The following is a 57,671-nucleotide window of genomic DNA, read 5'->3' on the forward strand; positions in this document are numbered from 1 at the left end:
CCGGCGGCACCGCGCATGGCCTCCAGGTCGGCGGTCATCTCGGTGGGGTGGTGGGCGTAGGAGTCGATCACCTGCACGCCCGCCTCCTCGCCCTTGAGCTGGAGGCGCCGCTTGACGCCGGTGTACGCGGCGAGGGCGGGGGCCAGCTCGTCGGCGGGGAGGCCGAGGGCGGCGCCGGCGGCGAGCGCGGCGACGGCGTTGAGCGCGTAGTGGCGGCCCGGCACGGAGACGGCGAAGGTCAGCTCACGGCCGTCCAGCACCACGGTGACCTGGCTCTTCAACCCCTGCGGGACGATCTTCAGGACCCGTACGTCGGCGTCCTCCGCCTCGCCGTAGGTCACCGTCCTCACCCCGGTCACCCGGCGGGTCAGCTCGCGGGCGCCCTCGTGGTCGGCGGAGATCACCAGGGTGCCACCGGGGACGATCTTCCCCGCGAAGGTCTCGAAGGACTCGTAGATCTCGTCCATCGAGGCGTAGTTCGCGTGGTGGTCCAGCTCGACGTTGAGGACGATGGCGACCTCGGGGGCGTACTTGTGGAAGCTGCGGTCGCTTTCGTCCGCCTCGGCCACGAAGATCTCGCCCTCGCCGTGCAGGGCGTTGGAACCGGGCGCGTCCAGGTCGCCGCCGATGGCGTACGACGGGCGGGCGCCCAGCTCGGTCAGGGAGACCGCCAGCATCGAGGTGGTGGTGGTCTTGCCGTGAGTACCGGCCACCGCGATCGGGCGCAGGCCCTCCATCAGCGCGGCGAGCGCGTCGGAGCGGTGCACCACGGGGATGCCCAGCTCGGCGGCGCGGGCCAGCTCGGGGTTGTCCTGCCGGATCGCGGAGGAGACGACGACACAGCTCGCGTCGTCCGCGAGATGCCCGGCGGCGTGCCCGATGTGCACGGTCGCCCCGTGCGCCCGCAGCGCCTCCGCGGTCGCGGACTCCTTGGCGTCACTCCCCGCCACCCGCGCCCCACGCTGAGCCAGGATCTTGGCGATCCCCGACATCCCGGCTCCCCCGATCCCGATGAAGTGCGGTCGGTCCATGGCGGTAGGAAGGCCGGGTGCCATGCGTTCTTCTCCCATATACGAGCGAGCCAGAGGATGCCCACCCTATGCGCAGATCCGCCCCCGCCCGCACCCCGGCCGGGGACGCGCCGGTCAGGAGGGACATACGGGCGGCGGGCGCCCCGGCAGATCACGGATACGCCCCGAGGTCCGGCCACCCGGCGACGCGCCGGTCGGCGGGCGACGGAGCGCCGCACACGGCGAGGTCACGGGTACGGGGCCCGCGCAAGGGCCGTCTCCGGGGCAGGCCCGCGTCCGGGCGGCTCACGGCCCTGGGCCGCCGCCGAGGCGGAGGGGCCGGGCGGACGCGGGGCGCGGCGGCCGTGTCGGGTGCCGGGGGCGCCCCGGCGCGGCGCGAGGCGGCGTGCGGCAGCAGGCGGGGGGGGCGGCCTGGAACGGCCCGGGCCGGGCCCGAAGCAGCGGGGCCCCACCGGGACGGCAGCCGCCACCCGCCCTCCATGGACCGGCCGCAGAAGCCGGCGCAGCCGCCCGCCGCCGCAGCCCCGCAGGGCTACGCCTTGCTGTGGCTGAACAGCTTCAGGACCGGGACGCCGACCTTGTGGCGGGCCCGGGAGGCCCAGTCGCGGTGGAAGAACTCCTCGACGTAGTGGGGGTCGGTGAGGACGATGACCTCGTCGGCGTGGACCTCCGCGACGAGGGACTTGAGCGCCTCCAGCGGGTGGTTCTCGACGAGTCTTCCCTCGGCCCGGCTGCCGGCGGCGCGCAGCGCCGTCAGGGAGACCTCCAGGGCCTTCTCGCCCACGCTGCGGGCGTCCGTGCCCTCGGGGGTCTCGCCCTCGTGCACGGCCTCGTCCAGTTCGCCGAGGGCGATGTCGTCGATGGCCCGCAGCAGCCGGTCCGCCTGGTCACCGCGCGGCTGGAGCAGCACATGGAAGAAGACCGGCTCGTCCCCGTGCAAGGTCGTCACGAACTCAACGTCGGCCGACGTCAGGGCTTTCTCGATCATCAGAACGCTTGTGAACACCAGCCGCCTCTTCTCCCTCGAGGGTCCTCGTGACCCTCTGTCCTCCGTTGGCCCGAAAAGGCCCTGCGGAAACCATCCTGCCCCGTTGCCGCACGGGGAGTACCGGGACTAAGTGTGCCCCCCGGAAGCTAAACGGAACGGTAGATTCCGCTGTTTTCAGGGTCGGCGGTACCGCCCGAACAGAAATCCGTCCTCCTCCAGCAGCGACGCGAGCGCGAACCGGCGGGGCACGGAAACCCCCGGACCGCCCGCGATCCGCTGCGCGTCGCCCGCCGTGAGCATGGGCGACAGCGTCAGACACAGCTCGTCGAGCACCCCCGCGGCGACCAGTTGCCCCAGCAACCGCGGCCCGCCCTCGGTGAGCTGCCGGACGTACCCGAGTCCGGCGAGCGCCGCCACGGCCCGTACGGGATCGACCCGCCGCCCCTCCCCCGCGACGATCACCCGCGCCCCGGCCCGTTCGGCGGCGGCCACCCGGTCGGCGGGCGCGTCCGTACCGGTGAGGACGACCGTCGGCACCAGCGGCGAGGTGTACAGCGGAAGCGAGAAGTCCAGATCGAGGCCGGCCGACACTACGGCGATCGCCGGAGCGGGCCCCTGCCCCGCCGCCTCCCGCGCCGCCGCGAACTCGCCGCGGGCCCGAGCGGGCCGGTACCCCTCCTGCCGAACCGTTTCCGCACCGACCAGCACGACATCCGCGAGCGCCCGCAGCGTGCCGAAGATGCGCATGTCGGCCGCGCAGGAGATGGGCTGGGAGCGCCCGTCGTGCTGGGCCGCGCCGTCGAGAGTGGAGACCATGTTGGCCCGCAGCCAGGTGCGGGGGGCGCCGTCGCCGGAGGTGGGATAGGCGTAGGCGGCGGCCAGTTCGGCGAGACTCCACTCACCGGCCCGCTCACCCCGGCCAGGGGCCCGAGCTGCTGTTTCGTCGGTCACAGGGAACAGGCGTCGCATTCGTGCAGTGTGACATGGCGATTAGCATGGGTAACCGTGTCCTCCACCGCAGCCTCCGGCTCCACCCCGCTGACCGACGCCGGTCCGCTGTCCCTGTGCGCACGCGCTCCGCACGTCCCGGCCGACCGTCTGGTCGCCGAGATGGTGCCGCCGCCCCGCTTCGACTCGGTGCGCTTCGCCACCTACATCCCGGACCCGAACCAGCCCAGCCAGACCGACGCCGTGGGCGTGCTGGAGGGCTTCGCGGCGGGACTCGGCGGCGCCCGGCCCGGCGAGGGCAAGCGGGGCCTGTTCGGCTTCGGCCGCGCGAAGACCAGGACCCCGGCCGGCCCGCGCGGCGTCTACCTGGACGGCGGCTACGGCGTCGGCAAGACCCACCTGCTCGCCTCGCTCTGGCACGCCACCCCCGCCGAGCCCTCCCGCAAGGCGTTCGGCACCTTCGTGGAGCTGACCAACCTGGTGGGCGCCCTCGGCTTCCAGCAGACGGTCAGGACGCTCTCCGGCCACGCCCTGCTGTGCATCGACGAGTTCGAGCTGGACGACCCGGGCGACACGGTGCTGGTCTCCAGCCTGCTCGGCAAGCTGGTCGAGGCGGGCGTGGCGCTGGCCGCCACCTCCAACACGCTGCCCGGCAAGCTGGGCGAGGGCCGCTTCGCGGCGGCCGACTTCCTGCGCGAGATCCAGGGCCTGTCCGCCCACTTCCGCGCCCTGCGCATCGACGGCGAGGACTACCGCCACCGCGGTCTGCCCGAGGCCCCGGCGCCCTACACCGACGAGCAGGTGACCAAGGCCGCGTACCGCGCCGAGGGCGCCTCGCTGGACGCCTTCCCGCAGCTCCTGGAGCACCTGGCGAAGGTGCACCCGAGCCGGTACGGCGCGCTGACCGACGAGCTGCGCGCCGTGTGCCTCACCGATGTACGGCCGGTGCCGGACCAGTCGACGGCGCTGCGCCTGGTGGTGCTGGCCGACCGGCTCTACGACCGCGAGATCCCGGTGCTGGCCTCGGGGCTGCCCTTCGACAAGCTGTTCAGCGAGGAGATGCTGAACGGCGGCTACCGCAAGAAGTACTTCCGCGCGATCTCCCGGCTCACCGCGCTGGCGCGCGACGCCAAGCCGCTGGTGACGGAGTAACAGACCGGTCGCCCTGTTTCTGATATCTCATCAACTTATGCGGGTCAAGGGCTGATTTCGGCCGCTTGACCCGCATTTTTCACTCTTCCTACGGCACGTAACCCGCCGTTAACCCTGCAAAGCATCTCCCTGGGTTAACGTGTTTCTTGACCATTCATTGACCAACGCTTGGCGCGTACAAGAGACGTGGGTTTCCGCAGGGGGGTGCGCATGTCCCGAGGCAGGACGCTCGGCGCGGTGCTCGCCCTGTTCGCGGTCGCGCTGCTCTCCCTCCAGCTCTTCGCGCCCTCCGGACCCTTCACCACCGCACATACGCTCGGTGAGGCAAAGGCCAACGACGCGTCGGGGATCATCCTCGTCGCCCCGCACGCGGGCGAAGGCGCGGACACCGTCCGCGAACCCCGCCGCCACCGGACGCCGCCGGTCGCCGCCCATACCGACCGGCACCGCCAGCGCGGCGCCGCGCCCACCCCGGCGCCGGAGCGCCCGCTCATGTCCCGGCGGCCGGCCGAGCCCGCACCGCCCACGCGGTCCGGCGCGCCGGACGCCGGCGTCCCGAGATCCTCCGGAGCCCTTTCCCCGGCAGTCCTTCAGGTCTTCCGCTGCTGACGGGCGGGCTCGCTCCCCCCACCACAGTCGTGCAAGCCCGACGCGCCGTCGAGGCGCGCCAGGAGGAATCCAGACATCATGCAGCCCCTCATCGACTACGCCCGCACGTTCGGCCGGCGCCCTGAGGAGTTCGCCCGCCTCGCCGAGGGCCAGTCACCCCAGGTCCTGTTCATCACCTGCTCCGACTCACGGGTCGTCCCGGCCCTGATCACGGGTGCCCGCCCCGGCGAGCTGTTCGAGCTGCGCACCGCGGGCAACATCGTCCCGCCGCACAACTCCGAGCACCCCACCAGCGAGGCCGCGACCATCGAGTACGCCGTCGAGGTGCTCGGCGTCCGCGACATCGTCGTCTGCGGTCACTCGCACTGCGGCGCGGTCGGCGCGCTGGTGCGCGGCGACGACCTCACCGCCGTACCCGCCGTGCGCGACTGGCTGGCCGGTGCCCCGCGTCCGGCCGGCCCGGCCGAGGACCCGGAGGTCGCCGAGGGCGTGCAGTGCCACGCGCTGACCCAACTGCTGCGCCTGCGCTCGTACCCCTGCGTCGAGCGCCGGACGGCGGAGGGCACGCTCGGCCTGCACGCCTGGTACTACGAGGTGCACACCGGGGCCGTGCGCACGCACCGGCCCGAGACCGACACCTTCGAAGCCCTGTGAGCGCGCCGATGAGCAGGCAAGATCTCATATCCCGCGCGCCGTATCTGCGGCAGGACTTCGCCGCCTCCCTCGTCGTCTTCCTGGTCGCGCTCCCGCTGTGCGTGGGCGTGGCCGTCGCCTCCGGGGTCCCGGCCGAACTCGGGCTCGTCACCGGCATCGTGGGTGGTCTGGTCACCGGGGTGATGCGCGGCAGCAGCCTCCAGGTGTCCGGTCCGGCGGCCGGGATGACCGTGCTCGTCTTCGAGGCGGTCAAGGAGTTCGGGCTGCCGGTGCTGGGCGCGATCGTGCTCGCCACCGGTCTGCTCCAGGTCGCGATGGGCGCGCTGCGGCTCGGGCGGTACTTCCGGGCCATATCGCTGGCGGTCGTGGAGGGGATGCTGGCCGGAATCGGTCTGGTCCTGGTGGCCGGCCAGTTGTATCCCGCCATGGCGGCCAAGGCTCCGGACGCCGGGCTGGACAAGATGCTCGGTCTGCCGCGCGGTCTCGCCGGCGCGTTCGGGGACGGCCGGGCGCTCGCCTCGCTGGCGCTGTGCGCGGGCACCATCGCCGTCATGGTGCTGTGGAAGCACCTCCCGGCGAAGGTGCGTACGGTGCCCGGACCGCTGGCCGCGGTGGGGCTCGCCACGCTGGCGGCGCTGGTGTTCGGCATGCCGGTGGCGATGGTGGAGGTGCAGGGGCTGCTGGGGTCCGTCCAGCCGCCGCCGTTGAGCGCTTTCGCCGAGTTCGCGGATGTGGCGGTGCTCGGCACGATCGTCGCGTTCACCCTGATCGCGTCCGCCGAGTCGCTGTTCAGCGCGGCGGCCGTGGACCGGCTGCACGACGGCCCGCGCACCGAGTACGACCGCGAGCTGACCGCGCAGGGCGTGGGCAACACGGTGTGCGGGCTGCTCGGCGCGCTGCCGCTGACGGCGGTGATCGTGCGCAGCGCGGCCAATGTGCAGGCGGGCGCGCGGACCAAGGCGTCCCGGGTGATGCACGGGGTGTGGCTGCTGCTGTTCGCGGCCCTGCTGCCGGGCGTCCTCGCCTACATCCCGCTGCCGTCGCTGGCGGGCGTCCTGATCTACTCGGGGGCCAAGCTGGTGCCGGTCAAGTCGCTGGCGGGGCTGTGGCGCGAGCAGCGGGGCGAGGCGCTGATCCTCGCGGTGACGGCGGCGTCCATCGTGGCGGTCGGCATGTTCGAGGGCGTGCTGATCGGGCTGGCGCTGGCGATCGTCAAGGCCGCCTGGGAGGCGTCGCACATCAAGGTCACCGTCATAGACAAGGGCGCGGGTCCGGTGGACGCCTACCTCTCGGGCAACGCGACCTTCCTGAGGCTGCCGAAAATACTGGACAGCCTGGAGGCGCTGCCCAAGGACCGCCCGGTCCGGCTGGATCTCTCCGGCCTGCTGCACCTGGACCACGCCTGCCGCACCGCCCTGGAGAACTGGGCCGCGCGGCACAGCGCGGACGGTACGGAACCGGTGCGGCTGACCTCCGGGGCCGGGGCGGGTGAGCGGGCCGGGACACCGGCGGGCTGATCCGGGACGGCCACGCATGAGAGGGCCGGGGTGACGGGAGCGATCCCGTCACCCCGGCCCTCTCGCTCGCGCACGGGCTTGCTTGTCCACAGGCCGTAGCTTCCGCCCATATCCGGGACGTACTGTTGAGTAAGGGATTAAACGGACCTCTCGGTGAGGGGGGCGACCATGTTGGAGCTAGTGATCACGCTCATTGCGGTGGCCGGCGGGGCAGGTCTCGTGCTGCTGGCCGCGGCGATGCGTGTCGTCAAGCAGTACGAACGGGGAGTGCTGTTCCGGCTGGGCCGGATCACCGGGGAGCCCCGCGCGCCCGGCCTGACGCTGATCGTTCCGTTCGTGGACCGGCTGCACAAAGTGAACATGCAGATCGTCACGCTGCCGATCCCGGCACAGGAGGGCATCACGCGGGACAACGTCACCGTGCGGGTGGACGCGGTGGTCTACTTCCGGGTCGTCGATCCGACCAGCGCGCTGGTGCGGGTGGAGGACTACAAGTTCGCGGTGTCGCAGATGGCGCAGACCTCACTCCGGTCGATCATCGGCAAGAGCGACCTGGACGATCTGCTGTCCAACCGGGAGAAGCTCAACGAGGGCCTGGAGCTGATGATCGACAGCCCGGCCGTGGGCTGGGGCGTCCAGATCGACCGGGTCGAGATCAAGGACGTCTCCCTGCCCGACACCATGAAGCGCTCGATGGCCCGCCAGGCCGAGGCCGACCGGGAGCGCCGGGCCCGCATCATCAACGCGGACGCCGAACTCCAGGCGTCCAAGAAGCTGGCCGAGGCCGCGCAGCAGATGTCGGACACCCCGACCGCGCTTCAACTCCGGCTGCTCCAGACGGTGATGGCGGTGTCCGCCGAGAAGAACTCGACGCTGGTCCTGCCCATCCCGGTGGAGTTGCTCCACTTCCTGGAGCGGGGCGCCCGCGACCCGGCGCCGGCCCCGGCCGGCGACACGAAGAAGGAGCCCGCACCAGAGCCGGCACCGCCCGTCGGACCCGTCCCCCTGTCCGAAGCACCGGATCTCGACGCCGTCACCAAGACCCCGGAACTCGGTGCGATCCTCGACCAGCCGTCCACCGAGGTGAGGTGACCGCCCACGCGACGTCGGCCCACCCGGTGACACCCCACCCGCCGCGCGGGTGACCGTCTCGCCGCGTCGGCGGGTGGATGAACATATGAACAGCCAGGTAGCCCTATTTTCATACGGTGATTGCACTCGCACGCCGTCTCACCGCCGTCTGCGTCCTCGGCGCGGCCCTCGCCGCCTGCGGCACCGCGACCCCCGCCCCACCCGCGCGCCCGGCCCACGCCGAGCCCCATGCCTCCGCCTCCCCGTCCCCGGCCGGTACCCCCACCATGGCGGCGGGTCCGGGCGGCCTCACCCCCGTGTTCGAGCACGGCCCGCGCGACAGGGGCAAGACCGTCGCGCTGACCTTCGACGCCGACATGACCGCCGACGAGGGGCCCCGCGCCGCCGCCGGTGAGCGCTTCGACAACCCCGGTCTGATCAGCGCCCTGCGCACGCTGAAGGTCCCGGCGACCGTCTTCATGACCGGCCGCTGGGCCGAGGAGTACCCGGACCAGGCCCGCGCCCTCGGGCACGACGCCCAGTTCGAGGTGGCCAACCACTCCTACAGCCACTACTCGTTCACCGGTGACTGCTACGGCCTGCCGACCGTCGCCCCGGACGCCAAGCTGACGGAGGTGCAGCGCACCTACGCCGCCCTGCGCAAGGCGGGCGTGCCGAACCCGATGCCGTACTTCCGCTTCCCCGGCGGCTGCTACGACCGGGACGCGCTGCGCGCCATCAGCGGCGCCGGTGTCACGGCCGTCCAGTGGGACGTGATCAGCGGCGACGCCTTCGCCACGGACGCGGACGCGGTCGTGCGCCAGGTGCTGGACGGGGTGAAGCCCGGTTCGGTGGTCGTCATGCACTGCACCCGCAGTGCCGCCCCGACCACCGAGAAGGTCGTCCGTTCGGTGGTGCCGGAGCTGCGCAAGAAGGGCTACCGGTTCGTGAAGGTCTCGGAGCTGATCCGGGAGTCCGGCACCCCGCGCTGACCGGCGCCGGACTGCTCGTAGGGTTGGCAGACGTGACCCACGTTCCAGCCGCCCCCGGCGACAGCCCCTTCCAGACCGAGCCCACCCCGCGCGACGAGGCCCCGCAGTTCGTGCTGCCCCTCGTCGTACGGATCGAGAAGAGCGCGCCGCCCGCCCGTACCGACGCGCTGGAGACCGCCGCACGCGCCGTGCTCGTCCTGCTCGGGGACGAGCGGGCGCGCGGCGACGGCGAGTGGGCCGAGGCGGTGCGGAACTGGGAGGACGCCCGCATCCGCAAGGTGGTCCGGCGGGCGCGGGGCGCGGAGTGGCGCCGCGCGGAGGAGCTGCCCGGTATCACGGTGACCGGCGCCTCGGCCGAGGTGCGGGTCTTCCCGCCGATCCCGCTGGACGGCTGGCCCAAGGAGCTGGCCAAGCTCCAGGTCTCCGGCACCGAACTGGACGACCCCGAGCCCCCCGCCGACCCCGACCGCACCGCCCCCGTGCTCTGGCTCAACCCGGAGCTGGAGATGTCGGCCGGCAAGGAGATGGCCCAGGTCGGCCACGGCGCCCAACTCGCCTGGTGGGCCTTGCCCGACGCGGCCCGCGACGCCTGGCGCGCCGCCGGACACCCCCTCACCGTCCGCACCGCCGCCCCCGCCCACTGGCGCGAACTCACCACCAGCGGCCTGCCGTTGGTCCGCGACGCGGGCTTCACGGAGATCGCCCCCGGCTCCGCCACGGTCGTCGCGGACCACCCGGCGCTGCGCTGACCGGCGAAGCTCAAATATTGCTCTGAACCCCCCACCCCGGCGGTTCACGCGCGCCCGCCGGGGCCATATCCCCGGCAGACGAAGGAGGGGGACGGGGATGCGGCTCGGAACGGGGATCGGGTGGCGGCCGGAGATCGCGGACGCCGTGGCGGGGATGGCCGGGATCGACTGGGTGGAGGTCGTCGCGGAGAACGTCTGCCCGGGCCATCTGCCGGAGCCGCTGACGCGGTTGCGGGAGCGCGGGGTGACCGTCATCCCGCACGGGGTCTCCCTCGGGCTCGGTGGCGCGGACCGGCCGGACGAGGGGCGGCTGCGGGCGCTGGCCGAGCGGGCCGAGGCGCTGGGGGCGCCGCTGGTCACCGAGCACATCGCGTTCGTCCGCGCGGGCGGCCCGCTCACCGCGTCGGCGCCGCTGGAGGCGGGCCATCTGCTGCCCGTGCCGCGCACGCGGGACGCCCTCGACGTGCTGTGCGAGAACGTGGCGATCGCGCAGGAGGCGCTGCCGGTGCCGCTGGCCCTGGAGAACATCGCCGCCCTGTTCTCCTGGCCCGGCGAGGAGATGAGCGAGGGCGAGTTCCTGGCCGAGCTGGTCGAGCGGACCGGCGTACGGCTGCTGATCGATGTCGCCAACCTGCACACCAACCACGTCAACCGGGGCGAGGACCCCGCCGAGGCGCTGGACCGGCTCCCGCTGGAGGCGCTGGCCTATGTGCATGTGGCGGGCGGTTTCGAGCGGGACGGTGTCTGGCACGACAGCCACGCGCACCCCGTACCGCCTCCGGTGCTGGACATCCTGACCGACCTGGCGTCCCGCGTCGCACCGCCCGGCGTCCTGCTGGAAAGGGACGAGAACTTCCCCGGCCCGGCCGAGCTGGTGCGGGAGTTGGCAAACATCGGGGAGGCGGTGCGCAAGGGCGGCGGGGCCGCGCGCACCCCCCGGGCCACGCCCCTCCCCGTCCCGCCGGGCGCCTCCGCCGGGGCCCGGCAGCGGGTGGCCGTCGCCCAGACCGCGGTGCTGTCGGCGCTGGTGGCGCGGACGCCGTTGCCCGAGGGCTTCGACCGGGGGCGGATGGGTGTCCAGGCGCGGTCGCTGGCGGCGAAGCGGGCGGACGTGGTGGCGAAGGTGGCGCCCGAGCTGCCGGTGATCCTCGGCGCCGGGTACCGGGAGGCGTTCCTCGGCTACGCGCGCACCCGGCCGATGCGCGGCGGGTACCGGCAGGACGCGCTGGAGTTCGCCGCCCAGCTCCTCAAGACGGGCCGCCCCGCCGATGCGCGGGCGCGCCGGAGGCTGCGGGAGTGGTGGCTCGATCGCGCGGGCCCGGCACCGCGTGTCCCGGGCCCGGCCGCGCGGCTGGCCAGGCGGGTGCTGTCGGGGCGGCGCTGAGCGGGCTCCCTGACCTGCGGGAAAAACGGAACGTCACATACCGCTAACGCTCTGTCCGGATAGTGAACAAGCCATGGTTTTTCAGGGGCCGTTGGCATAGAAAAACCTCATGTTCTGGGTCCTCCTCCTGCTTCCGGCCTGGGCCTTCGCCGCCATCGCCTGCACCCGGCTCTGCCTGGCCGCCGTCCGCGCGGCCGCCGCGGACCGCGCGGCGCGGGCCAAGGGCCAGGACCGCGAACTGACGCTGTACGAGACGGCGTTCCTGTCCGGCGGCCCCTCGCGCGTCGCCGACCTCGCCATGGTCCGGATGGCCCGGCAGCGCCGGCTGCTGCTCGCGCACACCGGCTGGGCCACCGTGGTGGACCCGCGCGGGCGGGACGAGATGGAGCGGTCCGTCATAGGCGCGATCGGTCCCCAGGGGCAGTCCCGGATAGCCCCCGTACGGGCGGCCGCGGCCGGTGCGGAGGCCGTGCAGCGGCTCGCCGACCGGCTGATCGGCGCCGGACTCGCCGTCCCTTTCGACACCGGGACGACCGTGGCCGCCGGGGTGCGCCAGGTGCGGGCCGCCGCCGGGGCCGTGCTCGCGCTGGGCACGGCCGCGCTGCTCATGCCGACCCCCGTGGACCTGCCGCGCTTCCAGATCGCGATGTGGTTCGCGCTGCCCCTCGTCGTCACCCTGAGCTGTCTGGCCATCGCCCGTATCGAGGTGCACCCCTACCCCCGCTGGGCCTCCCCCGCCGGACAGCGGCTCCTCGGGGAGGTGGCCCGGCGTCCGGCCGGGGACGGTGACGAGGGCTCCTTCCTCACCCGGCTCGCGATGCGGGGCGTACGCGCGCTGAACGAGCCCGAGCTGCGGGCCGCGTTCACGCACCGCGACGCGCCGGGGGCGCACAGGGAGCACTGACGCCGACACCCGCGTGCCGGTGCTTGCCTTCCCCGGAGCCCCTTCCGAAACATCCTTGTCGTCGCCGCCGGACCATGGCAGCCCTGCCATCGCCGCCGCGCACCGAAGGGATGTCCGATGAGAGCTGCCGCCCTGTACTCGGCCGCCGGTTCCTTGCTGCTGACCGGGCTCGCCGTCACCCCGGCCGACGGCACCCCCGCAGCCCCCGGCACGGCGGGCACGGCGGAGCTGCGCGGCACCGCCGTCGCCGCCGCCCGGGCCCGCACGGCCGGCCTCGACTTCGGCGCCTGCCCCGGCGACTCCCCGGCCGGGATGCGCTGCGCCACGGTACGGGTCCCGCTGGACTACGCCCGCCCCGGCGGCAAGCAGATCGAGCTGGCCGTCAGCCGGATGCCGGCCACCCGGCGCGACCCGGCCAACAGCAAGCACAAGGTGCCCCGGCAGGGCGCCCTCGTCTACAACCCCGGCGGCCCCGGCGCCTCCAGCCTGAACTTCCCGATGATCGGCGTGGTCCCCGAGTGGCGGCGCATCGCCTCCGCCTACGACCTCGTCGGCTACGCCCCGCGCGGGGTGGCGCCCTCGGCCCCGCTGTCCTGCGAGAAGCCGGAGGAGTTCTTCAAGGCCCCCTCACTCGCCCCGGTCCACCCCGGCGAGGCGTACAAGCGGGAGCGGATCGCGCGGGCGAAGGCGTACGCGCGCGGGTGTGCCGAACGGTCGGGAAGCGGCCTGGAGTTCTACAACTCGCTCAACAACGCCCGTGACCTGGACGTCCTGCGCGCCGCGCTCGGCGAGTCCCGGCTGACCTTCATGGGCGCCTCGTACGGCACCTACGTGGGCGCGCTGTACGCCACCCTCTTCCCCACTCACGTACGGCGGATGGTGCTGGACTCGGCGGTGGACCCGGACCCGGCGAAGGTCTGGTACCGCGAGAACCTGGACCAGTCGGCCGCGTTCGAGGACCGCTGGGCCGACTTCCGCGCCTGGGTCGCCCGCCACGACGACGTGTACGGCCTCGGCGCGACCCCGGCCGCCGTCCAGCGCTCCTACGACACCGCGAGCGGCCGGCTGGCAGCGCACCCGGCGGACGGCAAGGTCGGTCCGGGCCAGCTCCAGAACACGTTCCTGATGGCCGGGTACTACGACGACTACTGGCCGAGCCGGGCCGCCGCCCTCGCCGCCTATCTGAAGGGCGACGCAAAGCCCCTGGTCCGGCTGGGCGCGCCCAGCCCGGAGACGGCCGCCGAGGCGGAGAACGGCAGCGCGGTGTACACGGCCGTGGAGTGCAACGACGCCCCCTGGCCGACGGACTTCCGCATCTGGGACCGCGACAACACCCGCCTCGCCCGCACCGCGCCCTTCGAGACCTGGGACAACGCCTGGACGAACCTGCCGTGCGCGTACTGGTCCGCGCGCCGTCAGGTGCCGCTCGACGTGCGCACCGGCCCCGGTGAGACCCCGCCGGTGCTGATCCTCGCGGCCGAACGGGACGCGGCCACCCCGTACGACGGGGCGCTGGAGCTGAGCCGGCGGCTGGCCGGGTCCACGCTGGTCACCGAGCGGGACGCGGGCACGCACGGCATCGGCGGCGGCCCCAACCGGTGTGTCAACGCCCACCTGGACGCCTACCTGCTCGAAGGCCGCCTGCCCGGCCGGCGCGCCGCGTGCGCCCCGCGCCCGGAGCCGCGCCCCACCGAGCCGGCCGGACGCGGCACCCCGGACCGGGACGCGCTGAAGGGCAAGGGCGCCTAGGCGAGCCCGGCGACCAGCTCGGCCACCGACTTGCGGCGGCCGGTGTAGAACGGCACCTCTTCGCGGACGTGCATCCGGGCCTCGGAGGCGCGCAGGTGACGCATGAGGTCGACGATGCGGTACAGCTCGTCGGCCTCGAAGGCGAGCAGCCACTCGTAGTCGCCCAGCGAGAAGGAGGCGACCGTGTTGGCGCGCACGTCGGGGTAGCCGCGGGCCATCTTGCCGTGGTCGGCGAGCATGCGGCGGCGGTCCTCGTCGGGCAGCAGGTACCAGTCGTAGGAGCGCACGAAGGGGTAGACGCTCACGTAGTTGCGGGGCGTCTCGTCGGCGAGGAACGCCGGGATGTGCGAGCGGTTGAACTCGGCGGGGCGGTGCAGCGCCATGTTCGACCACACCGGCTCCAGCGCGCGGCCCAGCTTGGTGCGGCGGAAGAGGTTGTACGCCTCCTGGAGCTGGTCGGCGGTCTCGGCGTGCCACCAGATCATCAGGTCGGCGTCGGCGCGCAGGCCGGACACGTCGTAGGTGCCGCGGACCGTGACGTCCTTCGCGGCGAGCTGGTCGAACAGCTCCTGGACCTCGTCGGCGTAGCCCGCGCGGTCCTCCGGCAGCACGTCCTTCAGCTTGAAGACGGACCACAGGGTGTAGCGGATGACCTCGTTGAGGTCCTTGGCCAGCTTGCCCTTGTTCGGGATGCGGCCGGGCTCGGTGGTGGGGGCGTCGTCACTCATGCCCCCTATTCTCCCGCTCCGCCGTGCAGGCTCTGCACCGGGTTGGCCGTCAGCTCGCGCACACCGGCGAGGTCGCCGCCGAGCTGGTCCACGGCCGCGTACGCACTGGCGATGCAGGCGGGGATGCCCACGCCGTCGTACTGCGCGCCGCACACGGCGAGTCCGGGCAGCTTGGCGATGTGCTCGCGGACGCGGGCCACGCGCGCGTGGTGGCCGACCGGGTACTGCGGCAGGCCGTCCGTCCAGCGGGTGACGCGGGTGGCGACCGGCGTGGCGTCCAGTCCGGTCGCGGCGCGCAGGTCGTGCCGGGCGACCTGGACGAGGCCGGCGTCGTCGCGCTGAAGGATCTCGCTCTCGTGGTGGCGGCCGACCGAAGTGCGCACGACCAGCAGGTCCGGGTCCTCGGCGCCGACCCAGCCCCACTTCTGGGAGGCGAAGGTCGCGGCCTTGATGGTGCGGCCGTCCACCGGCGGCACCAGGAAGCCGCTGCCCTCGGGCAAAGCCGCGTCGGCGCGGCGGTAGGCGAGGGTGATCAGGGCCATGGAGGCGTACTCCACGGCGGCCAGCTCGGCGGCGGCCGCCGGGGCCTCGGCGCGCAGCAGCGCCGACGCGGCGGGGGCGGGTACGGCGACCACGACGGCGTCCGCGCGCAGCGTGCGGTCTCCGGCCGTGACGCGCCAGCCGGTGCCGTCCCGGCGCAGCTCGCCGACCGGGGTGCGGGTGAGGATCTCGCCGCCGCGCGCCCGTACGGAGTCGGCCACGGCGAGCGGGAGGGTGCCGACGCCGCCCTCGATGCCGAGGAAGACCGGGCCGGTCTGCCCCGCCTCGGCGGCCTTGGCCTGGAGCGCCTGGACGGCGGCGGTGAGGGTGTCGTGGGTGCGGGCGGCCTGGTAGAGCTGGGGGACGGCCGAGCGCAGCGAGAGCCGGTAGGCGTCGCCCGCGTACACCCCGCCGAGCAGGGGTTCCACCAGCCGGTCGACGACCTCGCGGCCCATGCGGGCGGCGACGTACTCGCCCACGGCCACGTCGTCGCCGACCTCGGTGGGCGGCAGTTCGGCGTCCCGCTCGATCCGGGCGAGGCCCTCGGCGGAGAGCAGGCCGGACAGGGCGGCGGCGGTGCCGGGTACGCCCATGACGTGGCCCTTGGGCATCGGGCGCAGGGCGTCTCGGGTCCAGATCGAGGCGGTGGCGGTGGCCGGGGGCTGGAGGCGGTCGCCGAGGCCCACCTCGCGGGCGAGGCCCACCGCCTCGGGGCGGCGGGCGAGCATCGACTCGGCGCCGAGGTCGACCCCGAGGCCCGCGATCTCGCCGGGCAGCAGCTTGCCGCCGACCCGGTCGGTGGCCTCCAGCACCGTCACCCGCGCGCCGCGCGCCAGCGCCCGGTGGGCGGCGGCCAGTCCGGCGACACCGGCTCCGATGACGACGACATGGCCCTTGCTCGCTGCGCTCATGCCCCCACTCTCTCAGACCGTACGAGGCGTCCCGGTGCCCGGTACGTCACCGGACCGTGACCGCATCGGGACCGGAAACCGCGACCGTTCCCGCAGGCCGGCCCGTCTAAGGAGGGACAGCACCGCATCTCATCGGGGGGTAACAGGCATGCGTACACAGGTCCGGATTCTGGCGGGGGTCCTGCTCGCCGCCTCGCTCGCGCTCGCCGGGTGCAGCGAGTCGGGCGGCGACTCCAAGGCGTCCTCCGCCGACGCCCCGACCGCCGCTCCCGGAGTGGGCGGCGGCGCGTACGAGAACGGCAAGTCCGCGCGCCGCTCGCCCCGGCTCACGCCGAGCGTCGTCCGCACCGCCTCCCTGGAGGTCGAGGTGCGCGACGTGCCCGGCGCCCTGGCCAAGGCCCGCCGGGTCACCGAGGACGCGGGCGGCTACGTCGGCGAGGAGAGCACCGACCGGGACGACGACGGCAGCGAGCGCACCCGTGTCGTCCTCCGGGTGCCCTCCGAGCGGTACGAGGAGGTGCTCGGCTCGCTCCAGGGCACCGGCAAGCTGCTGCGGCGCACCGCGCGGGCGCAGGACGTCACCGACCAGGTGGTGGACGTGGACAGCCGGATCAAGTCCCAGCGGGCCAGCGTCGCCCGGGTCCGGGAGCTGATGGACCGGGCGGACAAGCTGACCGACGTGGTCGCGCTGGAGGGCGAGCTGAGCAGCCGGGAGGCCGACCTGGAGTCGCTGCTGGCCCAGCAGGCGTCGCTGAAGGACCGTACGGGCCTGGCCACCATCACCCTGTCGCTGGCCGGGAAGGGCGCGCACCCGGCCGCCGATGACGACACGCCCGGCTTCCTGGACGCGCTGTCGGGCGGCTGGCACGCGTTCCTGACGATGCTGCGCTGGATCGCGCTGGTGGTGGGCGCGGTGCTGCCGTTCGCGGCGCTGCTCGCGCTGCTGGTCTTCCTGTGGCGCCGGGTGGTCCGCCCGCGTCTCCCGCGCCGTCCGGCTCCCGCGCCCGTATCGGGCTCGCTGCCGCAGGCGCGTCCGGTGTCGGAGGGTGGCACGCCGGTCTCCGGCGAGCAGAGGTGACGGTGCGTCAGCACCGTTCGCCCCGTAGCTTGTTCCCATGGACAAGCGTGAAGGGCCCGAGCGGCTGGTCGTGATCGGCGGCGACGCCGCGGGAATGGCCGCGGCGTCGCAGGCCCGCCGGCTGCGGAAACCGGACGAGCTGGAGATCGTGGCGTTCGAACGCACCCACTTCACCTCGTACTCGGCGTGCGGCATCCCCTACTGGGTGGGCGGCGCCGTCGAGGACCGCGACCAGCTCGTCGCGCGTACCCCCCAGGAGCACCGGAAGCGAGACATCGACCTCCGGCTGCGCACGGAGGTGACGGAGATCGACGTCTCCGGGCGCCGGGTGCGAGCGCACGACCTGGAGTCCGGCAACGAGTACTGGACCTCGTACGACAAGCTGGTCATCGCCACCGGGGCGCGGCCGATCCGGCCGGACATGCCGGGGGCGGACGCGGCCGGGGTGCACGGGGTGCAGACCCTGGACGACGGGCAGTCGCTGATCGACACGCTGACCCGTACGGAGGGCCGGCGCGCGGTGGTCGTCGGGGCGGGCTACATCGGCGTCGAGATGGCCGAGGCGCTGCTCCGCCGGGGCTTCGAGGTGACGGTGGTCAACCGGGGCGCGGAGCCGATGGCGACGCTCGATCCCGACATGGGCCGGCTGGTGCGGCGGGCCATGGAGGGCATGGGCATCACCATGGTGGACGACACCGAGGTGACCGCCCTGCGCACCGGCGGGGACGGCCGGGTCCGCGCGGTGGTCACCAAGGACGCGGAGTACCCGGCCGACGTGGTCGTCCTGGGCATCGGTGTGGAGCCGGTGACCGGCCTCGCCCGCGAGGCGGGCCTCCCGCTGGGCGCGCACGGCGGCCTTCTGACCGACCTCGCCATGCGGGTGCGCGGGCATACGGACATCTGGGCGGGCGGTGACTGCGTGGAGGTGCTGAACCTGGTCTCCGGGCAGGAGCAGTACATCCCGCTCGGCACCCACGCCAACAAGCACGGGCAGGTCATCGGCACCAACGTGGGCGGCGGCTACGCCACCTTCCCCGGTGTCGTCGGCACCGCCGTCAGCAAGGTCTGCGAGCTGGAGATCGCCCGCACCGGCCTGCGCGAACGCGACGCCCGCCGGGCCGGCCTCCAGTACGAGTCGGTCGTCATCGAGTCGACCAGCCGCGCCGGCTACTACCCCGACGCCTCCCCCATGACCGTCAAGATGATCGCCGAACGCAACACCGGGCGCCTCCTCGGCGTCCAGATCGTCGGCGGCGAGGGCGCGGGCAAACGCGTCGACATCGCGGCCGTCGCCCTCACCGCCGCCATGACGGTGGAACAGATGACCGCCCTCGACCTCGGCTACGCCCCGCCCTTCTCCCCGGTCTGGGACCCGGTCCTGGTAGCGGCCCGCAAGGCGGTGCGGGAGGTACGCGAGACCCGTTAGCGCGGCCCCGGCCGCACCCGCTCGACGCGATCGAGGTCGCCGTCGAGCAGGTCCCGGTGCCCGAGGGAGAAGTCCCCGTTCGGCAACGCCATCCCGTCCCCGTACCGCCGGCCCATCACGGCACCGGGCAGAAACGTCCGCAGCCGGTGCCGCATGTCCGCCGGGTACGCGACGGGCGTCCCCCACCCGTCGGGCGCCTGATCACTGGAGAACAGCACCCAGTGATCCACCGGCACGTCCGCGTCCAGATCCGGCGCCCCGCCGGTGTGGCAGTCCAGGGCGGGCACGGTCAGCCGGTCGGGATCGAGCGGCGGATACCAGAGCAACAACGGCTTGGCCCGCCGCGCGTCGGCGTTGTCGAAGCAGCACACGACGAAGGTGTGGCCGGGAAAGTGCTCGGCATAGAACCGCAGCAACTCCGGGTCGAGCCGGGGCCGCCGATGCGCGGGCACCCGGCCCAGCGCGGCGGGCACCGCGGTCGGGTCGTCCGCCAGCAGGACCGTGTACACGTCGTGCTCGAAGACCTGAACGGCCGCCGCCTCCGCACCCATCCACGCGATCCCGTCGTCCTGACGGGCGGCGGACTCGACCGCGTCGACCATCCGTCGCAGTACGTCCCCGCTGCGTCCCGCGGACAGGAAGTGCCACTCCGTGAGGCGCCCGGCGGCGGGCACGTGCAGCACCATGGCGTTCGGGCCGTCCGCCAGGTTCACGGCGGTGTTCTGATAGCCGAGCACATGGATGAGCCCGTGCTCGGGGTGCTCCCGCCGCCCGCAGTACACGATCGTCCCGGTGAAGTCGGCGGCGCCGGTCGAGATGCACATGGCGGCAACGTACCGCGTGGTGACCGAGGCATCGGGGCCCGGTGCCGTACACGGATTCGCAGGCTGTTGCCGGGGCACTAATCCTGTGTGGTCATACCCGTCCATGACGTCAATCCCGCGCGCCGCACGCCCTATGTGACGTATGCGCTCATCGCCGCCAGTGTGCTGGCCTTCCTGCTGACGCCCGGCGCAGCCGGGGCGGCGGGCGGGGAGGGTCATGTGGCGCAGCTCTGCCGGTTGCACGCGTTCATGGACCAATACGCGGCGATCCCGAGGGAGATGATCCACGGCTCGCTGCCCCGGCTGGTGCCGACCGGTCAGGTGGGGACGGGGCCGGCCGGGCCGGGGTGTGTGATGGGGGTGCCGGGGTACGACAAGTCGCCGGTGCTGTCGGTGTTCACGGCGATGTTCCTGCACGGCGGCTGGCTGCATCTGCTGGGCAACATGCTGTTCCTGCTGATCTTCGGCAACAACGTCGAGGACCGCATGGGCCACGTCCGCTTCGCGCTGTTCTACCTCGTCTGCGGCTACGCGGCGAGCTACGGCTTCGCCCTGCTGAACGCCGACTCCGGTGACCCGCTGATCGGCGCCTCCGGCGCGATCGCGGGGGTGCTCGGCGCGTATCTGGTGCTGTATCCGAAGGCCAGGGTGTGGGTGCTGGTCCCGTTCCTGGTCTTCCTGCCGCTCCGGCTGCCCGCCTGGATCGTGCTGGGCTTCTGGTTCGGCCTCCAGGCCGTGTACTCCTCGGGGCACGGAGTCGAGGCCGGCACCGGCACGGTGGCGTATGCGGCGCACGTCGTCGGCTTCGTGGCCGGGATGCTGCTCGCCTGGCCGCTCAAGGCGGGCACCCCGCCCCCGCCGGAGCCGGGCCGCCTGCTGTTCGGCAGGCGGGCGCGGCACCGTCAGGCGTGGTGAGCGGACCCGGTCAGCGGGCGGTCGCGGTATGGACGTAGTCGACCAGGTGGGTCAGCGCGTCCGGCTCGATGTTCGGCATGACGCCGTGGCCGAGGTTGAAGACATGGCCCTCCAGGGAGGCGGCCGCGTCCAGCACCTCCTGCGCCTTCACCTCGACCGTCCTGCGGTCGGTGAACAGGACCGTCGGGTCGAGGTTGCCCTGGAGCGCCTTGCCGGGGCCGACCCGGCGCGCGGCCTCGTCCAGCGGGACCCGCCAGTCGACGCCGACGACGTCCGCGCCCGCGTCGCCCATGAGCTTCAGCAACTCACCGGTGCCGACGCCGAAGTGGATGCGCGGGACGCCGTAGCCCGCGACGGCGTCGAAGACCTTCGCGGAGGCGGGCATCACCGAGGCGCGGTAGTCGGCGGGGGCGAGCGCGCCCGCCCAGGAGTCGAAGAGCTGCACCGCCGAGGCACCGGCCTCGATCTGCACCTTCAGGAACGCGGCCGTGATGTCCGCGAGGCGGTCCAGCAGGTCGGCCCACAGCTCGGGGTCGCCGTACATCATCGCCTTGGCGTTCTCGTACGTGCGCGAGGGGCCGCCCTCGACCAGGTAGCTGGCGAGGGTGAAAGGGGCGCCCGCGAAGCCGATCAGCGGGGTGGACCCCAGCTCACGGGTGAGCATGCCGACCGCCTCGGTGACGTAGGTGACGTCCTCCGGGGTGAGGTCGCGCAGCCGGGCGAGGTCGGCGCGGGTGCGCACCGGCTCGGCGACGACCGGGCCGACGCCGGGCTTGATGTCGAGATCGATGCCGATGGCCTTGAGCGGGACGACGATGTCGCTGTAGAAGACGGCCGCGTCCACGTCGTGCCGGCGCACCGGCTGGAGCGTGATCTCGGTGACCAGCTCGGGCCGCGTGCAGGACTCCAGCATCGGGATGCCCTCGCGCACCTTGCGGTACTCCGGCAGGGACCGGCCGGCCTGGCGCATGAACCACACCGGGGTGTGCGGCACGGGCTCGCGCCTGCACGCCTTGAGGAAGGCGCTGTCGTACGTGGCTTCTGGCTGCTGGCCCGTGGGGATCGCGTTGGCACTCACGTCGGCAAGTCTCGCACGGTCCGGGTGAGAGAAGTGCCGCCGCCCTCGGGGGGTGTCATGCCCTGCGCGAAGGCCCGCTTCCCCTTACTCTTCCCCGCATGGCTGCGGCTCAGGGACGATCGTCGGACGGCACCGGCGGAATGGACGACGTGAAGGACACGCAGACGAAGGAGAGAGGAGCCGGGGTGCCCGAGGTCCCCCCTGCCTTCAGCGGCGCGGTCGAGGCGCTGCGGAACGCGCGGCTGCGGCCGCAGGTGGAGGTGGAGCCGACGCCCGCCCCGCAGCGGCTGGCGCCGTACGCGTACGCGCTGGAGGCCGTCGTGCTCGACGGCGAGCAGGAGTTGGCGGACGGCCGGCTGGTGCTGCTGCACGACCCGGCCGGGCACGACGCCTGGCACGGCACCTTCCGTCTGGTGACGCTGGTACGGGCGGAGCTGGAGGCCGAGATGGCGGCCGACCCGCTGCTGCCGGAGGTGTGCTGGTCCTGGCTGACCGGCGCGCTCCAGTCGCGCGGGCTGACCTACGGCGAGCCGAGCGGCACGGTCACCCGCGCCAGTTCCCACTACTTCGGCGGACTGTCGGAGCGGCCGGCGGCCTCGCAGATCGAGATCCGCGCCTCCTGGACCCCGCTCGAAGGGCTGGGCGGCGTTCCGGACACCGCCGCGCACCTCGCCTCGTGGTGCGATCTGCTGGCCCAGGTCGGCGGGCTGCCGCCGGCCGCGCCGGGCGACGGCTCGGTGGTGACGCTGCCGCAGCGCAGGGGTCCGCAGTCCCGCTAGCCCTACCAGGCTGATCATCCTCTCAGCGCCCCGCCAAGATCGGCGGGGCGCTGCTTTGTGATCACTTCCCGAACCATCACTTTGTCGATACGGCCACTTTCCGTACTCGAATCGCCTCACCCCGGAGCCGATTCGATCTTCGGATGATCGATCGCGTGTCCGAATTGCACAGATTGTGACTCACTAGATCGTGATCATTCTCTAAAGGCGGACGGGTTTGCTGCCGAAGACGACTGTGACCTTGAAAGCACGGTTCCTCCCGGCTTCTTCCCCACAAGCCGGCCCCGTCCCCCCACCCAGGAGGCCTGGTGTCCGTTCTCCTCGAGCAGCCCGCAAGCCTGGTCGCCTACCGCCCGAACAAGCCGACCGCCATGGTGGTCGTGGCCGACCCCCGCGTCCGCTCCACCGTCACCCGCCATCTGTGGGCCCTCGGTGTGCGCGACGTGATCGAGGCCTCGTCCGTCGCGGAGGCTCGTCCCCGCATCGGCAACCCCCGCGACATCTGTGTCGCAGACGTCCACCTGCCCGACGGCTCCGGGCTCACCCTGCTGTCCGAGACCCGCGCCGCGGGCTGGCCCAACGGCCTGGCCCTGTCCGCCGCCGACGACATCGGCGCCGTCCGCAACGCCCTCGCCGGGGGCGTGAAGGGCTACGTCGTCACCGGTACCCGTACCAACATCGGCCTGCCCACCCGCCCCGGCGCGGCCCCCATCGGCTCCGCCGCGGCCAGAATGGGGCACCGGCGTCCGCCGGGCGCCCCGAGCCACCCCGGCGGCTACCGCGAACTGTCCGGCCGTGAGGTCGAGGTGCTCCGCCTCGTCGCGGAGGGCCAGTCCAACAAGGCGATCGGCGTCTCCATGGGCCTGTCCGCGCTGACCGTCAAGAGCCACCTGGCCCGCATCGCGCGCAAGCTCGGCACGGGCGACCGCGCCGGCATGGTCGCGGTGGCCCTGCGTACCGGCATCATCCACTGAACCCTCTACCTGGCGCCTTCTGAGACCACCGGTGCCCGTCGGCGGAACGTTCCGTCGGCGGGCACCGGCGTGCGCGCCGGGCGGGGTGCTCCGCACGGCGGGCGGTGTGCGCCCGCGCGCGGCGCGTTTTGGCCGGTCAGCGGGGATGTCGGTCGAACGTGCAGGCCAGCGGCGCGGGCATGCGGATACCCTTGGCATGTGACGGACGCCCAAGAGACCGCAAGCGACAGTTCCCGGAGCATCAACGGGGGCACGCCCCCCGACGCGGGGCCTGCCGAGGCGGCGGCGCCCACCCCCCTGCTCGAACCCCGCGAGGGGATTCCGCCGGTCGTCGCGGACGCCGACGCGCTCGCCGAGGTCGTCGCCGCGTTCGCCGCCGGCACCGGCCCGGTGGCCGTGGACGCCGAACGCGCGTCCGGCTACCGGTACGGCCAGCGGGCCTATCTGGTGCAGTTGCGCCGTGAGGGCGCGGGCTCCGCGCTGATCGACCCCGTCGCCTGCCCCGACCTCTCCGGCCTGGGCGCCGCCCTGTCCGGTGTGGAGTGGGTGCTGCACGCCGCCACGCAGGACCTTCCGTGTCTGCGCGAGATAGGCATGGTGCCCACCAGCCTGTTCGACACCGAGCTGGCCGGCCGGCTGGCCGGGTTCCCCCGCGTCGGCCTCGGCGCGATGGTGGAGAACGTGCTCGGCTTCGTGCTGGAGAAGGGCCACTCCGCCGTCGACTGGTCGACCCGCCCGCTGCCCGAGCCGTGGCTGCGCTATGCCGCGCTCGACGTGGAGCTGCTGGTGGACCTGCGCGACGCCCTGGAGAAGGAGCTTGAGCGGCAGGGCAAGCTGGAGTGGGCGCTGGAGGAGTTCGCCGCCATCGCGGCGGCGCCGCCCGCCGAGCCGCGCAAGGACCCGTGGCGCCGCACCTCCGGGATGCACAAGGTGCGCAGGCGGCGGCAGCTCGCCGTGGTCAAGGAGCTGTGGGAGACGCGGGACCGGATCGCGCAGCGCCGGGACGTCTCGCCCGGCAAGGTGCTCGGTGACGCGGCGATCGTGGAGGCCGCGCTCGCGGTGCCGGCCAATGTGCACGCGCTGGCCGCGCTGAACGGTTTCGGCCATCGTATGGGCCGCCGGCAGCTCGAACAGTGGCAGGCGGCGGTCGACCGGGCGAAGGCTCTGCCGGAGTCGGCGCTGCCGCAGCAGGGCCAGCAGGTGACCGGCCCGCCGCCGCCTCGTGCCTGGTCGGACAAGGACCCGGTGGCCGCGGCCCGGCTGTCGGCCGCCCGCGCCGGGGTCTCCGCGCTGGCGGAGCGGCTGGAGATGCCGCAGGAGAACCTGATCTCCCCCGACACCGTGCGCCGGATCTGCTGGGAGCCCCCGGCCCCCGCCGACGAGCGGACCGTGGCCGCCGCGCTCACCGGCTACGGCGCTCGCGCCTGGCAGGTGGAGCAGGTGACCCCGGTGCTGGTCGCGGTGCTGTCGGCCAAGCCGGAGTAGGCGTCGGAGCAGGGGCGATTTCGCGCCAAGATCCTCCCGCTGAACCAGGGCCCCGGTGTGACGTTCACCGCTAGCCGGGGTGGGACTGTGCAGCTACGTTACTCATAAGTAGCATGGGGTTGAGCAAGCGCTCAGCGTCCCGCACCCTGGAGGAGAGCCATCGTGCCTCGTACCGTCAGGGACGTCGTCTTCGTCGACGGCGTCCGCACCCCGTTCGGCAAGGCGGGCCCGAAGGGCATCTATCACGAGACTCGCGCCGACGACCTCGTCGTGAAGGCGATCCGGGAGCTGCTGCGGCGCAACCCCGGTCTGGACCCGAAGAAGATCGACGAGGTCGCCATCGCCGCGACCACCCAGATCGGTGACCAGGGCCTGACCCTCGGCCGTACCGCGGGCATCCTCGCGGGTCTGCCGCAGTCGGTGCCCGGCTACTCCATCGACCGCATGTGCGCGGGCGCCCTGACCGCCGTGACCTCGGTGTCCGGCTCGGTCGCCTTCGGCGCGTACGACATCGCCATCGCGGGTGGTGTCGAGCACATGGGCCGCCACCCCATGGGCGAGGGCGTGGACCCCAACCCGCGCTTCGTCTCCGAGAAGCTGGTCGACGAGTCGGCGCTGTTCATGGGCATGACCGCCGAGAACCTGCACGACCGGTACCCGACGATCACCAAGCAGCGCGCCGACGAGTACGCGGTCCGCTCGCAGGAGAAGGCCGCCAAGGCGTACGCCAACGGCAAGATCCAGCAGGACCTGGTGCCGATCTCGGTGCGCCGCACCAACGAGGAGGCCGGTGAGACGGGCTGGGGCCTGGTCACCGCCGACGAGCCGATGCGCCCCGGCACCACGCTGGAGAACCTGAGCGGCCTCAAGACGCCGTTCCGCGTGCACGGCCGGGTCACCGCGGGCAACGCGGCCGGTCTGAACGACGGCGCCACCGCCTCCCTCATCGCGTCCGAGGACTTCGCCCGCGAGAACGGCCTGCCGGTCAAGATGCGCCTGGTCTCCTACGCCTTCGCCGGCGTGGAGCCCGAGGTGATGGGCTACGGCCCGATCCCGGCCACCGAGAAGGCCCTCGCCAAGGCCGGCCTGTCGATCTCCGACATCGGCCTGTTCGAGATCAACGAGGCGTTCGCCGTCCAGGTCCTCGCGTTCCTGGAGCACTACGGCATCGCCGACGACGACAGCCGCGTCAACCAGTACGGCGGCGCCATCGCGTTCGGCCACCCGCTGGCCTCCTCCGGTGTGCGGCTGATGACCCAGCTCGCCCGCCAGTTCGAGGAGAACCCGGACGTCCGCTACGGCCTGACCACCATGTGCGTCGGCTTCGGCATGGGCGCGACGGTCATCTGGGAGAACCCGAACTTCGAGGGGGACAAGTGAGCAACACCACCGAGCTGCTGAAGGGTGCTGCCGAGCTGTTCCCCGGCGAGGTCGTCACCCAGGCCCACGTACGGCACTTCGAACTGCCCTTCAACGCGGGCAAGTTCGCGCTGATCACGCTGGACAACGGCTTCGACCACACCAAGCCGACCACCTTCGGCCCGGCCTCGCTGGCGAACCTGAACGCCGCGATCGACCAGGTCGAGAAGGAGGCGGCGGACGGCGACATCGTCGGCGTCGGCATCACCGGCAAGCCGTTCATCTTCGCGGTCGGCGCCGACCTCAAGGGCGTCGAGCTGCTGAAGCGGCACGAGGACGCGCTCGCCATCGGCAAGGGCGGCCACGAGGTCTTCAAGCGCCTGTCGAAGCTGGCCGTTCCCACCTTCGCCTACTACAACGGCGCGGCGATGGGCGGCGGCGTCGAGGTCGGCCTGCACTGCTCCTACCGGACCGTCTCCAAGGCGATCCCGGCGTTCTCGCTGCCCGAGGTCTTCCTCGGCCTGGTGCCCGGCTGGGGCGGCTGCGCCCTGCTGCCGAACCTGATCGGCGCCGAGAAGGCCGTCCAGGTCATCATCGAGAACAGCCTCAACCAGAACCGCCAGCTCAAGGGCAAGCAGGTCTTCGAACTCGGCATCGCCGACGCGCTGTTCGAGGGTGCCGACTTCCTGGAGCAGTCGCTGCTGTGGACCGCGCAGGTCCTCAAGGGCGACATCACCGTCGAGCGTCCGGCGATCGACCGGGGCGAGGCGTGGGACCAGGCCGTCGCCAAGGGCCGCTTCGTCGCGGACTCCAAGGTGCACGGCGCGGCCCCGGCCGCCTACCGCGCGCTGGAGATCATCGAGGGCGCCAAGGACGGCGACCTCCAGAAGGGCTTCGACGCCGAGGACCAGGCCCTCGCGGACCTGATCATGGGCGGCGAACTGCGGTCCGGCATCTACGCGTTCAACCTGGTGCAGAAGCGCGGCAAGCGTCCGGCGGGCGCTCCGGACAAGTCGCTGGCGCGTCCGGTCACCAAGGTCGGTGTCGTCGGCGCCGGTCTGATGGCCTCCCAGCTCGCGCTGCTCTTCCTGCGCCGCCTCGAGGTGCCGGTCGTGCTGACCGACATCGACCAGGAGCGCGTCGACAAGGGTGTGGGCTACGTCCACGCCGAGATCGACAAGCTGCTCGGCAAGGGCCGGATCAACCAGGACAAGGCCAACCGCCTCAAGGCGCTGGTGACCGGTGTCCTGGACAAGGCCGAGGGCTTCGCGGACGCGGACTTCGTCATCGAGGCCGTGTTCGAGGAGATGGGCGTCAAGCAGAAGGTGTTCGCCGAGGTCGAGGCGGTCGCCCCGGCGCACGCGATCCTCGCCACCAACACCTCCTCGCTGTCGGTGTCGGAGATGGCGTCGAAGCTGAAGCACCCCGAGCGGGTCGTCGGCTTCCACTTCTTCAACCCCGTCGCGATCCTCCCGCTGCTGGAGATCGTACGCGGCGAGCAGACCGACGACGCCTCGCTGGCGACGGCGTTCGGCGTGGCCAAGAAGCTGAAGAAGACCGCGGTGCTGACGAAGGACGCCCCGGCGTTCGTCGTCAACCGCATCCTGACCCGCTTCATGGGCGAGATCCAGAACGTCATCGACGAGGGCACCCCGGTCGAGGTCGCGGAGAAGGCCGTCGAGCCGCTCGGCCTGCCGATGTCCCCGCTGGTGCTGCTGGAGCTGGTCGGCCCGGCGATCGGCCTGCACGTCTCGGAGACCCTCAACCGGGCCTTCCCGGACCGCTTCACGGTCTCCCCGAACCTGAAGGCGGTCGTCGAGGCCGGCAAGCGCGGCTTCTACGTCTACGACAGCGGCAAGCCGGAGCTGGACCCCGAGGTCGCCGCGCTGCTCAAGCAGGGCGACACCGTCCTGACCGAGGAGCAGGTCCGCGACCGCGTGCTCGACGCGGTGGCCCAGGAGATCGGCCTCATGCTGGACGAGGGCGTCGTCGCCGAGGCCCAGGACATCGACCTCTGCCTCATCACCGGCGCCGGCTGGCCCTTCCACCTGGGCGGCCTCACGCCGTACCTGGACCGTGAGGGTGTCTCCGAGCGGGTGAACGGCAAGCGGTTCCTGGAGCAGGGTGTGGCGAGCGTGCCCGCGTAACACCTGGCCGCAGGGAGGAGGGCCCCGGCGCTTCGGCGCGGGGGCCCTCCTTCTGTTTCACCAGGCCGGCATCGCCGGGTAGTGCGCGCACTCGGCGGAGCAGGGCTCACGGGAGGACAGCGACGTGTGCAGCCAGTTGTCCTCGGGGATGCCGTGCACGCGCAGGGTCAGGGGGGTGGGCGCCGAGTGGATGGCGCTGAACACCGCCACGAACTCCACCGTGTAGGTGCCCGGGCGCCAGTCGTGGGCGTGGGTGACCCGCCAGGTCCCGTCCTCCTGGACCGGGGCCTCGGCGATGAGCCTGCCCTGTTCGAGCACCATCACCTTCTCCGTCCCGCGGGCCGCCCGGCCGGAGAAGCGGGGCCGGGGGCCGCACCAGGCGTTCGGCCGCGGACCCACGACCTGCGGCGGTTGCAGCCGGTCGAGAACGTGGAAGTCCACCGCCGTAGTGCGGGAGACGCTGTTGCCCGCGACGGCGAGGACCTGCACGGTGTGCGGGCCCGCCGGCCAGTTGACGACGCGCCGCCACTGCCAGGTGCCGGCGGCGGACACGGCTGAGCCGCCGAGGTAGCGGCCCTGCTCGAAGAAGAGCACATAGTCGGACCCGGCGGGCGCCTTGCCGCTCAGCTTGCGGGCGGCACCCACGAGCGCACCCGGTCCCGGCGAGACGACGACCGGTTCGTCCGGCAGCGCCGGCTCCATGGTGAGGGCCAGTTCGGGACGGCTCACATGGAACTCGGTGAGCACCGGGGGCAGCGGGCCGGGTGTCAGCCGCTCCGGGTCGATCATGTCGCGCGGCAGACCGGGGACGTCGAGGGCGCTCATGGCAAGGCGCCGGGCCACCTCGCGGGCGCCCAGGTCGTTGAAGTGGCTGGCATCGATGATGCCGTCGGGATGGTTGGGGTGCTCGCGCGGGTCCAGCCAGCGGAAGAGCCGCCGCGCCCGGGTGGGCCCCAGCTCCGCGATCATCTCGGTGGTGAAGGCGTCCATGTCGAGCAGCGCGGCGCCCGTCTCGGCCGCCGCCTCCCGGGTGAGGTCGGAGTATCCGTCATGGGTGTCCACCACGTTGCCCGCCTCGTCGAAGGCGCAGCGGACGGCCGGGGTGACCAGTACGGGGACGGCGCCCTCGCCCCGTACGGCCTCGACGTACAGGCGCAGGTACTCCTTGTACTCGCGCGGGCCGTGATGGCGGTTGAGCTGGTTGATGCGCTGCTCCACGCTGCCGAAGGCGAGCAGCACCAGGTCGCCGGGGGCGAGGATGCCGAGGAGTGTGGCGAGGCGCTCGGTGAAGTAACCGCGCAACGTCATGGCATCGCGGGCGTAGTTGCGCACCTCGTAGCCCGTGCCGAGGAACTCGCCCAGGTACTGTCCCCAGCCCGCGAGCGGTGCCTCCGCCTCGGTCCGCGAGGCGGCCACCGAGTTCCCGATGATGCAGATCTTCCTCATGTGTCCCTCATGTGTCGCGCCTGTCTTGCCGTTGTCCTGCCGCCCCGGTGGCCGACGGTCACACGATCGTCAGCGGCCCGAAGCCCTCGGCGGGGTCCGCCGTCTTCTGCCGCATCACCCTCAGCCGCGCGTCGGTGCCCAGCACCGCCACCACCACCCGGCCGGAGCCGTCCAGCGCGAGGGCGGGCGGTCGCGCCATCAGCACGTCGTGGTCCGCCCACTCGGGCGCCTCGTCCCGGCCCTGCGTGGCGAAGGCCGCGACGCTCAGGCCGTTGCGGCCGTTGCGGCGCGCCAGGACGAGGGTGTCGTGCCGTTCGGTGCAGTGCCGCAACGCCGCGACGCGGCCCGTGCCGCCGTGGCCGCCGAGCCGTTCGACGCAGGTGTTCCACCGGCCGTCGGGGCGCTGCCGTACGCACATCACCTCGCCGGATTCCTCCTCGCGGTACACGACCGCCATGCGGGAGCGCCCGATCTGCACCGGTGTGATCCCGCCGACCGGCCGCCAGGCGTCCGGGTCCCCCTGCGTCACACCGTCCTGGAGCTTGTACGGGCCGTGGACGTCGTCCTGATACCAGTGCACGGCACCGACGCGGTTCGCGGCGAACAAGTGGACGCGCCCGGTGGACTTCAGCACGGCGGTCAGGCAGTCCTGCATCCCGCGGCCGCCCAGGTCCTCCCAGGCGCCCCAGCCCTCGGCGGTCTCCCGCCGGGCGCTGATGCCCGCTCCGAAGTTCCGCATGAACACATGCAGCCGCCCCGAGGGGTCGACGACGGCCTCGGGCACGCCGACCTCGCGGCAGCGCTGCCAGTCCCTGGACCGCTCGTTGGGGTTGCCGACGCTCTCCCACACAGTGGTCGCACCGGTGTGGGCCTGCCGCCACATACGGACGACCTCCACGTCCACCCGGCCGTCCGGCCCCGGCGTGCGGCGCTGGCCCACGAGGTGCACCCCGCCCTCACGGTCGGGCGCCACCGAGAGGGCCGGAGTGAGACGGCCGCCCGGCAGCAGGACCGGCCGGTCCCAGGCGCCGCTGCCCGGCGCGCTCTCGGTCCATACCGCGACCCGGTCGCCGAGCACGGCGTACGCGGCGAGCCTGCCGTCGGCCTGGAGGTGGAGCCAGTCGGTGCCGCCCTCGTAGCGGGCCCGGGTGCTCCAGCCGTAGCGGCGGATGTCGGACCCGTCGGAGAGCTGCCGGTCGCCGCAGTGGCGGCGTCGGCACTCGTGGCCGTCGGCGGCCGTGTAGACCTCGATGACGCGCTTCTTCTCGGCCCAGGCGTGTTCGGTGAGGTTGCTGGGCGACAGCTTGTTGCCGTAGCCGACGCAGTGGTCGACGAGCGGGGGCACCCCGCCCTCGGCGAGGTACTGGTCGAGGGCGCCCAGCGCGAACTGCGCCGTGGCGGTGTGGTCCTGGTGGTCGCTGGACGTCGGCCCCCGGACCTCGTCCCACTCCGTGTGCCAGGGGTCGGGGTCCATGGTCCAGTACTGGTCGGGCCGGGTGTGGTGGAGCAGCTCGGCCAGACAGCGGCGCAGAACGTCACGGCTGATCCGCTGCGCCGGGCCCAGGGGGGACTCGGCGGCGTTCAGGGTGAGCTGCGTGGCGCACTGCCCGGCCCACAGCGTGGCCAGCCGGGCGGGCGGCACGTCGGCGGCGAAGCCGTGCTGTGTGTCGACCATGCGCAGCCCGAAGAAGAAGAGCTGGACGTGGGGCGCCGCCAGCAGGGTGGACCGCTCCGCCGCCACCCCGGCCGAGAAGGGGACGACGTCCCGCGCCCACTCGCTCTCCCGGTCGCCCGTCACCATGGCCGCGTATGCCGCGCGCAGCCCCTGCTGGCGTGCCTCGGCGTAACCGGCGTAGTCCGGGGGGCTGTCGAGGCGGTGCGGGTCGCGGGTGTCGATGTTGCGCCCGTCGGCCTCGGCGGCCGTCAGGTACACGCTGGTGACCCGGTGCCCCGCCTCCAGCGCCCGCTGGAGGTCGGGGTTGATGAAGTACAGATCGTCGTCGGGGTGGGCGAGGACCTGGAGCAGCGAAGGGCGCGGTGTGGTTCCCTCGGCGGACGGCATGACGGCTTTCCCTTCAACTGCGGACGCCGGCCGGTGGCAGGCGAGCGGACGGCGGTGCGGGTACGGGTACGGTCCGGCGGGGTGTCAGAGCGGCCAGGCGGGCAGCCGCCCCTCGCGGGCCAGACGGTTGCGCGGTGAGCCGGCCTCGAACTGGCTGGGCACCGGGAAGTAGCTCGGCAGGAACGCGGCGAGGATCGCGTCCTGTTCCTCCTCGGAGACGTCGCCGTCGTGGTAGTCGTTCAGGCAGAACACGTCGTGCGGGCGCACCGTGAGGATGCGGCTGAGCCGGGGCTTGTGCTCGCTCAGGCCGACGTTGACGAAGCCGCAGGAGATGCTGCCGGGCACGCTGCGCAGGGTGTGGTGGCCCAGGTAGTGGTGGAGCGAGGAGGCCACGGACACGTCCTGGTGGCTGCGGAGCTGGTTGTGCGCGGTGACCTGGACGGGGCCGGCGTACCGCCGCTCGATGTCGGCGAGGACGGTGCGCCGCAGCGGATGCGGTGCGTGCAGGAAGGTGTGCACGAGCGTCTGCCCGAAGTCCCGCTCCATCAGGGCCCGGTTGTTCTTGGCGGCCGCGACGTTGAACTCGTCCGTCTCCTCGACCGGCGCCATCGGCACGGAGGTCGGCGACATGAAGTACTTGGACTGGCCGTTGCCGAGGAAGAACGCGTCGGGCCGCAGGGTGCGGCCCACGAACACGTCGTCGTTGAAGTACAGGAAGTGCTCGGCCAGCCCCTCGATGTGGTGCAACTGGCTCTCGATGGCGTGCGAGTTGTAGCTGGGCAGCGTTCCCCGGTCGCCGAAGACCTCGGTGTGGTCCACGACCCGCACGCGCGGGTGCTCGAGGTCGAGCCAGTGCGGGACCTGCTGGTCGGTGACCAGGTAGATGTTGCGTATCCAGGGCGCGTACATGTCGATGGAGCGCAGGGAGTACCGCAGTTCCTCCCGGTCCCGGAAGCGGGCCGCGCTGGTGGCCGCGTCCTCCGTCTCCATGCCCAGGGCGGTCAGGGCGGCGTTCTTCCGCTCCAGCCAGTTCACGTCGGCCCCGTTGACCCAGGTGTAGACGGCGTCGACGGGGAAGTCGATGTCCCCGTGCAGCCGCCGGGTGAACGCCTCGATGCTCGGGTAGGCGCGGCCGCCCAGGGTGAGGGGCCTGCGGCGCATGGCGCTGAGGGGCACCCGGTCACCGATCAGCGTGCGGGCCGGGGCCATGAGCCGGCTCTCGTCCTCGGGGTCGGTCTCCCAGAAGGAGATGGTGCAGCCGTAGACGGCGCCCAGGCGCAGCAGCCGCGAGTGCGAGACGAGGTTCTGGTAGACCCGGATGCCGGAGACGGCCGGGTCGGCGTGCGGGGTCACCAGTCCGGCGAGGACGGTGGCGGTCGTCTTCTGGCTCTCGTTGAGGACGCCGGCGTAGACCGCCTTGTCGGCGAAGTGTTCTCCCAGCGCCTTGAAGACGGCGTCGCGGTGCACGGCGTGCACGGCGATGGTGTGCCGGATCAGGTGGTCGCGCACCACGAGGTAAGGGATGGACGCGGATTCGAGTGCGTCGGCCGCCAGGGCCAGGTTCTGCTGGACGCCGTCCCAGGGCGACTCCCAGTCCATCACCCGGCACACCTGGCCGCCGTCCTCGACCAGTTCGCGGCGCTGGAGCAGCCGCTGCTCGACGGCGCGCTGGTCGGCGGTGCGGACGGTCGTGGCGGGGGCGGGGGCGGCGGCCGCGACGATGCCGTCGGGACCGCTGTAGTAGGCGTGCACCGCCTGGCGTTCGGCCTTGGCGACGGCCCGGCGTCCGCTGTCGCGTTCCGCGACCAGTTCGTGGAAGATGCGCTCCCAGTGCGCGGTGACCACGGCGGGCGAGAAGCGGTTGACGGAGGCCAGGGCGGCGGCGCCCATGTCGCGCCGCAGCCCGTCGTCCTGGATGAGCAGCATCAGCGCGGAGGCGAGGGCCTCGGTGTCGCCGGGCGGGACCAGGACGCCGGTCCGGCCGTCGATGACGACTTCACGGGGACCGTTCGGGGAGTCGTAGGAGACGACGGGGACGCCGGCGGCGTGCGCCTCGGCGAGGACCAGGCCGAACGCCTCGTTGCGGGAGGTGAGGGTGGCGATGCTGGCCTTGGCCCACTCCTCGGCGAGGTGCCGGGAGTTGCCGTTGAGCTGGACGCAGTCGTGCAGTCCGAGCATGTCGATCTGCCGGCGCAGGGCACCGCTGAGCGGACCGTCGCCGAAGATCCGGAGCTGCCAGTCCGGGTGGTGCCGCGCGACGATCGCCCAGGCGGCGACGGCGTGGTCGATCTGCTTCTCCGCCACGAGCCGTCCCGCGATGACCACCGTGCGGGTCTGGAGGGTCGACCGCGGCCGGAACCCGCTGGGCAGCGCGTTGGGTACGACGTCCAGTCGGGGCGCGGCGTCCCCCAGGGTCTCGGCGAACCACTCCAGCGTGCGTTCGCTGAGCACGGCCAGGGCGTCCAGCCGGGCGGCGTACCGGCGCAGCGGCTCGCCGCTGGTGCCGCGCAGCTCGGAGACCCGGTGCTCCTGGTGCACGGTGATGACGTGCGCCGGCGCGAAGTGGACGGCCAGCGCCATCAGCGCGGGCGTGGTCGTGATGAGGATGTCGGTGTCGGTGCCCTGGAGTTCGAGACCGAGTTCCAGGTCCGAGAGCCGGTTGAACGCCGACTCCCAGGACCGGTCGACGATCTCGCTCGGCTGTGCCGCCAGCCCCTCCCACACCGCGGGCTCCACCGAGCTGGGCCGCAGGGGGCGGGGAGTCGGGGCGGTGAGGTCGATCAGGTAGTCGACACGGACCCGCGCGTCCGGGGTGAAGAACTGCTCGGTCTTGCTCTTGAAGACGCTCAGCACCCGCACGTCGTGTCGCGCGGCCAGCTCGGAGGCCTGGTTGAACACCGCCCGCTCGGTGCCGCCGACCGCATCGGCCGTGGTCAGCAGGAACGTGATCTTCATCTGTCGGTTCAGCCTGCCTCGGGCATACGCGTGCAGGTCATCCGGAGATTGCCCGCAGGGGTGTAACGCGGTTGGACGATCATGGTGGGGTGGCCCGCCGGGGTGACCGCGAGCCGGCGCATGGCGAAGACGCGCAGGGGGTTGCGTACGTCGTGCAGCCGGCGCCCCAGCCGCAGCGACAGGCCACCGCCGTCACGCAGTCGTACGTCCCACTGGTCGGGGCGGCTGCCTCGCGGGGGCATCCGGTCCAGCGGGACGTCGACCCGGAGGACACCGCCGCCCAGTACGGTGACGGGCTGCTCGACCACGCGGCCGGACGCCGTGAACTCCGCCCAGGGAGCGTCGGCACGGGTGCCGAACACCCGGAAGTCGACACTGACCCCGGCGTGCCCGAGGTGCACCTTGGCGACCTCGGCGGCGGGCCGCGCGGCGGTGCTGGCGATCCGGGCGCTGCCCCGGAAGGAGCGGCTGAGCCGGTGCCGCTCGCCGGTCACCGGGGACGCCGTCATGGGCCTGGTCGGCCCGGCGTAGGGGACGGGCGGATCGAGCAGCACCAACGGCAGGGTGCGGGTACGGCGCCCGGCGCGCACCCGGAGGGCCAGCCGCCAGCGTCCGCCGGAGACGGGTATGCCGCCGAGTTCGGCGCCGAGCAGTACGGCGGCGTCCACCAGGGTCTCCCCCGCCGGGCCCTGGTGAAGGCGGGCCTCGGCGAAATACCTGCGTCGGCGGCGGCGCAGTACGACCTCGGCGTGTTCCGGCATCCCGGCCGAGGGCGGCAGTTGGGCGTGCAGGTTCACGGTCTGGCCGTCGAGGATACCCGCGTAGCGGAGTACGGCGGTGCGCCGGCGGCGCAGGGGGACGAAGAGCCCCATCATGAGCCGGGTGCGCACGGCGAACGCGAGGGCGTGAAGGCGGCGGCCGAGGCCGCCGGCCGTGGCGCGGGCGGGAGAGGCACTCATGAGGTGGTGGCCCCCAGTTCTCCTCGGCTCGGCCGGCGCCGGGGCAGGCGGACCTGCTCCGGAGCCTCGTAGGGGCTGGGCACCGGGAAGTAGGCGTCCAGGAAGGTGGCGACCATGTGGGCCTGTTTTTCGGGATCGGCGGCGGTGACCGTGTCGTTCATGCAGAAGGTGTCGAAGTTGCGGCGGGCGAGCAGGTTGTCCAGCCGGCGCTGGGCCAGCCGGTCCGCCAGGTCGACGTAGACGTAGCGGATGTCGCCCACCGTGGCCCGGGCCGAGCCGTAGGCGTAGTAGTGGTGCAGCGAGGAGGCGATCGGCACGTCGCTGGGCGAGCGGAAGCGGGAGTGCTGGGTGACCCGGTGCGCCTTGTCGTAGACCTGCTCGATCTCCGCGAGGACGCTGCGCCGCAGAGCGTGCGGGGTGTGCTTCATCTTCTGGGAGATGACGGTCCCGAACTGCTGGGCTATCAGCCCGCGGCTGTTCTTGCCGGCCGCGTTGACCGGCAGGTCGTCCGTGCTGGCCCGGCCGGACGGGATCAGCGCCTTGGACTGGAAGAACTTGGTCAGTCCATTGGGATGGAAGAAGTGCCCCGGCTCGACGGGACGGCCGAAGAACACGTCGTCGTTCAGGTAGAGGAAGTGCTCCGACAGTCCGGGGATGTGGTGCAACTGGCTTTCGATGGCGTGGGAGTTGAAGGTCGGCAGCGCGCTCGGGTCGGCGAATATCTCGCGGTGGTCCACCACCCGGAGGCCGGGCACGTCCCGGCGCAGCCAGGCGGGCACCTGTCCGGCGGTGACCAGGTAGATGTCGCGCACCCAGGGCGCGTACTGGTGGATCGAGCGCAGCGAGTAACGCAGTTCGTCCCGGCTGGTGTAACGGGAGTCGTTGGCGGCCTGCTCGTGCAGTGTGCCGCCCCCGTCCGAGGTCAGGTGCCCGCGCGCGCGTTCGCGGTTCCGGCGCCATACGGGGTCGGAGTCGTCCACCCAGGTGTAGACCACGTCGATGGGGAAGAGGTGGTCGTCCGGCAGCGCGGCGAGAAACTCCGGCACGGTGCGGGCGTGGCCGGTGGTGTAGAGCCCGGGAACCGTACTGAATCGTTTCTGCTCGCCCCAGCAGCGACCGGCGTCCGCCGGGATCTCCGTGGCCACCTTGTTGGGGCGCGGCGCGACGAGAACGCCGTCCCGCTCGTCCCAGAACTCGACCTCACAGCCGGACTCGGCACCGAACACCAGGTTCCCGCTGGGGTCGCAGACGACCCAGACCACGCGCAGCACCGGCTTCTCGCGCAGCGCGCGCCAGCTTGCCGCCGCGCTGCCGGGCCGCAACTGCACCGGATTGCCGGTGCCGACGTACCCGGGGTACTCCGCGAAGGCGACGCGCAGCAGCTCCTCGAACCGCGACCGCAGCCGGGCCGGTACGGCGACGCACGGCAGACGCGGGGAAGCGGTGCCGCGCACGCAGAAGTAGTCGAGTCCGGCCTCTTCGAGGAAGGAGACGAGGAGATGGAGGTTACGGGCGCGAGCGGCCCACTCGGTGGCTCCCGGGACCTCCACCGCACGGAGGAACTTGCCGGCCACCTTGACGACACGTCGTGCACCGTCGGGGGTGTCCACGTCCGCGCGGCGGCGGCCTTCCATGGCCCGGACGACCGCCGCGGAACGCACGGCGTCGGCGGAGGCGAGCGAACGTTTCACCGAGGTGCGCATCGAGCCGGGGACCCGCCGCACGATCCAGCGCCGCGCTCCCGTCGGAATGACAGATCGATATGTCGACACGAGCGCGCTCGCCTCGGGGTTGTTCAGGCTCACCCGACTTTCACACCATCCACTTCGAACCGGAGCAGATCGCCCCGGTGACCGCCCCCACCCTCAACCGCGACCGTCGCCCTCATCGCCGCAGTCACCGGACCGCCAGCCTCATCCCGTTCGCAGGGTGATGACTACGACTCACCTGAGCCTTACCGATCACACAGAATGTTTACATCTGGTTTGCCGACTGTCCAGAAGAGCATGGGTATCCGGGGGCTCCTGTCGTACATCCCACATCGATACAACCTGACGAGCTGTACTGAGTCCGCGTCACGCGGAAGTCATCCTGGCGCGATACGGAGAGATATCGCCATCACATAATATGCACACAGCCCACACTGATCGGCCGTGAGCAGAGGTGCATACGGGGCGCTCGACCCGCCACGCCCGGTGTCCCGACCTGCCCGGACAAGTCGTGTGATGCGCGCCACTGCCGCACAACGCACGCGGGCCGCCACGGGTCTGACCCGAGCACCCAGCACTTTCCCGGCACCAGTGAACGAGGACCGCGACGCCATGACGACCCCAGAGGCTCCCGACAGCTCACGCCCGCCCAAGGCACCACGCCGGCGCCGGACCGGACGGTGGGTCATGCTCACCCTGGCGGTGCTGGTCCTGGCAGGCGCCGGGACCGGGTACTGGATGTACAGCCGGCTCGACGGCAACATCACCGGCGTCGACCTCGACCAGTCCCTCGGTGACGACCGCCCGCCGAAGCTGCCCACCTCCGGACAGAACGTGCTGGTCCTCGGCTCCGACTCGCGCGCCGGGGCCAACGCCGGTCTGGGCACCGGAAAAGTGGCCGGAGCCCGCTCCGACACCGCGCTGGTGATCCACATACCCGAGGGCCGCAAACAGGCCGTCGCCGTCAGCATCCCGCGCGACACCCTCGTCACCCGCCCCGAGTGCGCCAAGGACGACGGGACGAAGCTGCCGTCGGCGAACCGCGTCATGTTCAACTCGGTCTACTCCGCGGCCGGTCCGGCCTGTGTGGTCAAGACGGTCGAGAAGATGTCGGGCGTCCGGCTCGACCACTTCGTGGAGATCGACTTCGCCGGGTTCAAGGGCCTGGTCGACGCGATCGGCGGCGTGCCCGTCACCGTCGACCGCGACATCCACGACTCCTCCAGCGGCCTCGACCTCGCCGCCGGCACTCATCGGCTGAACGGCACCCAGGCGCTCCAGTTCGTCCGCACCCGGCACGGCATCGGCGACGGCAGTGACCTCGGCCGGATCGGGATGCAGCAGAAGTTCCTGATGGCGCTGCTCGCCGAGATCAAGAAGCAGGACCTGATGGGCAGCCCCACCAAGGCGTACGCCGTGGCCGACGACCTCACCACCGCGCTCACCACCGACTCCGGGCTCGCCTCGCTCACCAAGCTGGCCGAGTTCAGCCGCAGCATGAACGGCGTCGACACCTCCACCATGGAGACGATCATGCTGCCGGTTCAGTACGACACCCAGGACCCCAACCGGGTCGTGGCCGCGGAGCCCCAGGCCAAGCAGCTCTGGACGGCCCTGCGCTCCGACGCGACCATCCCCGACTCGGCCAAGAAGTCGCCCGCGGGCGGCGGCGCCACCCCGTAGGGGCGGCGCCCTCGGGAGACGGCGGGGGTCAGACCTCCCGCCAGGGCTCCAGCGCGAGCCCCGGCTCGTCCTTGCGGTGGGCGAGGACGAGCCGTCCGGTCGACGGGGACAGCGCGGCCGCGGTCAGCCGGCCGAGGTCGGCGTCCCCCACGAGGAAGACCCGCGCGTCCTCGGGCAGCACCGGACCCGACTCGGCCCACCAGGCCCCCGCCGACTCCGCCTCGGTGGGGTAGGCGGCGATGGCCACCCGGCCGCTCGCCGCGCGCTGCGCGAGCACCGTGCAGTCGTGGCCCTCCAGCCGGCAGCGCGCCGCGCTCACCGGGCCGGGACCCGCCGCGGGCAGCAGCGGCACGGGCGCCCAGCCGGGACGCCAGACGCAGAGCATCCCCTCGGTGTCGGTCCAGAACACGGTCGTGCTGTGCTCGGAGGTGGCGAGCGCGGCCAGGGTGCCCGGCCGGACCCGCGTCTCCAGCGACTCGGTGACGGTGATCTGCTCGCCCGGCTTCTCCTGGGTCCAGTGCACGATGCCGCCGGGCACCACCCCGTACACCCCGACCAGGCCCGTCTCCCCCGTCACCGCGGCCAGGCCGTTCTGGACTCGTGAGCCGTTGAGGTCGCGCCAGGGTGCCCAGCCGCCCTTCTCCCGCTGGGCGACCATGCTCAGTCCCTGGCCGCCGTTGACCACGAAGACATGGGCCCGGCCCTGGTGGTCCACCGCGACCGCCGGGTCGGAGGTGGGAGATCCCTTGCGGTTGGGGTGGCCGAGCGGGGTCCAGTCCATGGCGGTGAGGTCGGCCCGGTAGTGCGTGGAGTGCGTCAGCACCGCCTCGCCGCCTGCCGCCGGGTGCCAGGAGACGAGGTGGGCATAGCCGTCCGTGCCCTGGCCCACACCGAGACCGGGACGCAGTTTCTGTTCGCCGCCCACCCTGCGCGGGGCGGTCCAACCGCCACCCGGCCGGTGTTCCGCCCGCGACAGGACACCGTCGTCCGTGGGCTGGTAGACACCGAGTCGGCCGTCGCGGCCGCGTATGAGCCAGTCGCCGTTCACCGGATCACCATAAGCTGCCTGCTGAGGCCCGTGGACCGCGCCCCCGGACGGCTCCCGTGGGACCCTGGCCCCATGGACGACGTACACGGTGTTCCGGGTCAGGACGATCCCCTGCTGGCGATCGTGGACTGCGCCAATGTGATGGGTTCGCGCCCCGACGGCTGGTGGAAGGACCGCAAGGGGGCCGCCGAGCGGCTGCGGGACCGGCTGGCCAGTGACGGGCTGCCGGGGCGTACCGACCCGGCGGAGATCGTGCTGGTGGTGGAGGGCGCGGCGCGCGGGGTCGAGTCGGTGCCGGGGGTGCGGGTGGAGTCCGCGCCGGGCAGCGGGGACGACTGGATCGTGGAGCTGGTCGCCGGGTCCGCCGACCGGGACCGGCTGGTGGTGACCGCCGACCGCGAGCTGCGGCGCCGGGTGGGCGCGCTGGGCGCCGACGTGGCCGGCCCGCGTACGGCCCTCGGCTGAGGTCTCCGTGACGCGGACCGGCACCGGGGCTCAGGTCGCCTTCGGGGTCTCCTCGGGCTGCTCCTCGCGGGCCAGGCGGCTGTGCGTGCGGCCGTAGAGGAAGTAGACGACGAAGCCGATCGCCATCCAGATGGCGAACCGGAGCCAGGTCTCGGCCGGCAGGTTCAGCATCAGCCACAGCGACGCGCACACCGACACGATCGGCAGCACCGGGACCAGCGGGGTACGGAAGGCGCGGTGCAGGTCGGGACGCGTCCGGCGCAGGATGATCACGCTGATCGCCACCACGATGAACGCGAACAGGGTGCCGATGTTGACCAGTTCGGCCAGTTCGCTCAGGCTGGTGAAGCCCGCGATGATCGCGATGATCACGCCCAGCAGGATGGTCGGCCGGTGCGGGGTGCGGAAGCGCGGGTGGACGCGGGAGAAGAAGCGGGGCAGCAGCCCGTCGCGGCTCATGGCGAAGAACACCCGGGTCTGGCCCAGCAGCAGGATCATGCACACCGTGGTCAGGCCGACGGCGGCGCCGAAGCTGATGATTCCCGCGTACCAGGGATGCCCGAGCGACTTGAACGCGTCCGCGAGCGGCGCCTCCACCGACAGCTCGGTGTACTTCTGCATGCCGGTGACGACCAGGGACACCGCCACGTACAGCACCGTGCAGATGAACAGCGAGCCGAGGATGCCGCGCGGCATGTCCCGCTGCGGGTTGCGGGTCTCCTCCGCGGCGGTGGCGACGATGTCGAAGCCGATGAACGCGAAGAACACCACCGAGGCGGCGGTGAAGATGCCCATCACACCGAAGTTCGCCGGGGCCCAGCCGAACATGAGCTGGATCAGCGGCGCCGCGAGGTCCCCGCCCGCCTCCTGCGGCTGGGCCGGCGGGATGAACGGCTTGTAGTTGTCGCCCGTGACGAAGAAGGCGCCCGCCACGATCACGATGAGGACGACGATCACCTTGATGGCGACCACGACCGAGGTGATCCGGGCGGACAGCTTCATGCCGACCACCAGCACACAGGTGAGCAGCAGCACCAGGGCCGCCGCCAGGATGTCGAAGCCGAACCCGCTCGCGCCGTCCCGCCCGGACAGGTACGCCGGCAGGTGCCAGCCCCAACTGTCGAACAGCGAGCGGATGTACCCGGACCAGCCGACCGCCACCACCGCCGTGCCGAGCGCGAACTCCAGCACCAGGTCCCACCCGATGGTCCAGGCGGGCAGCTCCCCGAGCGAGGCGTACGAGAAGGTGTACGCCGACCCCGCCACCGGGACCGTCGAGGCGAACTCGGCGTAGCAGAGCGCGGCCAGGCCGCAGACCACACCGGCGACGACGAAGGCGATGGCCACCGCGGGACCCGCGCTGTTCTTGGCCACCTGGCCGGTCAGCACGAAGATGCCGGTGCCGATGATGACACCGACACCGAACACGGTCAGGTCGAGGGCGGAGAGGGACTTCTTGAGCGAATGCTCCGGTTCCTCGGTGTCCCGGATGGACTGCTCGACGTTCTTCGTACGGAAGAGCGTGCTCACGTACCTACCTCCCACGCTTGTCGTCCTCGACATGATCGAGAGGGACGGGGTGCGGGTGCCCCGGCAATGGCAGGTTCACGCAAGCGGGCCGGTTCCGCCACCTGAGGAGGCAGCAGAACCGGCCCGGAAGTGTGGCGTTCGGGTGGCTACTCGCGCGCGGACTCCACCGAGTCCATGGCGTCCGTGCCCTGGCCGAAGCGGCCGTCGATCTTGGCGACCAGACCGGTGACCTGGCGGGCGATGTCGGGGGCGGTCAGCCCGATCTCGGCCATGACCTCGGCGCGCGAGGCGTGGTCGAGGAAGCGGGGCGGGATGCCGAAGTCGCGCAGCGGCATGTCCACGCCCGCGTCGCGCAGCGCCTGGGCGATCGCGGAGCCGACACCGCCGACGCGGCTGTTGTCCTCGACGGTGACGACGACCCGGTGCCGCTCGGCGAGGGGGGCCATCGCCTCGTCCACCGGCTTGACCCAGCGGGGGTCGACCACGGTGGTGGAGATGCCCTGCTTGTCGAGCAGCGTGGCGATCTCCAGGCACATCGGGGCGAGCGCGCCGACCGACACCAGCAGCACGTCCGGGCGCTCGGTGCCCGGCTCGCGCAGCACGTCCATGCCGCCCACCCGGCGCACGGCCGGTACGGCGGGGCCGACCGCGCCCTTGGAGAAGCGGACCACGGTCGGCGCGTCCTCGACGGCGACGGCCTCGCGCAACTGGGCGCGGACCTGGTCGGCGTCGCGCGGGGCGGCGAGCCTCAGGCCGGGCACGACCTGGAGGATCGACATGTCCCACATGCCGTTGTGCGAGGCGCCGTCGGTACCGGTGACGCCGGCACGGTCCAGGACGAAGGTCACGCCGCACTTGTGCAGGGCGACGTCCATCAGGACCTGGTCGAAGGCGCGGTTGAGGAAGGTGGCGTACACCGCGAAGACCGGGTGCACCCCGCCGTGCGCGAGGCCGGCCGCGGAGACGGCGCCGTGCTGCTCGGCGATGCCGACGTCGTAGACCCGCTCGGGGAAGCGCTTGGCGAACTTGTCCAGGCCGACCGGCTGGAGCATGGCCGCGGTGATCGCGACGATGTCCTCGCGCTCCTCGCCGAGCTTCACCATCTCCTCACCGAAGACCGAGGTCCAGTCGGCGCCGGAGGAGGCGATGGGCAGGCCGGTGTCGGGGTGGATCTTGCCCACCGCGTGGAAGCGGTCGGCCTCGTCCTGGAGGGCGGGCTGGTAGCCGCGGCCCTTCTCGGTGAGGCAGTGCACGATGACCGGGCCGCCGAACCGCTTGGCGCGCACCAGCGCCGACTCCAGCGCCTCGATGTCGTGGCCGTCGATCGGGCCGACGTACTTCAGGCCGAGGTCCTCGAACATGCCCTGCGGGGCGATGAAGTCCTTCAGGCCCTTCTTGGCGCCGTGCAGGGTGTCGTAGAGCGGGCGGCCGACGACCGGGGTGCGGTCCAGCAGGTCCTTGGTGCGGGCGAGGAAACGCTCGTAGCCGTCGCTGGTGCGCAGGGTGGCCAGGTGGTTGGCCATGCCGCCGATGGTGGGCGCGTAGGAGCGCTCGTTGTCGTTGACGACGATGACGAGCGGGCGGTCCTTGGCCTCGGCGATGTTGTTCAGCGCCTCCCAGGCCATGCCGCCGGTCAGCGCGCCGTCACCGATGACGGCGACCACGCGGTCGTCGGACTTCCTCAGCTCGTTGGCCTTGGCGATGCCGTCGGCCCAGCCGAGCACCGTGGAGGCGTGGCTGTTCTCGATGACGTCGTGCTCGGACTCGCTCTGCGCCGGGTAGCCGGAGAGGCCGCCCTTCATCTTCAGACGGGAGAAGTCCTGGCGCCCGGTGAGGAGCTTGTGGACGTAGGACTGGTGGCCGGTGTCCCACAGCACCTTGTCGGCGGGCGAGTGGAAGACCCGGTGCAGGGCGATGGTCAGCTCCACCACACCGAGGTTGGGGCCGAGGTGACCGCCGGTCTTGGACACGGCCTCCACGAGGAAGGTCCGGATCTCCTCAGCAAGCTGGTTCAGCTCCTCCAGGCTGAGCCGGTCCAGATCGCGCGGTCCCGTGATGCGGGTCAGCAGCGGCACCCGTGCCTCCTTGCAAGTATGAGCTGATCGAGCTGTTGCCGGGCTTGATGAGTCTAATGTTCCGCCCCGGCGGCCGATGGCCGGGCGGTGCCCCTGTAGTCATGCGAACGGCCCCACCCCCGGTGGACGGGGGCGTGGCCAGGGGAAACGCAGGAGGCCCGGCGCATCGTCGCGCCGGGCCTCCCAGTGCCTGCCGAGCTTACGCGCGGCCGGCCGACTTCTGGGTCTTGCGGGTCACCGCGTCGATGACGACGGTCGCCAGCAGGACGCCACCGGTGATCATGTACTGCACCGGCGAGGGGATGCCCTGGAGGGCCAGGCCGTACTGGATCGAGACGATGACCAGCACACCGAGGAGCGCGTTCCAGGTGCGGCCGCGGCCGCCGAAGAGGGAGGTGCCGCCGATGACGGCCGCCGCGATGGCGTTCATCAGCAGGTCACCGCCGCCCGCGCCCTGGTTGGCGGAGGCGATCTTGGAGGCGATGAACAGACCGCCCAGCGCCGCGAAGGTGCCGGAGACGGCGAACACCGAGATGCGGACCAGGTCCACGTTGATACCGGCACGGCGGGACGCCTCGACGCTGCCGCCGAGCGCGAACACCTTGCGGCCGTAGGCCGTGCGTCGCAGCACGAAGTCGGTGACGAAGAGGACCGCGACGAAGATCACGACCGCCAGCGGCAGGCCCTTGTACTGGTTGAAGACGATCGCCACGGCGAAGGAGACCAGGCCCAGCAGCACGGTGCGCAGGATGATCTCGCTCAGCGGCTTCGACGGCACCCCGGCGGCGTCACGGCGCTTGTTGCCGAGGAAGGAGCTGACGAAGAACAGCACCGTCACCACGGCGGCCAGGCCGTAGGCGGCGGCCACGTCGGAGAAGTAGTAGCTGGTCAGGTTGGCGACCAGGCCGTCGCTGTTCAGGTTGATCGTGCCGTTGTCGCCCAGGATCTTGAGCATCAGGCCGTTCCAGAACAGCAGTCCCGCCAGGGTGACGGCGAAGGCCGGCACACCGATCTTGGCGAAGAAGAAGCCCTGGATGGCGCCGGCGACGGTGCCCGTGAGGATCGCCAGCACGAAGGCCAGCACCTCGTTCATGCCGTTGGTGATGTTGAGCACCGCGAAGGTGGCGCCCGCGACACCGGAGAGGGAGCCGACCGAGAGGTCGATCTCGCCGAGCAGCAGGACGAACACGATACCGACGGCGATCATGCCCGTGCCGACCATGGCGACGGAGATGTCGGAGAGGTTGCCCGCGGTGAGGAAGTTGGAGTTCAGGCTCTGGAAGATGATCCAGATGACGATGAGTCCGACCACGACGGGCATCGAGCCCAGGTCGCCGGCCTTCATCTTGCGCTTGAACTCGCCCACGTAGCCCGCGAGTCCCTGCTCGCGCACGAGCAGCCGGGGGTCGACGGCGACACCGGCGCCGGGGGCGGCCTCCGGGTTCACCGCGGCCGCGTCGGCGGAGGGCTGGGGGGTGGCGTCGTCCGCAGGGGTGGAGGTCTTCTCGATGCTCACTTCTTGATCTCCCCATTGGTGCGCGCCGCACGACGGGTGACGGCATTGTCCGAGGCGCCGGTGATGGCGGAGATGATCTCTTCCTGCGAGGTCGACTTGACCTCGAAGACGCCGTTGTTGCGGCCCAGGCGCAGCACGGCCACCTTGTCGGCGACCGCCTTGACGTCGGCCATGTTGTGGCTGATCAGAATCACGGCGTGGCCGCGCTCCCGCAGCCGCTCGACCAGGTCGAGGACCTGGGCGGTCTGCTCGACGCCGAGCGCGGCGGTCGGCTCGTCGAGGATCACCAGCTTGGGCTCGCCGAGCATGGACCGGGCGATGGCCACGACCTGGCGCTGACCGCCGGAGAGCGAGGCGATCGGGATACGGACGCTGGGGATGCGGATCGAGAGCTGGTCCAGCAGCTCACGCGAGCGCCGCTCCATCTCGACCTCGTCCAGGACGCCCGCGCGGCGGATCTCCCGGCCCAGGTAGAGGTTGCCGACGACATCGATGTTGTCGCACAGCGCGAGGTCCTGGTACACCGTCGCGATGCCCAGGTTCTGGGCGTCGTGCGGCTTGTTGACCTGGACGGTCTTGCCGTCCCATTCGATGACACCCTCATCGATGGGGTGCACGCCGGCGATCGTCTTGACCAGCGTGGACTTTCCGGCACCGTTGTCGCCCACCAGGGCGACCACCTCACCGGCGTGGACCTCCAGCGTGACATCGGTGAGCGCCTGGACGGCACCGAATCGCTTGGAGACTCCGCGCAACGCCAGCACGGGCGTAGCGGACACGTGAACCATCTCCTTCGCCGCCTGACCCGGCGGGAGGTTGTGCAGAAGTTTGGGGGAATTCCGTCCGGCGCCCCGCGCCGAGCTTGCGGGGCTGTGTGTATGCGCGGGGCGCCGGAGGAGCCTGAGCGGGCCTCACCGACCCGCCGGCGGGAATCCGGCCGGCGGGGGGAGAAGGGGCCCGTCGGTTACTTCAGGCCGGCCTTGTCGCAGGCGGCCTTGTACTGGGCGGTGCAGATGTCGGCCACCGTGTAGACGCCGTCCTTGATGACGGTGTCCTTGATGTTGTCCTTGGTCAGCGAGGTGACGGCGACCAGGATGGACGGAACACCCTTGGTGGTGGGGCTGTCGACCTTGTCCTTGGCGACGGAGTCCAGCGACTTGCCCTGCGCCAGGTTGACGGCCATCTCCGCGGCGGCGTCGGCCTCCGGGGCGTACGGCTTGTAGACGCTCATGTACTGGGCACCGGAGACGATGCGCTGCACACCGGCGAGCTCGGCGTCCTGGCCGGTGACCGGGACGTTGGAGATGCCCGCGGACTTGAGGGCGGTGATGATACCGCCGGCCATGCCGTCGTTGGCGGAGTAGACGCCGATGATGTTCTTCTTGCCCAGGGCCGAGATGGCGCCCTCCATGTTGGAGTTGGCGTTCTCCGGCTTCCACTCCTTGGTGTCGTACTCCTTGCCGACGTTCACCTTGCCGTCGAGGACGTCGTGCGCGCCCTTCTTGAACTGGGCGGCGTTCGGGTCCGTGGAGGAGCCGTTCATCATGACGATCTTGCCGGACTTGGCCTTGGAGCCAAGGGCCTTCAGGAGGGCCTCGCCCTGCGTCTTGCCGACGGTCTCGTTGTCGAACGAGGTGTAGGCGTCGATCGGGCCCTGCGCCAGGCGGTCGTAGGCGACGACCGGGATGCCGGCGTCCTTGGCCTTCTGCACCGAGTTCTTGATCGCAGCGGCGTCCACCGCGTCGATGATCAGGACGTCCACCTTGTTGGTGATCATGGTGTCGACCTGCTGGTTCTGCTGGGTCGCGTCCTGCTTGGCGTTGGCGTAGACGACCTTGCCCTTGCCGTTCGTCAGCTCCGAGACCTTCTTCTCGATCAGCGGACGGTCGAACTTCTCGTAACGCGCGGTCTGGTTCTCCGGAAGGAGCAGGCCGACCGTGATCGCGTCGCCCTTCTTCTTGCTGTCCGCGGACTTGCTGGCACCGCCACCGGACTCCTTGGCACTGCCACAGGCGGCGAGCGAGACGGCCATGGCACCAGCAGCAACGGCGAAGGCCGCACGACGCATACGCGTGTTCACTTCAGAAACCTCCCTGACGAGGCCGCGTCGTTGCGGCCGAGGTGGCTGGAAGTCAACTCGGCCACGCGTTCGGCGTCAAGAAGTAAATCCTTAACGAGATGGCAACGGTGCCATCCGTTATCTAAGTGAAGGCAGGAGCGACCACGGGCAGCGAGGCCGTGGCGGAGCCGTCGAGCAGGGTCGAATCGCCCATTTCGCTCAGTGCGAGCGCGAGTGCTCCGAGCACCTCGGCCCGGCCGCCAAGTGCCCCTGGAAGCACGGACAGTTGACGTCCCGCGCTGGGGATCGCATAGCGTCCTACGGACTCCCGGATGGGGGCCAGCACCAGTTCCCCGGCCTCGGCGAGATCGCCGCCCAGGACGACCCGGCTGGGGTTCAGCAGGTTGCACAGGTTGGCCACGCCGCTGCCGATGTGCCGGCCCACGTCGGCGATGACGCGACGGCAGCCGGGGTCCCCGTCGCGGGCCAGCCGGACGACGCCCTCCATGGTCAGGGAGGTGCCGTGGCTCGGCTGGAGCAGCGGCAGGACGTAGCGCGCGGCGGTGAAGGTCTCCAGGCAGCCGCGGTTGCCGCAGCGGCACACCGGGCCCCCCTCGTCGAGGGTGATGTGCCCGATCTCCCCGGCCGTCCCGCCGGGCCCGCGGTAGATCTGCCCGTTGATCACCAGGCCCGCCCCGACCCCGCTGGCCACCTTGATGTAGGCGAGGTCGCGGACGCCCTTGCCGCTGCCCCAGACCAGCTCGCCGAGGGCGCCCAGATTGGCGTCGTTGTCCACGTGCACGGGCACGCCGAGGCGTTCGCGCAGCTCCTCGGCGGGCCGGGTGCCGCCCCAGCCGGGCAGGATCGAGGTGGAGCCCAGGGTGCCCGACTCCACGTCGATGGGGCCCGGTACACCGAGGCCGACCCCGGCCACCTTGCCCCGGTCCACGCCGGTGGCGGCGATCAGCCGGTCGATCAGCTCCTCGGCCCGGTCGAAGCCCTGCGTCGAGGAGGCGTCCACGTCCAGCGGCTCGGACTCCTCGGCGAGCACCTGGTGCGCCAGGTTGCCGATGGCCACGCGCAGGTGGGTGTGGCCGAAGTCGATGCCGATCACTATCCCGGCGTCCCCGCTGAGCGAGACGCTGCGGGCCCGGCGGCCGCCCGCCGAGGTGGGCGTGACCTCGACGGTCCCGCCGTCCTTCAGCTCGCGCACGATGTTGGAGACCGTCGCGGCGGACAACCCGGTCGTACGGGCGATCTCCGCCTGCGTGAGCGACCCGGCCAGCCGCACCGCCCGTACGACTCGTTCCAGGTTGGCTCGGTGCAGCGACGACTGCGACCCCGGAGTCTCCATCGACCCATCCACTCCCGACATCGGCGGGCGGCCCCATCGCCGCCCGTGGCCCAGGTCACATCTGCGGAACCGGGCCACTTACAAGTTATGAACTCCAAGCTCTGCTGAAGGGGTAACCGCAGTCAAGTCCTTGACGGAAATCGCTGACACTCGCCGTGATCCGCTGTCCCTCCTCCGAGTGGGTTTCATCGCGTGACGAGGCTGTGACCAGGAGTGGCTTCAGGGGCTGACGGCGGGGTTCGCGCCGGGTGACCGGTAACGATCGCAAAGTGACCGCCGATGTCCACACATGCGCCGGCCCCGGTGGGGGCACCGGGGCCGGCCTGGAGCAGTGCAGGGTTACTTCAGCGCGCCCGCCGTCAGTCCCGCGACCACCTGCCGCTGGAAGACGATGTACGCCGCCAGCACCGGCAGCATCGCCATCACCAGCCCCGCGAAGAGGCCGGACCAGTCGCCCTTGTAGCCCTGGCTGACGGCGAGTTGGACGAGCCCCTGGGTGAGCACCTTCTTGTCCGGGTCGGTGTTCAGCACCGTCGGCAGCATGTACTGGTTCCACTGGCCGAGGAAGTTGAAGATGCCCACGCTGATCAGGCCGGGCCTGGCCATGGGCAGCATGATCTGGAAGAAGGTCCGGCTGTGCGAGGCGCCGTCCACGAAGGCCGCTTCGGCCACCGAAGTGGGCAGGGTACGGAAGAAAGCGGTCAGGAAGAAGACCGTGAACGGCAGGGAGTAGGCGATGTAGACCAGGATCAGTCCGTGGATCGTGTTCAGCAGCCCCATGTTGTGCACGACGTAGAACAACGGCACCAGCGCGAGCATGATCGGGAAGCTCATCCCGCCGACGAACAGGTAGTAGATGAAGCGGTTGCCCGGGAAGTCGAAGCGGGCCAGCACATAGGCCGCCATCGAGCCGAGCACCAGGGTGCCGATCAGCGAACCTCCCACCACCAGAACGGTGTTGAGGAAGTACTCGCTCATATGGGCCTGGGACCAGGCGCGCGACCAGTTGTCGAAGTGCAGCTTGTCCGGCAGCGCCCAGGGCGAGCCGAAGATGGAGCTGTCGTCCTTGAACGAGGTCATCACCGCCCACAGCAGCGGCAGGACGACCATGATCGCCCAGATGACCAGCACGCCGTGCGAGAAGACGTTGAGGACGGAGCCCTCGGAGCGGCGGCGGGCACCGGGGCGGGGCGGAACCGCGTCGGTCTTCACGACGGGCGCGGGGGGCGGGACGGGAGCGTCGGTGGTCGTCATGGGGCTCAGTACTCCAGCCGCTCGCGGCGGCCCAGCCGCATCACGATCGCGGCGAACGCGAGCGTGACGACCAGCAGGGCGACGCCGATGGTGGTGGCGTAGGCGGCCTGACCGTCCCGGAACGCCTTCTGGTACACGTACAGGACCAGCACCGTGGTCGAGTAGTCGGGGCCGCCGGGGCCGGTCGTCATGATCTGTACGACCGCGAACGACTCGGCGCCCAGCGCGAGGATGCCCATGTAGACCCAGCCGGACTGCACGGTGTCCCACAGCAGCGGCAGGGTGACCCGGAAGAAGGTGGTCGCACGGCCGGCCCCGTCCAGCAGGGCCGCCTCGTACAGCTCGGCCGGGATCGAGGCCATGCCCGCGCTGAACAGCACCACGAAGAAGCCGGTGGTGGACCAGATCAGCACCGCCATCACGCACCACAGCGCGAGGTTCGGATCGCCCAGCCAGAGCGGCTGGAGCGAGTCCAGGCCGATGCCGCGCAGGAACGAGTTGATGGCGCCGCTGTCCGGGTTGTAGGCGAAGGCGAAGAGCAGGGCCACGATGGCGATCGAGAGCACCTGCGGAAAGAAATAGACGATCTTGTAGAAGCCGGAACCGCGCACTCCGGTGACGACCGGACCGCCCTTTCGGTGCCGGCCGCCCACATTGATCATGAAAGCGAAGAACAGGGCCATGCCGAGCGTCACCAGCGGCAGCAGCAGGGCGAAGAGCAGACTGTGCGTCAACGACTTCCAGAAGATGTCGTCGTGCAGCATCCGGGTGTAGTTGTCGGCACCCACCATGCTGAATTCGGGGCTCAGGCCGGTCCAGTCCGTGAACGAGTAGTAGATGGACTGGATGAACGGCCAGATCACAAAGAGTGCGTAGAGCCCGAGCGGGGCCGCGAGGAACCCCGTGATGAACCCGTACTTGCCGTGCTGCATTGCCGGACGACCCCGTTCCTGGGACACGTGCTGCCGCTGGTGACGAACCCGTGAGGGGGTGTTACTTGTGCTTGTAGTGCTTGATGGAGTCGTCCTTGGCCGCCTCGTCGGCGAAGCCCTGGATCTTCTTGACCGTCTCGGCCGGGGTGAGCCGGCCGGCCATCATCTCGCCGAGGCCGCCGACGCCGATCTTCTCCTTCTCCAACTGGACGTACCAGTCCGGGATACGCGGGTTCACCACGTTGTCCCCGGCCTTGTCCAGCGCGGCGACGCCCGCCTTCAGACCGGGGGTCAGCTCGATGCCGTCGATGCCGCCGTTGAGCGCGGAGAGCGACTTCACCTTGGAGGTGAAGTTCCGCGAGGACGCCTCGGAGAGCATGATGCGCAGTTGCTCCATGCCGCCCTCGGGGTTGGCCGCCTTGGCCGGGACCACGAAGGGCTCACCGCCGGAGGCCCAGATGGTGCCGAAGGGCATCTTGTCGGAGCTGTCGAGTCCGGTCGGCGCCGAGACCGCCAGGTTGAAGTCGGCGGGGATGACGTTGGCCGACTCGTTCTCCACCCAGGAGCCGTTCGGGATGAACAGCGCCTTGCCCTTGGCCCAGGCCGTCTGCGACTGGATGTGGTCCAGGCCGGGCGTGCCGCGCAGGATGTAGCCCTTCTTGAACAGCTCGTAGTACGCCTCGAAGCACGCCTTGACGGCCGGGTGCTTCCAGGCGTTGGGCTCCAGGTTGTCGATCGCGTCCAGCACCTCGCGGCCGCCGACCTTGGCGATCATCGGGTAGAGCGAGAAGGGCAGGTAGTACGGGTACTTGCCCGCGTAGGTCCAGCCCGCGATGCCCTTCTTCTTGGCCTTGGCGCAGACCTTGAGCATGTCGTCCCAGGTCTCGGGGTACTTCTCGTCCAGCCCGTCCAGGGCCTTCTGGGAGTACCAGACGCCGTACACGGTGTAGGCGTAGTTGAGAATCCACACCGGGTCGCCGTCGAACTGGCCCATCTCCACGATGCCCGGGCGCAGGGTGTCGCGGACCTTCTTGGACGGGTCGTCGTACGACGGCGCGTCCAGCAGCGGGGTGAGGTCGGCGAGCTGCTTCTTGCCGACCAGGACGCCCATGTCCATCTGCTCGGCGCCGGAGTTGTCGATGAGGTCCGGCGGGTTGCCCTGGTTGAAGCGGGGCTGCAGGGTGGACTGGATCTTCTGGGTGGCGGAGAACTTCACCTGGGCCTTGGGGAAGTCCTTCTCGTACAGCTTCACCGCGTCCTCGGCGTACTCCTTGCCGAAGCCGCCGTCGAAGAGGACGAAGTCCAGCTTGGCGGTGTCGTTGACGCCGAGCGGGTTCTTCTCGGTCTTCTTGCCCGCCTTCGCCTTGTCCTGCCCGTCGCCGCCGCTGCTCGCGCAGGCCGACAGCAGCCCCATTCCGGGGGCGGCCGCCAGGCCGAGCACCGCCGTGCGCTTAATCAGATCACGACGGCCGACGCCCTCGCTGCCATGCTGTCCGGTGGAACCCATGCTCAAGTCCTCGCCTTCTCCAGGACTCAGGCGGTGAACCGGATCTCCCCCCGGCACCGCGGTCGGGTTGTGCTGGCTCGTGCAGGAAACGCCGACAGGTATAGTCCACTTCCCGCCAAGGGGGCAAGATCGAATGCAAGGTCGGCCGCCGGTCTTTTCCGAGTTGAGACCTGGTGGAAATATCGCCGGGCTCCGCACGCCCTGCCGGATGAATTACCGATATAGCCCCCTGAATGCCACACTCAACACCCTTGACATCACCGGCCACTTGACCACCTACTGGTTCCTGCGCAGCAAGCTGACAACGTTGTCCGAAGTAAGCGCGGGAGGGGAATCCGTAGATGCAGCGGAGATCTCGGCACAGATGGACTCCGGCGGTCGTCCTCACGACCGCCTTTGTCATGGGCGTCGGCGCCCAGGGGGCGGCGGTCGCCGTGCCGGCCAGGGCGCCCGCCGCCACCACGGAGTTCGCGTACTCGTTCGAGTCCGGGGACCCGGCACCGGACTGGCTGAACACCGTCGAGACCGGACCGGGCGGCGCCAAGCGCTCCTCGGGCGTGGACGGCGGCTACACCACCGGCATTCCGGGCAATGTCACCGACCACGTCACCGATCTGCGGGCGAGCGGGGAGAACACCGGCGCGGGCGAGGTGAAGGAGAACCTCACCGATGTCGATCCCGGCAGCAAATGGCTGACGTTCGCACCCACCGGCTGGGTGGAGTTCGACCTGGACCAGCCGGTCGCGCTCGCCGCCTACGCGCTCACCTCGGCCAACGACCACGACGAGCGCGACCCGAAGGACTGGCGGCTGGAGGGCTCGGCGGACGGCAAGGACTGGAAGACCCTCGACACCCGGACCGGCGAGACCTTCCCGGACCGCTTCGGCACCAAGTCGTACCAGCTCGACCAGCCGGCCGAGTACCAGCACTTCCGGCTGGAGGTGACGAAGAACAACGGCGCCTCGGACGCACTCCAGTTGGCCGACGTGCAGTTCTCCACCGGCGGCGGCGACGGACCCGCGCCGCAGGACATGCTGAGCCTGGTCGACAAGGGCCCGAGCGGCTCCCCCACCGCCAAGGCGCGGGCGGGCTTCACCGGCACCCACGCCCTGCGCTACGCCGGACGGCACACCGCCGACGGCCGGGGCTACTCGTACAACAAGGTCTTCGACGTCAATGTGCGGGTGGCCCGCGACACCCGGCTGTCGTACCGCCTCTTCCCGTCGATGGCCGACGGCGACCGGGACTACGACGCCACCAACGTCAGCGTGGACCTGGCCTTCACCGACGGCACCTACCTCAGCTCCCTCGGCGCGAAGGACCAGCACGGCTTCCCGCTGACCCCCCGCGGCCAGGGCGACGCCAAGGTGCTGTACGTCAACCAGTGGAACGACGTGGCGTCCCGGATCGGCGAGGTGGCCGCGGGCAAGACCGTGGACCGCGTCCTGGTGGCGTACGACTCCCCCAAGGGCCCGGCGAAGTTCCGGGGCTGGGTCGACGACGTGGCGCTGAAGCGGGTGGCTCCCGAGCGGCCCAGGGCGCATCTGTCGGACTACGCGCTGACCACGCGCGGCACCAACTCCAGCGGCAGCTTCTCGCGCGGCAACAACTTCCCGGCCGCCGCGATGCCGCACGGGTTCAACTTCTGGACCCCGGTGACCAACGCGTCCTCGCTGAGCTGGCTGTACGAGTACGCGCGGGCCAACAACGAGGACAACCTGCCGACCGTCCAGGCGTTCAGCGCCAGCCATGAGCCGAGCCCGTGGATGGGCGACCGGCAGACCTTCCAGTTGATGCCGTCGGCCGCCAAGGGCACCCCGGACACCGGCCGCGAGGCCCGCGAACTGGCCTTCCGGCACGAGAACGAGACGGCCCGGCCGTACTACTACGGGGTCGAGTTCGAGAACGGCCTCAAGGCCGAGATGGCCCCGACCGACCACGCGGCCGTGCTGCGCTTCAACTACCCCGGCGACGACGCGAGCGTGCTGTTCGACAACGTCACCGAGCAGGCGGGGCTGACGCTGGACAAGGAGCACGGGATCGTCACCGGCTACTCCGACGTGAAGTCGGGGCTGTCCACGGGCGCGACGCGGCTGTTCGTCTACGGCACCTTCGACAAGCCGGTCACCGAGGGCTCCTCCAGCGGGGTCAAGGGCTACCTCCGGTTCGCCGCGGGCGCCGACCGCACGGTGACCCTGCGCCTGGCGACCTCGCTGATCAGCCTGGACCAGGCGAAGGACAACCTGCGCCAGGAGATCCCGGACGGCACCTCCTTCGACACCGTCAAGGCGCGCGCCCAGCGGGCCTGGGACAAGATCCTCGGCAAGGTCGAGGTGGAGGGCGCCACCCCGGAGCAGCTCACCACGCTGTACTCCAGCATGTACCGGCTGTACCTGTACCCGAACTCGGGCTTCGAGAAGGTGGGGGAGAAGTACCAGTACGCCTCGCCGTTCTCCCCGATGCCGAACCCGGACACGCCGACGCACACCGGCGCCAAGATCGTCGACGGCAAGGTGTACGTCAACAACGGCTTCTGGGACACCTACCGCACCACCTGGCCCGCCTACTCGTTCCTGACGCCGTCCCAGGCGGGCGAGATGGTCGACGGGTTCGTGCAGCAGTACAAGGACGGCGGCTGGACCTCCCGCTGGTCCTCCCCCGGCTACGCCGACCTGATGACCGGCACCTCCTCGGACGTGGCGTTCGCGGACGCCTACGTCAAGGGCGTGAAGTTCGACGCGAAGGCGGCGTACGACGCGGCGGTGAAGAACGCCACCGTGGTGCCGCCGAGTTCGGGCGTCGGCCGCAAGGGCATGGCCACCTCGCCCTTCCTCGGCTACACCACCACCGACACCCATGAGGGCTTCTCCTGGGCGATGGAGGGCTACGTCAACGACTACGGCATCGCCAGGATGGGCGAGGCCCTCTACGAGAAGACCGGCGAGAAGCGGTACAAGGAGGAGTCAGCGTACTTCCTCAACCGCGCCCGCGACTACGTGAACCTCTTCGACAAGAAGGCCGGCTTCTTCCAGGGCCGCAACGCCAAGGGCGACTGGCGCGTGGACTCCGCCAAGTACGACCCGCGTGTGTGGGGGTACGACTACACGGAGACCGACGGCTGGGGCTACGCCTTCACCGCCCCGCAGGACAGCCGGGGCCTGGCCAACCTGTACGGCGGCCGCAAGGCCCTCGGCGACAAGCTGGACGAATACTTCGCCACCCCGGAGACCGCCTCCCCGGAGTTCACCGGCTCCTACGGCGGTGTCATCCACGAGATGACCGAGGCGCGGGACGTCCGGATGGGCCAGTACGGCCACTCCAACCAGGTCGCCCACCACGTCAACTACATGTACGACGCGGCCGGCGAGCCCTGGAAGGCGCAGAAGAACGTGCGCGAGGTGCTGTCCCGGCTGTACACGGGCAGCGAGATCGGGCAGGGCTACCACGGCGACGAGGACAACGGCGAGCAGTCGGCCTGGTACCTCTTCTCCTCGCTCGGCTTCTACCCGCTGGTCATGGGCAGCGGGGAGTACGCCATCGGCTCCCCGCAGTTCAAGAAGGCCACGGTCCACCTGGAGAACGGCCGGGACCTGGTGATCAAGGCCCCGGCCAACAGCGACCGGAACGTGTACATCCAGGGTGTCCGCTTCAACGGCCGCTCCTGGAACTCCACTTCGCTCCCCCACGCGCTGCTGTCCAAGGGCGGGGTGCTGGACTTCTCGATGGGGCCGAAGCCCTCGTCGTGGGGCTCGGGCAAGGACGCCGCCCCGGTGTCGGTCACCGAGGACGACAAGGTGCCGACCCCGCGCGCGGACGTGCTGAAGGGCGACGGCGCGCTGTTCGACAACACCTCGGCGACGAGCGCGGCGGTCACCTCGGTGGACCTGCCGGCCGGTCCGGACGGGGGCGCGACCAAGGCGGTCCAGTACACGCTGACCTCGCCGGCGGACCGTACCAAGGCACCCGCCGGCTGGACCCTCCAGGGCTCCACCGACGGCACCACCTGGCGGACGCTGGACAAGCGCTCCGGTGAGTCCTTCGCCTGGGACCGCCAGACACGGGCGTTCAGCGTGAGCGCGCCGGGTGCGTACACCAAGTACCGGCTGGTGCTGGACGGGGAGTCGACGCTGGCGGAGGTGGAACTGCTGGCCTGACGGCTCCTGTCGGACGGTGAAGGGGCGGCTCCCGCGCGGGGCCGCCCCTTTCGTGCCGTCTGCTCGGCCGTTGAGGGGGCATGAGTGCGGTGGATCGGGCCCGCGCGGTCCGGCCCGGCCCACCGACCGAACCGAGGAGTTGCACCGATGCCGACCGCCGTACCGGAGAGATCAGCGGGGCTGCCCGACGACGCGCCACGCTCCGTCAGGACGGCCCCCACCGGGCGCCCCCGCGAGCTGCCGCGCGGTACGACGCGGGCGGCGGCCTCCATCGGCGCGCTGGCGGTGTGCCAGGCAGCGCTCATGACCGGCCTGGGCTTCCTGATCACCGGCCCCGCCCGGCACCTGTGGCCGATGACGGCCGAGGACGGCGTCAACCGGGGCCTGGAGCGGCTGCGCACCTCCACCCTGACCACGCTGTCCTCGATCGGGTCCGAGCTGGGCAACACGGCCACGGTGATCGGGGTGACGCTGGCGGCCTGCCTGGCCATGGTCTTCATACCCCGGCTGCCGATGTGGCGTCAGGCGTCGTTCCTCGCACTCGGGGTCGCGCTCCAGTCGCTGGTGTTCCTGGTCATCACCATCGCGGTGGACCGCCAGCGCCCCGATGTGCACCGGCTCGACGGCTCCCTGCCGACCTCCAGCTACACCTCCGGCCACACCGGCGCGGCCACCGCGGTCTACGGCGGCCTCGCCGTCCTCGTGCTGTCCCGCGTACGGAGCCCCTGGCGGCGCGTGCTCGCCGCGCTGCTGCTCCTCCTGCCGGTCGTCGTGGGCGTCTCCCGTCTGTACCGGGGCATGCACCACCCGACCGACGTGGTGGGCGGTGTGATCAACGGCGCGCTGTCCCTGCTGGTCGTCGGGCACGCCCTGCTCCGCGACGGCCGTGTGTCGGCGCCGGGCGCGCTGCCCGAGGCCCCTTCGGCCCCGCGCGCCGAGCTGCTGCCGGGCCGGGTCGCGGTGGTCGTCAA

General features: G+C 71.5%; 44 protein-coding genes (2 of these 44 only partly in view). 22 read left to right on the forward strand and 22 right to left on the reverse strand.

Annotated features, from left to right (window positions below; all coding sequences use genetic code 11):
• The 3 genes from murC to ACZ3HQ_RS14215 form a co-directional block, all read right to left on the reverse strand.
• Positions 1-1,055 carry the 5' portion of a UDP-N-acetylmuramate--L-alanine ligase gene (gene murC / locus ACZ3HQ_RS14205; RefSeq protein WP_467510643.1) on the reverse strand. 337 nt of this gene lie to the left of the window's left edge, so the window shows 1,055 of its 1,392 coding nt (coding positions 1-1,055); the start codon lies at positions 1,053-1,055; its stop codon lies beyond the left edge, outside the window.
• A gap of 508 nt (positions 1,056-1,563) precedes the next feature.
• Complete coding sequence (locus ACZ3HQ_RS14210) at positions 1,564-2,037, reverse strand: indole-3-glycerol phosphate synthase (protein WP_199812189.1); 474 nt, start codon at positions 2,035-2,037, stop codon at positions 1,564-1,566.
• A 156-nt stretch (positions 2,038-2,193) separates the two neighbouring features.
• A complete protein-coding gene (locus tag ACZ3HQ_RS14215; protein ID WP_467510647.1) occupies positions 2,194-2,988 on the reverse strand; it encodes a pyrimidine reductase family protein in 795 nt (264 codons plus the stop codon).
• A gap of 36 nt (positions 2,989-3,024) precedes the next feature.
• Between ACZ3HQ_RS14215 and zapE the strand changes: the two genes are divergently transcribed.
• The 10 genes from zapE to ACZ3HQ_RS14265 all read left to right on the forward strand — a co-directional run bounded on the left by zapE (position 3,025) and on the right by ACZ3HQ_RS14265 (position 13,748).
• Complete coding sequence (zapE, locus tag ACZ3HQ_RS14220; RefSeq protein ID WP_467510649.1) at positions 3,025-4,119, forward strand: cell division protein ZapE; 1,095 nt, start codon at positions 3,025-3,027, stop codon at positions 4,117-4,119.
• Between the two features lie 210 nt (positions 4,120-4,329).
• Positions 4,330-4,728: a hypothetical protein gene (locus ACZ3HQ_RS14225; RefSeq protein ID WP_467510651.1), complete on the forward strand. Its 399-nt coding sequence runs from the start codon at positions 4,330-4,332 to the stop codon at positions 4,726-4,728.
• Positions 4,729-4,806: 78 nt separating this feature from the next.
• Positions 4,807-5,382, forward strand: coding sequence for a carbonic anhydrase (locus ACZ3HQ_RS14230; protein ID WP_467510653.1), 576 nt, complete (start codon positions 4,807-4,809; stop codon positions 5,380-5,382).
• A gap of 8 nt (positions 5,383-5,390) precedes the next feature.
• Positions 5,391-6,899, forward strand: coding sequence for a SulP family inorganic anion transporter (locus ACZ3HQ_RS14235; RefSeq protein ID WP_467510655.1), 1,509 nt, complete (start codon positions 5,391-5,393; stop codon positions 6,897-6,899).
• A 168-nt stretch (positions 6,900-7,067) separates the two neighbouring features.
• Positions 7,068-7,991: a slipin family protein gene (locus tag ACZ3HQ_RS14240; RefSeq protein ID WP_467510657.1), complete on the forward strand. Its 924-nt coding sequence runs from the start codon at positions 7,068-7,070 to the stop codon at positions 7,989-7,991.
• Between the two features lie 116 nt (positions 7,992-8,107).
• Positions 8,108-8,962 carry a polysaccharide deacetylase family protein gene (locus ACZ3HQ_RS14245; RefSeq protein ID WP_467510659.1) on the forward strand — a complete coding sequence of 285 codons (855 nt, stop codon included), beginning with the start codon at positions 8,108-8,110 and terminating at the stop codon, positions 8,960-8,962.
• Between the two features lie 32 nt (positions 8,963-8,994).
• Complete coding sequence (locus ACZ3HQ_RS14250) at positions 8,995-9,711, forward strand: peptidyl-tRNA hydrolase (protein WP_467510661.1); 717 nt, start codon at positions 8,995-8,997, stop codon at positions 9,709-9,711.
• 97 nt (positions 9,712-9,808) lie between these two features.
• Entirely contained in the window at positions 9,809-11,095 is a 1,287-nt protein-coding gene (locus ACZ3HQ_RS14255) for an MbnB/TglH/ChrH family RiPP precursor modification enzyme (RefSeq protein WP_467510663.1), read from the forward strand.
• 109 nt (positions 11,096-11,204) lie between these two features.
• Entirely contained in the window at positions 11,205-11,999 is a 795-nt protein-coding gene (locus ACZ3HQ_RS14260) for a TIGR04222 domain-containing membrane protein (protein ID WP_467510665.1), read from the forward strand.
• Between the two features lie 117 nt (positions 12,000-12,116).
• Entirely contained in the window at positions 12,117-13,748 is a 1,632-nt protein-coding gene (locus tag ACZ3HQ_RS14265; protein WP_467510667.1) for an alpha/beta hydrolase, read from the forward strand.
• On the opposite strand, the gene hemQ is transcribed toward ACZ3HQ_RS14265, so the two are convergent.
• Both hemQ and hemG read right to left on the reverse strand, forming a co-directional pair.
• The gene (gene hemQ, locus ACZ3HQ_RS14270; protein WP_350901752.1) at positions 13,745-14,476 is read right to left on the reverse strand and encodes a hydrogen peroxide-dependent heme synthase; all 732 of its coding nucleotides are present in this window, start codon (positions 14,474-14,476) and stop codon (positions 13,745-13,747) included. The two genes, ACZ3HQ_RS14265 and hemQ, sit on opposite strands and share 4 nt — an antisense overlap.
• A 5-nt stretch (positions 14,477-14,481) precedes the next feature.
• Positions 14,482-15,927 (reverse strand): protoporphyrinogen oxidase, encoded by a 1,446-nt coding sequence (hemG, locus tag ACZ3HQ_RS14275; RefSeq protein WP_467510669.1) that lies wholly within the window; start codon positions 15,925-15,927, stop codon positions 14,482-14,484.
• A gap of 148 nt (positions 15,928-16,075) precedes the next feature.
• On the opposite strand from hemG, the gene ACZ3HQ_RS14280 reads away from it, so the two are divergent.
• Both ACZ3HQ_RS14280 and ACZ3HQ_RS14285 read left to right on the forward strand, forming a co-directional pair.
• The gene (locus ACZ3HQ_RS14280; protein ID WP_467510671.1) at positions 16,076-17,005 is read left to right on the forward strand and encodes a DUF4349 domain-containing protein; all 930 of its coding nucleotides are present in this window, start codon (positions 16,076-16,078) and stop codon (positions 17,003-17,005) included.
• A 37-nt stretch (positions 17,006-17,042) separates the two neighbouring features.
• The gene (locus ACZ3HQ_RS14285; protein WP_467510673.1) at positions 17,043-18,431 is read left to right on the forward strand and encodes an FAD-dependent oxidoreductase; all 1,389 of its coding nucleotides are present in this window, start codon (positions 17,043-17,045) and stop codon (positions 18,429-18,431) included.
• Here ACZ3HQ_RS14285 and ACZ3HQ_RS14290 read toward each other — a convergent pair.
• The gene (locus tag ACZ3HQ_RS14290) at positions 18,428-19,255 is read right to left on the reverse strand and encodes a hypothetical protein (protein WP_467510675.1); all 828 of its coding nucleotides are present in this window, start codon (positions 19,253-19,255) and stop codon (positions 18,428-18,430) included. The genes ACZ3HQ_RS14285 and ACZ3HQ_RS14290 overlap by 4 nt on opposite strands.
• A gap of 87 nt (positions 19,256-19,342) precedes the next feature.
• Between ACZ3HQ_RS14290 and ACZ3HQ_RS14295 the strand changes: the two genes are divergently transcribed.
• Positions 19,343-20,170 carry a rhomboid family intramembrane serine protease gene (locus tag ACZ3HQ_RS14295; protein WP_467510677.1) on the forward strand — a complete coding sequence of 276 codons (828 nt, stop codon included), beginning with the start codon at positions 19,343-19,345 and terminating at the stop codon, positions 20,168-20,170.
• A 10-nt stretch (positions 20,171-20,180) separates the two neighbouring features.
• On the opposite strand, the gene hemE is transcribed toward ACZ3HQ_RS14295, so the two are convergent.
• Entirely contained in the window at positions 20,181-21,248 is a 1,068-nt protein-coding gene (gene hemE, locus ACZ3HQ_RS14300) for a uroporphyrinogen decarboxylase (RefSeq protein WP_467510679.1), read from the reverse strand.
• Between the two features lie 98 nt (positions 21,249-21,346).
• On the opposite strand from hemE, the gene ACZ3HQ_RS14305 reads away from it, so the two are divergent.
• From ACZ3HQ_RS14305 to ACZ3HQ_RS14325, 5 genes are all read left to right on the forward strand, one after another.
• On the forward strand, positions 21,347-22,027 hold the full coding sequence (locus ACZ3HQ_RS14305) for a DUF3000 domain-containing protein (protein WP_467510681.1): 681 nt from the start codon (positions 21,347-21,349) through the stop codon (positions 22,025-22,027).
• A 308-nt stretch (positions 22,028-22,335) separates the two neighbouring features.
• Positions 22,336-23,001: a response regulator transcription factor gene (locus ACZ3HQ_RS14310; RefSeq protein WP_031181634.1), complete on the forward strand. Its 666-nt coding sequence runs from the start codon at positions 22,336-22,338 to the stop codon at positions 22,999-23,001.
• 198 nt (positions 23,002-23,199) lie between these two features.
• Complete coding sequence (locus ACZ3HQ_RS14315; RefSeq protein WP_467510683.1) at positions 23,200-24,486, forward strand: HRDC domain-containing protein; 1,287 nt, start codon at positions 23,200-23,202, stop codon at positions 24,484-24,486.
• A gap of 162 nt (positions 24,487-24,648) precedes the next feature.
• A complete protein-coding gene (locus ACZ3HQ_RS14320) occupies positions 24,649-25,866 on the forward strand; it encodes a thiolase family protein (protein ID WP_467510685.1) in 1,218 nt (405 codons plus the stop codon).
• Positions 25,863-27,992, forward strand: a complete 2,130-nt coding sequence (locus ACZ3HQ_RS14325; protein WP_467510687.1) for a 3-hydroxyacyl-CoA dehydrogenase NAD-binding domain-containing protein — start codon at positions 25,863-25,865, stop codon at positions 27,990-27,992. The genes ACZ3HQ_RS14320 and ACZ3HQ_RS14325 overlap by 4 nt, the downstream gene beginning before the upstream one ends.
• Positions 27,993-28,049: 57 nt before the next feature.
• Here ACZ3HQ_RS14325 and ACZ3HQ_RS14330 read toward each other — a convergent pair whose 3' ends face one another.
• From ACZ3HQ_RS14330 to ACZ3HQ_RS14350, 5 genes are all read right to left on the reverse strand, one after another.
• Positions 28,050-29,438 (reverse strand): GDSL-type esterase/lipase family protein, encoded by a 1,389-nt coding sequence (locus ACZ3HQ_RS14330; protein WP_467510689.1) that lies wholly within the window; start codon positions 29,436-29,438, stop codon positions 28,050-28,052.
• Between the two features lie 58 nt (positions 29,439-29,496).
• Positions 29,497-31,500: a PIG-L family deacetylase gene (locus tag ACZ3HQ_RS14335; protein ID WP_467510691.1), complete on the reverse strand. Its 2,004-nt coding sequence runs from the start codon at positions 31,498-31,500 to the stop codon at positions 29,497-29,499.
• Positions 31,501-31,584: 84 nt separating this feature from the next.
• A complete protein-coding gene (locus ACZ3HQ_RS14340) occupies positions 31,585-34,455 on the reverse strand; it encodes a stealth conserved region 3 domain-containing protein (protein WP_467510693.1) in 2,871 nt (956 codons plus the stop codon).
• A gap of 8 nt (positions 34,456-34,463) precedes the next feature.
• Positions 34,464-35,414, reverse strand: a complete 951-nt coding sequence (locus ACZ3HQ_RS14345; RefSeq protein ID WP_467510695.1) for a hypothetical protein — start codon at positions 35,412-35,414, stop codon at positions 34,464-34,466.
• A complete protein-coding gene (locus ACZ3HQ_RS14350; protein ID WP_467511070.1) occupies positions 35,411-37,117 on the reverse strand; it encodes a stealth family protein in 1,707 nt (568 codons plus the stop codon). The genes ACZ3HQ_RS14345 and ACZ3HQ_RS14350 overlap by 4 nt, the downstream gene beginning before the upstream one ends.
• A 618-nt stretch (positions 37,118-37,735) precedes the next feature.
• Here ACZ3HQ_RS14350 and ACZ3HQ_RS14355 point away from each other — a divergent pair.
• Positions 37,736-38,806: an LCP family protein gene (locus tag ACZ3HQ_RS14355; protein ID WP_467510697.1), complete on the forward strand. Its 1,071-nt coding sequence runs from the start codon at positions 37,736-37,738 to the stop codon at positions 38,804-38,806.
• A 28-nt stretch (positions 38,807-38,834) separates the two neighbouring features.
• Here ACZ3HQ_RS14355 and ACZ3HQ_RS14360 read toward each other — a convergent pair whose 3' ends face one another.
• Positions 38,835-39,854 (reverse strand): hypothetical protein, encoded by a 1,020-nt coding sequence (locus tag ACZ3HQ_RS14360; protein WP_467510699.1) that lies wholly within the window; start codon positions 39,852-39,854, stop codon positions 38,835-38,837.
• 72 nt (positions 39,855-39,926) lie between these two features.
• Between ACZ3HQ_RS14360 and ACZ3HQ_RS14365 the strand changes: the two genes are divergently transcribed.
• Positions 39,927-40,319, forward strand: a complete 393-nt coding sequence (locus ACZ3HQ_RS14365) for a PIN domain-containing protein (protein ID WP_030802734.1) — start codon at positions 39,927-39,929, stop codon at positions 40,317-40,319.
• 30 nt (positions 40,320-40,349) lie between these two features.
• On the opposite strand, the gene ACZ3HQ_RS14370 is transcribed toward ACZ3HQ_RS14365, so the two are convergent.
• The 9 genes from ACZ3HQ_RS14370 to ngcE all read right to left on the reverse strand — a co-directional run bounded on the left by ACZ3HQ_RS14370 (position 40,350) and on the right by ngcE (position 52,546).
• A complete protein-coding gene (locus ACZ3HQ_RS14370) occupies positions 40,350-41,849 on the reverse strand; it encodes an amino acid permease (protein ID WP_467510701.1) in 1,500 nt (499 codons plus the stop codon).
• 146 nt (positions 41,850-41,995) lie between these two features.
• A complete protein-coding gene (dxs, locus tag ACZ3HQ_RS14375) occupies positions 41,996-43,924 on the reverse strand; it encodes a 1-deoxy-D-xylulose-5-phosphate synthase (RefSeq protein WP_467510703.1) in 1,929 nt (642 codons plus the stop codon).
• A gap of 199 nt (positions 43,925-44,123) precedes the next feature.
• The gene (locus ACZ3HQ_RS14380) at positions 44,124-45,440 is read right to left on the reverse strand and encodes a sugar ABC transporter permease (protein WP_467510705.1); all 1,317 of its coding nucleotides are present in this window, start codon (positions 45,438-45,440) and stop codon (positions 44,124-44,126) included.
• Positions 45,437-46,228 (reverse strand): ATP-binding cassette domain-containing protein, encoded by a 792-nt coding sequence (locus ACZ3HQ_RS14385; RefSeq protein WP_161149124.1) that lies wholly within the window; start codon positions 46,226-46,228, stop codon positions 45,437-45,439. Before ACZ3HQ_RS14385 ends, ACZ3HQ_RS14380 begins: the two co-directional genes overlap by 4 nt.
• Before the next feature lie 176 nt (positions 46,229-46,404).
• Complete coding sequence (locus ACZ3HQ_RS14390) at positions 46,405-47,508, reverse strand: sugar ABC transporter substrate-binding protein (protein ID WP_467511072.1); 1,104 nt, start codon at positions 47,506-47,508, stop codon at positions 46,405-46,407.
• Positions 47,509-47,641: 133 nt separating this feature from the next.
• A complete protein-coding gene (locus ACZ3HQ_RS14395) occupies positions 47,642-48,853 on the reverse strand; it encodes an ROK family transcriptional regulator (RefSeq protein ID WP_467510707.1) in 1,212 nt (403 codons plus the stop codon).
• Positions 48,854-49,192: 339 nt separating this feature from the next.
• A complete protein-coding gene (locus ACZ3HQ_RS14400) occupies positions 49,193-50,107 on the reverse strand; it encodes a carbohydrate ABC transporter permease (RefSeq protein WP_467510709.1) in 915 nt (304 codons plus the stop codon).
• Positions 50,108-50,112: 5 nt separating this feature from the next.
• Positions 50,113-51,039 carry a carbohydrate ABC transporter permease gene (locus tag ACZ3HQ_RS14405; protein WP_467510711.1) on the reverse strand — a complete coding sequence of 309 codons (927 nt, stop codon included), beginning with the start codon at positions 51,037-51,039 and terminating at the stop codon, positions 50,113-50,115.
• A 61-nt stretch (positions 51,040-51,100) separates the two neighbouring features.
• Positions 51,101-52,546, reverse strand: coding sequence for an N-acetylglucosamine/diacetylchitobiose ABC transporter substrate-binding protein (gene ngcE, locus ACZ3HQ_RS14410; RefSeq protein WP_467510713.1), 1,446 nt, complete (start codon positions 52,544-52,546; stop codon positions 51,101-51,103).
• A 341-nt stretch (positions 52,547-52,887) separates the two neighbouring features.
• Here ngcE and ACZ3HQ_RS14415 point away from each other — a divergent pair, with 341 nt between their 5' ends.
• Both ACZ3HQ_RS14415 and ACZ3HQ_RS14420 read left to right on the forward strand, forming a co-directional pair.
• Entirely contained in the window at positions 52,888-56,700 is a 3,813-nt protein-coding gene (locus tag ACZ3HQ_RS14415; RefSeq protein ID WP_467510715.1) for a GH92 family glycosyl hydrolase, read from the forward strand.
• 147 nt (positions 56,701-56,847) lie between these two features.
• A protein-coding gene (locus ACZ3HQ_RS14420) for a bifunctional phosphatase PAP2/diacylglycerol kinase family protein (RefSeq protein ID WP_467510717.1) crosses the window boundary here: on the forward strand, positions 56,848-57,671 show its beginning. It continues 892 nt past the right edge of the window; only the first 824 of its 1,716 coding nucleotides appear in the window; the start codon lies at positions 56,848-56,850; the stop codon falls past the right edge of the window.

Source organism: Streptomyces sp. NPDC018263 (assembly GCF_055562575.1).

Coding starts and splice junctions, on each gene's coding strand:
- ACZ3HQ_RS14355 (WP_467510697.1), top strand. CDS start 37,736: ATGACGACCCCAGAGGCTCCCGACAGCTCACGCCCGCCCAAGGCACCA.
- ACZ3HQ_RS14365 (WP_030802734.1), top strand. CDS start 39,927: ATGGACGACGTACACGGTGTTCCGGGTCAGGACGATCCCCTGCTGGCG.
- ACZ3HQ_RS14330 (WP_467510689.1), bottom strand. CDS start 29,438: ATGAGGAAGATCTGCATCATCGGGAACTCGGTGGCCGCCTCGCGGACC.
- ACZ3HQ_RS14335 (WP_467510691.1), bottom strand. CDS start 31,500: ATGCCGTCCGCCGAGGGAACCACACCGCGCCCTTCGCTGCTCCAGGTC.
- ACZ3HQ_RS14265 (WP_467510667.1), top strand. CDS start 12,117: ATGAGAGCTGCCGCCCTGTACTCGGCCGCCGGTTCCTTGCTGCTGACC.
- ACZ3HQ_RS14400 (WP_467510709.1), bottom strand. CDS start 50,107: ATGACGACCACCGACGCTCCCGTCCCGCCCCCCGCGCCCGTCGTGAAG.
- ACZ3HQ_RS14230 (WP_467510653.1), top strand. CDS start 4,807: ATGCAGCCCCTCATCGACTACGCCCGCACGTTCGGCCGGCGCCCTGAG.
- ACZ3HQ_RS14415 (WP_467510715.1), top strand. CDS start 52,888: ATGCAGCGGAGATCTCGGCACAGATGGACTCCGGCGGTCGTCCTCACG.
- ACZ3HQ_RS14340 (WP_467510693.1), bottom strand. CDS start 34,455: ATGAAGATCACGTTCCTGCTGACCACGGCCGATGCGGTCGGCGGCACC.
- ACZ3HQ_RS14285 (WP_467510673.1), top strand. CDS start 17,043: ATGGACAAGCGTGAAGGGCCCGAGCGGCTGGTCGTGATCGGCGGCGAC.
- ACZ3HQ_RS14405 (WP_467510711.1), bottom strand. CDS start 51,039: ATGCAGCACGGCAAGTACGGGTTCATCACGGGGTTCCTCGCGGCCCCG.
- ACZ3HQ_RS14345 (WP_467510695.1), bottom strand. CDS start 35,414: ATGAGTGCCTCTCCCGCCCGCGCCACGGCCGGCGGCCTCGGCCGCCGC.
- ACZ3HQ_RS14240 (WP_467510657.1), top strand. CDS start 7,068: ATGTTGGAGCTAGTGATCACGCTCATTGCGGTGGCCGGCGGGGCAGGT.
- ACZ3HQ_RS14305 (WP_467510681.1), top strand. CDS start 21,347: ATGGCTGCGGCTCAGGGACGATCGTCGGACGGCACCGGCGGAATGGAC.
- ACZ3HQ_RS14385 (WP_161149124.1), bottom strand. CDS start 46,228: ATGGTTCACGTGTCCGCTACGCCCGTGCTGGCGTTGCGCGGAGTCTCC.
- ACZ3HQ_RS14235 (WP_467510655.1), top strand. CDS start 5,391: ATGAGCAGGCAAGATCTCATATCCCGCGCGCCGTATCTGCGGCAGGAC.
- ACZ3HQ_RS14255 (WP_467510663.1), top strand. CDS start 9,809: ATGCGGCTCGGAACGGGGATCGGGTGGCGGCCGGAGATCGCGGACGCC.
- ACZ3HQ_RS14225 (WP_467510651.1), top strand. CDS start 4,330: ATGTCCCGAGGCAGGACGCTCGGCGCGGTGCTCGCCCTGTTCGCGGTC.
- hemG (WP_467510669.1), bottom strand. CDS start 15,927: ATGAGCGCAGCGAGCAAGGGCCATGTCGTCGTCATCGGAGCCGGTGTC.
- ACZ3HQ_RS14260 (WP_467510665.1), top strand. CDS start 11,205: ATGTTCTGGGTCCTCCTCCTGCTTCCGGCCTGGGCCTTCGCCGCCATC.
- ACZ3HQ_RS14395 (WP_467510707.1), bottom strand. CDS start 48,853: ATGGAGACTCCGGGGTCGCAGTCGTCGCTGCACCGAGCCAACCTGGAA.
- ACZ3HQ_RS14280 (WP_467510671.1), top strand. CDS start 16,076: ATGCGTACACAGGTCCGGATTCTGGCGGGGGTCCTGCTCGCCGCCTCG.
- ACZ3HQ_RS14290 (WP_467510675.1), bottom strand. CDS start 19,255: ATGTGCATCTCGACCGGCGCCGCCGACTTCACCGGGACGATCGTGTAC.
- ACZ3HQ_RS14390 (WP_467511072.1), bottom strand. CDS start 47,508: ATGCGTCGTGCGGCCTTCGCCGTTGCTGCTGGTGCCATGGCCGTCTCG.
- ngcE (WP_467510713.1), bottom strand. CDS start 52,546: ATGGGTTCCACCGGACAGCATGGCAGCGAGGGCGTCGGCCGTCGTGAT.
- hemQ (WP_350901752.1), bottom strand. CDS start 14,476: ATGAGTGACGACGCCCCCACCACCGAGCCCGGCCGCATCCCGAACAAG.
- ACZ3HQ_RS14215 (WP_467510647.1), bottom strand. CDS start 2,988: ATGCGACGCCTGTTCCCTGTGACCGACGAAACAGCAGCTCGGGCCCCT.
- ACZ3HQ_RS14350 (WP_467511070.1), bottom strand. CDS start 37,117: ATGCGCACCTCGGTGAAACGTTCGCTCGCCTCCGCCGACGCCGTGCGT.